The sequence below is a fragment of the Providencia hangzhouensis genome (assembly GCF_029193595.2).
Lineage (GTDB): Bacteria > Pseudomonadota > Gammaproteobacteria > Enterobacterales > Enterobacteriaceae > Providencia > Providencia hangzhouensis.
Window position 1 is genome coordinate 3,690,974 of record NZ_CP135052.1, and the last position, 57,671, is coordinate 3,748,644.

62 protein-coding genes and 1 other RNA gene (2 of these 63 running past the window's edge) are annotated in these 57,671 nt (G+C 41.9%); 33 read left to right on the forward strand and 30 right to left on the reverse strand.

Annotated features, from left to right (window positions below; genetic code table 11):
* Both PZ638_RS16810 and dagF read left to right on the forward strand, forming a co-directional pair.
* Positions 1–251, forward strand: partial view of a DgaE family pyridoxal phosphate-dependent ammonia lyase gene (locus tag PZ638_RS16810; RefSeq protein ID WP_180312125.1) — the 3' portion only. It extends 862 nt beyond the left edge of the window; the window shows 251 of its 1,113 coding nt (coding positions 863–1,113); its start codon lies off the left edge, out of view; the stop codon is at positions 249–251.
* 1 nt (position 252) lies between these two features.
* Positions 253–993: a 2-dehydro-3-deoxy-phosphogluconate aldolase gene (dagF, locus tag PZ638_RS16815; protein WP_004258199.1), complete on the forward strand. Its 741-nt coding sequence runs from the start codon at positions 253–255 to the stop codon at positions 991–993.
* A gap of 124 nt (positions 994–1,117) precedes the next feature.
* On the opposite strand, the gene PZ638_RS16820 is transcribed toward dagF, so the two are convergent.
* The 3 genes from PZ638_RS16820 to rsmI form a co-directional block, all read right to left on the reverse strand.
* On the reverse strand, positions 1,118–2,194 hold the full coding sequence (locus PZ638_RS16820) for a 4Fe-4S binding protein (protein ID WP_153673827.1): 1,077 nt from the start codon (positions 2,192–2,194) through the stop codon (positions 1,118–1,120).
* Between the two features lie 301 nt (positions 2,195–2,495).
* Positions 2,496–2,869: RNase P RNA component class A (gene rnpB, locus PZ638_RS16825), an RNA gene on the reverse strand.
* 95 nt (positions 2,870–2,964) lie between these two features.
* The gene (rsmI, locus tag PZ638_RS16830; RefSeq protein ID WP_004258206.1) at positions 2,965–3,837 is read right to left on the reverse strand and encodes a 16S rRNA (cytidine(1402)-2'-O)-methyltransferase; all 873 of its coding nucleotides are present in this window, start codon (positions 3,835–3,837) and stop codon (positions 2,965–2,967) included.
* Between the two features lie 61 nt (positions 3,838–3,898).
* Between rsmI and PZ638_RS16835 the strand changes: the two genes are divergently transcribed.
* The 4 genes from PZ638_RS16835 (at position 3,899) to dolP (ending at position 7,311) form a co-directional block, all read left to right on the forward strand.
* Positions 3,899–5,599 carry a penicillin-binding protein activator gene (locus PZ638_RS16835; RefSeq protein WP_206277225.1) on the forward strand — a complete coding sequence of 567 codons (1,701 nt, stop codon included), beginning with the start codon at positions 3,899–3,901 and terminating at the stop codon, positions 5,597–5,599.
* A gap of 39 nt (positions 5,600–5,638) precedes the next feature.
* Positions 5,639–6,019 (forward strand): YraN family protein, encoded by a 381-nt coding sequence (locus PZ638_RS16840; protein WP_206277224.1) that lies wholly within the window; start codon positions 5,639–5,641, stop codon positions 6,017–6,019.
* Between the two features lie 116 nt (positions 6,020–6,135).
* Positions 6,136–6,726, forward strand: coding sequence for a DnaA initiator-associating protein DiaA (gene diaA, locus PZ638_RS16845; RefSeq protein WP_004908326.1), 591 nt, complete (start codon positions 6,136–6,138; stop codon positions 6,724–6,726).
* A 9-nt stretch (positions 6,727–6,735) separates the two neighbouring features.
* A complete protein-coding gene (dolP, locus tag PZ638_RS16850) occupies positions 6,736–7,311 on the forward strand; it encodes a division/outer membrane stress-associated lipid-binding lipoprotein (protein WP_004258215.1) in 576 nt (191 codons plus the stop codon).
* Between the two features lie 63 nt (positions 7,312–7,374).
* Here the strand turns inward: dolP and mtgA are convergent, their stop codons facing one another.
* The 3 genes from mtgA to arcB all read right to left on the reverse strand — a co-directional run bounded on the left by mtgA (position 7,375) and on the right by arcB (position 11,334).
* On the reverse strand, positions 7,375–8,097 hold the full coding sequence (mtgA, locus tag PZ638_RS16855) for a monofunctional biosynthetic peptidoglycan transglycosylase (RefSeq protein ID WP_094961521.1): 723 nt from the start codon (positions 8,095–8,097) through the stop codon (positions 7,375–7,377).
* Positions 8,098–8,105: 8 nt separating this feature from the next.
* Entirely contained in the window at positions 8,106–8,756 is a 651-nt protein-coding gene (gene elbB, locus PZ638_RS16860) for an isoprenoid biosynthesis glyoxalase ElbB (RefSeq protein WP_096864412.1), read from the reverse strand.
* A gap of 232 nt (positions 8,757–8,988) precedes the next feature.
* On the reverse strand, positions 8,989–11,334 hold the full coding sequence (gene arcB / locus PZ638_RS16865) for an aerobic respiration two-component sensor histidine kinase ArcB (RefSeq protein ID WP_180312128.1): 2,346 nt from the start codon (positions 11,332–11,334) through the stop codon (positions 8,989–8,991).
* A gap of 300 nt (positions 11,335–11,634) precedes the next feature.
* Here arcB and PZ638_RS16870 point away from each other — a divergent pair, with 300 nt between their 5' ends.
* Positions 11,635–13,041, forward strand: a complete 1,407-nt coding sequence (locus tag PZ638_RS16870; protein ID WP_164456015.1) for an FAD-dependent oxidoreductase — start codon at positions 11,635–11,637, stop codon at positions 13,039–13,041.
* Between the two features lie 73 nt (positions 13,042–13,114).
* Here PZ638_RS16870 and sspB read toward each other — a convergent pair whose 3' ends face one another.
* From sspB to zapE, 5 genes are all read right to left on the reverse strand, one after another.
* Complete coding sequence (gene sspB, locus PZ638_RS16875; protein WP_172412237.1) at positions 13,115–13,606, reverse strand: ClpXP protease specificity-enhancing factor; 492 nt, start codon at positions 13,604–13,606, stop codon at positions 13,115–13,117.
* Between the two features lie 7 nt (positions 13,607–13,613).
* Positions 13,614–14,255 carry a stringent starvation protein SspA gene (gene sspA / locus PZ638_RS16880; protein ID WP_004258227.1) on the reverse strand — a complete coding sequence of 214 codons (642 nt, stop codon included), beginning with the start codon at positions 14,253–14,255 and terminating at the stop codon, positions 13,614–13,616.
* Between the two features lie 545 nt (positions 14,256–14,800).
* Positions 14,801–15,193 carry a 30S ribosomal protein S9 gene (gene rpsI, locus PZ638_RS16885; protein ID WP_004258235.1) on the reverse strand — a complete coding sequence of 131 codons (393 nt, stop codon included), beginning with the start codon at positions 15,191–15,193 and terminating at the stop codon, positions 14,801–14,803.
* Positions 15,194–15,207: 14 nt separating this feature from the next.
* A complete protein-coding gene (gene rplM, locus PZ638_RS16890; RefSeq protein ID WP_004258237.1) occupies positions 15,208–15,636 on the reverse strand; it encodes a 50S ribosomal protein L13 in 429 nt (142 codons plus the stop codon).
* Between the two features lie 307 nt (positions 15,637–15,943).
* On the reverse strand, positions 15,944–17,074 hold the full coding sequence (zapE, locus tag PZ638_RS16895; protein ID WP_094961517.1) for a cell division protein ZapE: 1,131 nt from the start codon (positions 17,072–17,074) through the stop codon (positions 15,944–15,946).
* A 346-nt stretch (positions 17,075–17,420) separates the two neighbouring features.
* Between zapE and zapG the strand changes: the two genes are divergently transcribed.
* The 3 genes from zapG (at position 17,421) to degS (ending at position 20,778) form a co-directional block, all read left to right on the forward strand.
* Positions 17,421–17,825, forward strand: coding sequence for a Z-ring associated protein ZapG (gene zapG, locus PZ638_RS16900; protein ID WP_004258244.1), 405 nt, complete (start codon positions 17,421–17,423; stop codon positions 17,823–17,825).
* A gap of 378 nt (positions 17,826–18,203) precedes the next feature.
* Positions 18,204–19,598, forward strand: a complete 1,395-nt coding sequence (locus PZ638_RS16905; RefSeq protein WP_094961516.1) for a Do family serine endopeptidase — start codon at positions 18,204–18,206, stop codon at positions 19,596–19,598.
* Between the two features lie 115 nt (positions 19,599–19,713).
* Positions 19,714–20,778, forward strand: coding sequence for an outer membrane-stress sensor serine endopeptidase DegS (degS, locus tag PZ638_RS16910; RefSeq protein ID WP_004258255.1), 1,065 nt, complete (start codon positions 19,714–19,716; stop codon positions 20,776–20,778).
* A gap of 98 nt (positions 20,779–20,876) precedes the next feature.
* Here the strand turns inward: degS and murA are convergent, their stop codons facing one another.
* From murA to mlaF, 7 genes are all read right to left on the reverse strand, one after another.
* The gene (gene murA / locus PZ638_RS16915) at positions 20,877–22,139 is read right to left on the reverse strand and encodes a UDP-N-acetylglucosamine 1-carboxyvinyltransferase (protein WP_004258258.1); all 1,263 of its coding nucleotides are present in this window, start codon (positions 22,137–22,139) and stop codon (positions 20,877–20,879) included.
* A 52-nt stretch (positions 22,140–22,191) separates the two neighbouring features.
* A complete protein-coding gene (gene ibaG / locus PZ638_RS16920) occupies positions 22,192–22,446 on the reverse strand; it encodes a BolA family iron metabolism protein IbaG (RefSeq protein ID WP_004258269.1) in 255 nt (84 codons plus the stop codon).
* Positions 22,447–22,668: 222 nt separating this feature from the next.
* Positions 22,669–22,959 carry a lipid asymmetry maintenance protein MlaB gene (gene mlaB, locus PZ638_RS16925; protein ID WP_094961515.1) on the reverse strand — a complete coding sequence of 97 codons (291 nt, stop codon included), beginning with the start codon at positions 22,957–22,959 and terminating at the stop codon, positions 22,669–22,671.
* Position 22,960: 1 nt separating this feature from the next.
* Entirely contained in the window at positions 22,961–23,590 is a 630-nt protein-coding gene (gene mlaC / locus PZ638_RS16930; RefSeq protein WP_094961514.1) for a phospholipid-binding protein MlaC, read from the reverse strand.
* 35 nt (positions 23,591–23,625) lie between these two features.
* Positions 23,626–24,129: an outer membrane lipid asymmetry maintenance protein MlaD gene (gene mlaD / locus PZ638_RS16935; RefSeq protein ID WP_004258272.1), complete on the reverse strand. Its 504-nt coding sequence runs from the start codon at positions 24,127–24,129 to the stop codon at positions 23,626–23,628.
* Positions 24,130–24,132: 3 nt separating this feature from the next.
* A complete protein-coding gene (gene mlaE / locus PZ638_RS16940; protein ID WP_004258277.1) occupies positions 24,133–24,915 on the reverse strand; it encodes a lipid asymmetry maintenance ABC transporter permease subunit MlaE in 783 nt (260 codons plus the stop codon).
* Between the two features lie 6 nt (positions 24,916–24,921).
* Positions 24,922–25,725, reverse strand: coding sequence for a phospholipid ABC transporter ATP-binding protein MlaF (gene mlaF / locus PZ638_RS16945; protein ID WP_004258281.1), 804 nt, complete (start codon positions 25,723–25,725; stop codon positions 24,922–24,924).
* A gap of 476 nt (positions 25,726–26,201) precedes the next feature.
* Here mlaF and kdsD point away from each other — a divergent pair, with 476 nt between their 5' ends.
* The 11 genes from kdsD (at position 26,202) to rnk (ending at position 33,863) form a co-directional block, all read left to right on the forward strand.
* Positions 26,202–27,170 carry an arabinose-5-phosphate isomerase KdsD gene (gene kdsD / locus PZ638_RS16950; RefSeq protein WP_036958027.1) on the forward strand — a complete coding sequence of 323 codons (969 nt, stop codon included), beginning with the start codon at positions 26,202–26,204 and terminating at the stop codon, positions 27,168–27,170.
* 14 nt (positions 27,171–27,184) lie between these two features.
* Positions 27,185–27,745 carry a 3-deoxy-manno-octulosonate-8-phosphatase KdsC gene (gene kdsC / locus PZ638_RS16955; protein WP_004258291.1) on the forward strand — a complete coding sequence of 187 codons (561 nt, stop codon included), beginning with the start codon at positions 27,185–27,187 and terminating at the stop codon, positions 27,743–27,745.
* Between the two features lie 16 nt (positions 27,746–27,761).
* Positions 27,762–28,337: an LPS export ABC transporter periplasmic protein LptC gene (gene lptC, locus PZ638_RS16960; RefSeq protein ID WP_004258294.1), complete on the forward strand. Its 576-nt coding sequence runs from the start codon at positions 27,762–27,764 to the stop codon at positions 28,335–28,337.
* A 1-nt stretch (position 28,338) separates the two neighbouring features.
* Positions 28,339–28,899, forward strand: coding sequence for a lipopolysaccharide ABC transporter substrate-binding protein LptA (gene lptA / locus PZ638_RS16965; protein ID WP_004908264.1), 561 nt, complete (start codon positions 28,339–28,341; stop codon positions 28,897–28,899).
* 5 nt (positions 28,900–28,904) lie between these two features.
* A complete protein-coding gene (gene lptB / locus PZ638_RS16970) occupies positions 28,905–29,630 on the forward strand; it encodes an LPS export ABC transporter ATP-binding protein (RefSeq protein ID WP_004908261.1) in 726 nt (241 codons plus the stop codon).
* A 42-nt stretch (positions 29,631–29,672) separates the two neighbouring features.
* The gene (rpoN, locus tag PZ638_RS16975) at positions 29,673–31,118 is read left to right on the forward strand and encodes an RNA polymerase factor sigma-54 (RefSeq protein ID WP_004258305.1); all 1,446 of its coding nucleotides are present in this window, start codon (positions 29,673–29,675) and stop codon (positions 31,116–31,118) included.
* Between the two features lie 22 nt (positions 31,119–31,140).
* Positions 31,141–31,428: a ribosome hibernation promoting factor gene (gene hpf / locus PZ638_RS16980; protein ID WP_004258306.1), complete on the forward strand. Its 288-nt coding sequence runs from the start codon at positions 31,141–31,143 to the stop codon at positions 31,426–31,428.
* A gap of 93 nt (positions 31,429–31,521) precedes the next feature.
* On the forward strand, positions 31,522–31,989 hold the full coding sequence (ptsN, locus tag PZ638_RS16985) for a PTS IIA-like nitrogen regulatory protein PtsN (protein ID WP_004258311.1): 468 nt from the start codon (positions 31,522–31,524) through the stop codon (positions 31,987–31,989).
* A 119-nt stretch (positions 31,990–32,108) separates the two neighbouring features.
* Complete coding sequence (rapZ, locus tag PZ638_RS16990; protein ID WP_004258318.1) at positions 32,109–32,960, forward strand: RNase adapter RapZ; 852 nt, start codon at positions 32,109–32,111, stop codon at positions 32,958–32,960.
* Between the two features lie 5 nt (positions 32,961–32,965).
* Entirely contained in the window at positions 32,966–33,238 is a 273-nt protein-coding gene (gene npr / locus PZ638_RS16995) for a PTS phosphocarrier protein NPr (RefSeq protein ID WP_004258320.1), read from the forward strand.
* A 214-nt stretch (positions 33,239–33,452) separates the two neighbouring features.
* On the forward strand, positions 33,453–33,863 hold the full coding sequence (gene rnk / locus PZ638_RS17000; protein ID WP_004908251.1) for a nucleoside diphosphate kinase regulator: 411 nt from the start codon (positions 33,453–33,455) through the stop codon (positions 33,861–33,863).
* Positions 33,864–33,996: 133 nt separating this feature from the next.
* On the opposite strand, the gene pmbA is transcribed toward rnk, so the two are convergent.
* On the reverse strand, positions 33,997–35,337 hold the full coding sequence (gene pmbA, locus PZ638_RS17005) for a metalloprotease PmbA (protein WP_004258326.1): 1,341 nt from the start codon (positions 35,335–35,337) through the stop codon (positions 33,997–33,999).
* 185 nt (positions 35,338–35,522) lie between these two features.
* On the opposite strand from pmbA, the gene yjgA reads away from it, so the two are divergent.
* From yjgA to PZ638_RS17020, 3 genes are all read left to right on the forward strand, one after another.
* A complete protein-coding gene (gene yjgA, locus PZ638_RS17010; RefSeq protein ID WP_004258329.1) occupies positions 35,523–36,068 on the forward strand; it encodes a ribosome biogenesis factor YjgA in 546 nt (181 codons plus the stop codon).
* Between the two features lie 173 nt (positions 36,069–36,241).
* Complete coding sequence (locus tag PZ638_RS17015) at positions 36,242–36,475, forward strand: hypothetical protein (protein ID WP_206277219.1); 234 nt, start codon at positions 36,242–36,244, stop codon at positions 36,473–36,475.
* On the forward strand, positions 36,472–36,801 hold the full coding sequence (locus PZ638_RS17020) for a low molecular weight protein tyrosine phosphatase family protein (protein WP_004258336.1): 330 nt from the start codon (positions 36,472–36,474) through the stop codon (positions 36,799–36,801). Before PZ638_RS17015 ends, PZ638_RS17020 begins: the two co-directional genes overlap by 4 nt.
* Here PZ638_RS17020 and PZ638_RS17025 read toward each other — a convergent pair.
* From PZ638_RS17025 to PZ638_RS17075, 11 genes are all read right to left on the reverse strand, one after another.
* Positions 36,798–37,385 (reverse strand): RBBP9/YdeN family alpha/beta hydrolase, encoded by a 588-nt coding sequence (locus tag PZ638_RS17025; RefSeq protein ID WP_094961511.1) that lies wholly within the window; start codon positions 37,383–37,385, stop codon positions 36,798–36,800. The genes PZ638_RS17020 and PZ638_RS17025 overlap by 4 nt on opposite strands.
* Positions 37,386–37,445: 60 nt before the next feature.
* Positions 37,446–37,733, reverse strand: a complete 288-nt coding sequence (locus PZ638_RS17030) for a barstar family protein (protein ID WP_096864405.1) — start codon at positions 37,731–37,733, stop codon at positions 37,446–37,448.
* A 13-nt stretch (positions 37,734–37,746) separates the two neighbouring features.
* Complete coding sequence (locus PZ638_RS17035; protein ID WP_004258351.1) at positions 37,747–38,235, reverse strand: ribonuclease domain-containing protein; 489 nt, start codon at positions 38,233–38,235, stop codon at positions 37,747–37,749.
* A gap of 109 nt (positions 38,236–38,344) precedes the next feature.
* Positions 38,345–39,790 carry a metalloprotease TldD gene (gene tldD, locus PZ638_RS17040; RefSeq protein WP_110591211.1) on the reverse strand — a complete coding sequence of 482 codons (1,446 nt, stop codon included), beginning with the start codon at positions 39,788–39,790 and terminating at the stop codon, positions 38,345–38,347.
* Between the two features lie 5 nt (positions 39,791–39,795).
* A complete protein-coding gene (nit1, locus tag PZ638_RS17045; RefSeq protein WP_004258360.1) occupies positions 39,796–40,647 on the reverse strand; it encodes a deaminated glutathione amidase in 852 nt (283 codons plus the stop codon).
* Positions 40,647–44,438: an AsmA2 domain-containing protein YhdP gene (yhdP, locus tag PZ638_RS17050; protein ID WP_206277217.1), complete on the reverse strand. Its 3,792-nt coding sequence runs from the start codon at positions 44,436–44,438 to the stop codon at positions 40,647–40,649. The genes nit1 and yhdP overlap by 1 nt, the downstream gene beginning before the upstream one ends.
* Before the next feature lie 12 nt (positions 44,439–44,450).
* Complete coding sequence (rng, locus tag PZ638_RS17055; RefSeq protein WP_004258373.1) at positions 44,451–45,920, reverse strand: ribonuclease G; 1,470 nt, start codon at positions 45,918–45,920, stop codon at positions 44,451–44,453.
* Positions 45,917–46,504 carry a Maf family protein gene (locus PZ638_RS17060; protein ID WP_004258377.1) on the reverse strand — a complete coding sequence of 196 codons (588 nt, stop codon included), beginning with the start codon at positions 46,502–46,504 and terminating at the stop codon, positions 45,917–45,919. Before PZ638_RS17060 ends, rng begins: the two co-directional genes overlap by 4 nt.
* 35 nt (positions 46,505–46,539) lie before the next feature.
* On the reverse strand, positions 46,540–47,028 hold the full coding sequence (gene mreD / locus PZ638_RS17065) for a rod shape-determining protein MreD (RefSeq protein ID WP_004258382.1): 489 nt from the start codon (positions 47,026–47,028) through the stop codon (positions 46,540–46,542).
* Positions 47,029–47,072: 44 nt separating this feature from the next.
* Positions 47,073–48,041 (reverse strand): rod shape-determining protein MreC, encoded by a 969-nt coding sequence (gene mreC / locus PZ638_RS17070; protein WP_004258388.1) that lies wholly within the window; start codon positions 48,039–48,041, stop codon positions 47,073–47,075.
* 84 nt (positions 48,042–48,125) lie between these two features.
* The gene (locus PZ638_RS17075) at positions 48,126–49,169 is read right to left on the reverse strand and encodes a rod shape-determining protein (RefSeq protein ID WP_004908213.1); all 1,044 of its coding nucleotides are present in this window, start codon (positions 49,167–49,169) and stop codon (positions 48,126–48,128) included.
* A 603-nt stretch (positions 49,170–49,772) separates the two neighbouring features.
* On the opposite strand from PZ638_RS17075, the gene acuI reads away from it, so the two are divergent.
* The 9 genes from acuI to fis all read left to right on the forward strand — a co-directional run.
* Complete coding sequence (gene acuI, locus PZ638_RS17080; protein WP_110591209.1) at positions 49,773–50,753, forward strand: acrylyl-CoA reductase (NADPH); 981 nt, start codon at positions 49,773–49,775, stop codon at positions 50,751–50,753.
* A 235-nt stretch (positions 50,754–50,988) separates the two neighbouring features.
* The gene (gene aroQ / locus PZ638_RS17085) at positions 50,989–51,453 is read left to right on the forward strand and encodes a type II 3-dehydroquinate dehydratase (RefSeq protein WP_004258402.1); all 465 of its coding nucleotides are present in this window, start codon (positions 50,989–50,991) and stop codon (positions 51,451–51,453) included.
* Positions 51,454–51,471: 18 nt separating this feature from the next.
* Positions 51,472–51,942, forward strand: coding sequence for an acetyl-CoA carboxylase biotin carboxyl carrier protein (accB, locus tag PZ638_RS17090; RefSeq protein WP_004258405.1), 471 nt, complete (start codon positions 51,472–51,474; stop codon positions 51,940–51,942).
* A 12-nt stretch (positions 51,943–51,954) separates the two neighbouring features.
* On the forward strand, positions 51,955–53,301 hold the full coding sequence (accC, locus tag PZ638_RS17095) for an acetyl-CoA carboxylase biotin carboxylase subunit (protein ID WP_004258411.1): 1,347 nt from the start codon (positions 51,955–51,957) through the stop codon (positions 53,299–53,301).
* A 174-nt stretch (positions 53,302–53,475) separates the two neighbouring features.
* Entirely contained in the window at positions 53,476–53,718 is a 243-nt protein-coding gene (locus PZ638_RS17100; protein ID WP_004258419.1) for a DUF997 family protein, read from the forward strand.
* On the forward strand, positions 53,708–55,168 hold the full coding sequence (gene panF / locus PZ638_RS17105) for a sodium/pantothenate symporter (protein ID WP_206277226.1): 1,461 nt from the start codon (positions 53,708–53,710) through the stop codon (positions 55,166–55,168). Before PZ638_RS17100 ends, panF begins: the two co-directional genes overlap by 11 nt.
* Positions 55,169–55,366: 198 nt before the next feature.
* A complete protein-coding gene (gene prmA / locus PZ638_RS17110; RefSeq protein WP_094961533.1) occupies positions 55,367–56,251 on the forward strand; it encodes a 50S ribosomal protein L11 methyltransferase in 885 nt (294 codons plus the stop codon).
* A 317-nt stretch (positions 56,252–56,568) separates the two neighbouring features.
* Positions 56,569–57,552, forward strand: coding sequence for a tRNA dihydrouridine synthase DusB (dusB, locus tag PZ638_RS17115; RefSeq protein WP_004258432.1), 984 nt, complete (start codon positions 56,569–56,571; stop codon positions 57,550–57,552).
* A gap of 7 nt (positions 57,553–57,559) precedes the next feature.
* Positions 57,560–57,671, forward strand: partial view of a DNA-binding transcriptional regulator Fis gene (fis, locus tag PZ638_RS17120; protein WP_004258438.1) — the start only. It continues 185 nt past the right edge of the window; 112 of the gene's 297 nt are visible here — the first part of the coding sequence; its start codon is at positions 57,560–57,562; its stop codon lies beyond the right edge, outside the window.

A 57,671-nucleotide genomic window follows, 5' to 3' on the forward strand; every position in this document is an offset into this window, starting at 1 on the left:
GTATCTCTGCTCGAGTCGTCTGGGATGGTGCAGGACGTGATATTGCCCGTACCGAAATTAGCTTTGATGAAAACATGATAGGCAAAACCACTTACCAAATCATGGCTGAGCTAAAACAGGGCGATACCGCGATTTACTTCCGTGAGTACAAAGCCAACGAAGGAAAAGTAGAGGCTGACATTCGCAGTGTTAGCACTGAACAACTTGATGTTATTTCTAAGAATATTCGTTTGTTAGTAGAAGGAATTTAAGATGAAATTGTCACCGAATTTTTATCGTGACCGTGTCTGTTTAAACGTACTGGCAGGCAGCCATCAGAATGCAAAAGATATCTATGCCGCAGCAGAAACCTTTGTTGTTGTTGGTGTTTTATCTAAAAATTACCCTGACTTAGAAAGTGCAATTGCTGATATGCGCATTTATGCACAAGAAACCGATAATGCATTATCAGTTGGTCTCGGCGCTGGCGACCCAAATCAGTCAACCATGGTGTCGTTAATTGCAAAAGAAGTTCAACCACAACACGTTAACCAAGTATTCACTGGTGCACCAATTAGCCGTGCACTATTAGGCCAAAACGAAACCTTCGTGAATGCGCTCATATCACCAACAGGCACGGTAGGTATGGTGAAAATTTCTACAGGCCCACTAAGCTCTCAAGCGCCAGATGGCATTGTTCCGGTTGAAACTGCCATTATGATGCTTAAAGACATGGGTGCTGACTCAGTTAAATTCTTTAATATGAAAGGATTAACATATATTGAAGAATATAAAGCCATTGCCAAAGCTTGCGCTGACTTTGATTTTTCTTTAGAGCCTACAGGCGGCATTGATTTAGATAACTTTGCTGAAATTTTGCAAATTGCCCTTGATGCAGGCGTGAAAAAAATCATTCCTCATATTTATAGTTCCATCATTGATAAAGAAACGGGCAACACTCGCCCAGAAGATGTACGTCAATTATTGCAGATGGTTAAGCAAGCGGTTAATTGATGTGGTAGTAAGCAGTAAGTGAGAAAATAAATATAAGCGAGACGTTATAATATAAGTCATTGTGACAATGACAAAACAACAAAGCCCCACTCATCAAGTTTGAGTGGGGCTTTTTTATTCTATATTAATGACCTATCATTCTTGCATTTGGTATAATATGAAACCAATAATTATCAGGTACTGGGCTATCCCAAACGCCAAAATACATAGCAATACCAATAATAATAAATAAAACTGCTAAGGTTAGAATTGCCATCATCCAACCCGATAAGCGAAATTGACGTTTTTTTGTTGGCACTTGCAATGAAAAATCCAACGTTGATGCAACAGGGCAAGATTCAACGCAAGTCATACATCCCGTACATTCCACCGTTCTTACAGTAATTAGCTTATCGACAGGTATCCGTGATGGGCAGTTCTTGGCACATTTTCCGCAATCAATACAACTTTCCACATTTCGCCGAATTTTAAATGGCGAAAATAACGAAAAAATGCCTAACAAAGCGCCATAAGGGCACAAATAACGGCACCAAGCATTACGAATAAACAAGCTTGCTATCACTAAAATGACCACAGTAATAAGCGCAAACAAGCTAATATAACGAAAAAAATCCAACATTTTTACGTCAATAATGATCCCATAAGGCGACATCATAAAATATTGGATCATCTGTGCAGACATGGAAAATGCAATATAAAGAAAGAAACCTAATAACAAATATTTTAGGCCCCTTAAAGGGATATCGAGCCATTTAGGTAAGCTAATTTGGTTTTGATAACGAAAGACTTTTTTCCCTAACTTACCAGTGTACTCTGATATTGTGCCAATCGGGCACATCCATGAACAAAATGCTTTTTTGAACAGTAAGCTAATCACAATAAAAGAGACTAATAAAAACATTGAGGCCGCATGAATTGGCGGAAAACTCCCCGTTTCCAAGGTATATTTTAAATTCATTAACCCCGCAATCGGCAGCCAACCTTCAATTCCACCAGGGCGAGGAAGGTGAATTGTCGCCCCTCCAGTTTCGTAATATCGTACCCAGTAATAGAAGGTAACTCCAATATAAATATTGATTGCCAATAGCGTGAACTGTACAAATTTACGCCATGTTGATGCATTTCGCCAATCACTCCAAGGGAGTTTTCCCCCAGTTGTACCTGGGCGACGTTGGTACCTTACACGTGATTTCTTTATCATCTACGCACATCTCTTTAACATGCATTATAAATACCACTATTGTAATTACATATTCACATAGCGTATTGATTTGCATCAGAGGGTTGTGACGTTAATGACTTGATGTATCAAATGATGAAGACAAGCCAGAAAAGAAAGAAGAGAAGTATTTTTATATTAAATCAAAAGATTATGATTTTTTCTAAATAATTCGAGTTGTGCCAAGGCGGCAAAATGAGGAAATCCCTAGGAACATACACAAGTATGTGACTAGGATTGACGAATGAAGCCAACACAGGCACAGCTTGAAGTATGACGAAAAAATGGGAGTTGGCCGATAAGCCGGGTTCTGTCATGGACAACCATTCATCTAGGCCAGCACTTGCGCACTGGCTCCAGCAACCTACCCGAGTTCAATGCGGGCCGCACCATATGAACCCCTATTTGGTCTTGCTCCGGGTGGAGTTTACCGTGCCACGAACTGTTGCCAGTCGCGCGGTGCGCTCTTACCGCACCCTTTCACCCTTACCTGATCCTGTAAACAGGCCATCGGCGGTTTGCTCTCTGTTGCACTAGTCGTAGGCTCGCGCCTCCCAGACGTTATCTGGCACCCTGCCCTATGGAGCCCGGACTTTCCTCCCCTCTACCCGTCTCCCGAAGGGACTACGATAAAGCAGCGGTTGTCTGGCCAACTCCGCGGCGAATTATAGGCACTTTGTTGTTGCTTGTACAGACTCTAGCGTGGGCAATTTACCACTTATATCAATCAAATCGTGGTATTTGCCCAAAAATCATTCATCACTTTGATTATCAAGCATCAACTTATACAACATATTTTTCTTGAGGCCATAAATTTCAGCCGTGATTGCAGCCGCTTTTTTAGGGGGTAATTCTTTTTGTAATAAATTTAATGTTCTCACCACTTCAGGGGAAACTGCGGAGTCATCAGCTGGCTTTTTATACCCTTCGACAATCAACACCATTTCGCCACGGTGACGGTTTTCATCTTCTTTTACCCAAGCGAGTAATTCCCCCACTGGGCGGCCTTCAATGGACTCCCACGTTTTCGTAATTTCACGTGCTAAAACAACATGGCGATCCGGTCCCCAGACTTCCACCATATCTGCTAAACTGTCTAACAAACGGTGGGTTGATTCATAGAAAATCAGCGTGCGAGTTTCTTGTTCGAGAGATTGTAAAACATCTTTACGCCCTTTTGTTTTAGCGGGTAAAAAACCTTCATAACAAAAACGGTCTGAGGGTAAACCCGCTGCTGATAACGCGGTAATAGCAGCACAGGCACCCGGTAAAGGTACGACACGAATACCCGCTTCGCGGCAACGATTAACTAGATGATAACCTGGATCATTAATTAAAGGTGTACCCGCATCGGAGACTAATGCGATACTATCACCTTGTTGAAGTCGACTAATTAATTGATCTGCCTTTTGCTGTTCATTATGATCATGCAGAGCAAACAACCGCGCATTTATCGCAAAATTCTGTAATAGAATGCCTGAATGCCGAGTGTCCTCTGCTGCAATAAGGTCAACATGTTTAAGAACATCCAACGCGCGTTGCGTTATATCCCCCATATTACCAATTGGGGTAGGGACAATATACAGCGTGGATGCCATAACCACAGCTTGATTAGGTTGGTTCATTGTTTCATCCGAATAGCCGGTTTAAAATTAAGCAATTGAAAAATACACCATTGGATACAGTATGCGTCCTTCAATTTTTTTGCATTTGAAAAAAGGGTTAATCTGCACAGCAATGCTGTCCACATTTGCACTGTCAGGGTGCCAAATTGTCTCGGAATACTTTCCGTCAACCCAAAAAACGCCTGAGCAAAGTACATCTGATGATGCTAGCCGTTACCAAGCAATCATTGATGCTGCACAAGGTAAGCCTTCAATGGAGGCGATAAGGGCCTACATTAGCCAAGAACCTTTATTAAAAACAGCCGCTGAACGCCAAGCTAATATTGATGGGTTATGGCAGATGTTAACACAGTTAACGCCAGAACAAATTCATGGAATTGGGGCAGATGAAAATATTCTCCAAGGCTGGGTCGATCTTTTAGATATTTATCAAAACAACCGAGACGACACAGATGCTTTACTTGCAGGCTATAACGATTGGAAAATGCGTTACTCGAATAACCCTGGAGTGATGACAACGCCGACTCTTTTGCAACAAGCCATGATACCTCAAGTGGGCAAAAACCCTAAGATTGCATTGTTTTTACCCATGAGCGGGCAAGGACAAGTATTCGGTCAAGCGATTATGCAAGGCTTTATGGATGCACAAAAAGGCCTGCCTCAAGGGCCCGCTACTCAAACAGCCATAACACCGCCACCAAGTAGTGGAAATGATGTGCTTGACCAAATTTATGAACAAGTTGCAGCAACAACAGGTAATGCTCCCACTTCTAGCGATAGCGACGTGGTGACATCAACTTTGCGTATTGATGCCGCCCCTGTGAATACCCAAAGCGTCAAAGTGTTTGATACAACAAACAAGCAAATGCCTGAGCTTATTGAACAAGCGAAAAATGAAGGTTTCAATCTTATTGTTGGGCCATTATTAAAAAGTGACGTTCAAGTTATAACCCAAATGGGAGCGCCTGTTAGTGTGCTCGCCCTCAATGAGCTTGATGCGAACCAATTACAGCCTCGACCTAATCTTTGCTATTTTTCATTATCGCCAGAAGATGAGGCACAAAATGCTGCCGCTTACATGAAAGCTGAAGGTAAGCAAATGCCATTGGTACTAGTTCCCGCTAATGCTTTCGGTGATAGGATAGCCAAAGCCTTTGCACAAGGGTGGCAAGAAAAAGGCGGCGGGACCGTTTTAATGCAAACCTTTGGGTCTGCCCCTTCTTTAAAAGAGTCGATTAATCGCGGCGCAGGTATCCGTATGACAGGAACGCCTGTGAATACCGGAATACAATCGATAGACTCACAATATGTCGATTCAGCTGGTGCGATTGACGGCGTTTATATTGTTGCCACCCGTGATGAGCTGACCTTAATCAAGCCAATGATTGAAATGGCAATTAGTTCTCGTTCTCGTCCTTCGCTTTATGCAAGCTCTCGCAGTAATCAAGCTGGATCTGGCGCAGACTACCGCTTTGAAATGGATGGCGTTAAATTTAGCGAAATCCCTTTACTCGCAGGTGCAAACAATAACTTACGTAAACAAGCCCAACAAAAGCTGAACAATGATTACTCTTTATTCCGCTTATATGCCATGGGTATTGACGCATGGTCTTTAGCCAACAATTACGACAAGCTACAGCAATCTGGACAATTTCGTATCAATGGTGCATCAGGAACCTTGAGTACTACACCAAACTGTGTAGTGTTCCGAGAATTACCTTGGTTGCAATTTAAACAAGGCAAAGTGGTTTCCTCACAATAACATCACTGAATACTTCATTTTTTTTCAGACAAGGACGTCATGAAAATTATGCCAAAAGCCATACAATGGTTAACAGGCCGGTACTATGAAAATCAAGTGCTCGCATTCCTGAAACAGCAGGGATTAACATTTGTTGAACGTAATGCAAGGAACCGAGGCGGAGAAATCGACCTCATCATGCGAGATAATACAGGTTGGGTATTTGTTGAAGTTCGGTTTCGCAAGAATTGTGATTACGGAGATGCACTTTTATCAGTAAACTGGCACAAACGTCGAAAACTATTAGCTGCTGCCAAATATTGGCTCTCACAAAGGCAAGAAAGTTTTGAAACCAGTGCATGCCGTTTTGATATCTGCGCCATCACGGGAAACCAATTTGCCTGGATACAAAATGCATTCAACGAAAATGATATTTATTAACAAATGATATAATCAGTTTTATACGCTGATCATGCAGTCAACAAAGCTATAATTCAAATATAATGGCAATATACAAAAATAATTTGAATTATATCGAGGCGACAAAGGAAAAACTCGTGCTAGACCGAATAAAAGTTTGCTTCACTGAAAGTATACAAACTCAAATAGCAGCTGCTGAAGCGCTGCCTGATGCCATTTCAAGAGCCGCGATGATGATGGTTCAATCTCTACTCAATGGCAACAAAATTTTATGTTGTGGTAATGGTGCTTCTGCCGCTACTGCACAACGTTTTGCTGCAAGTATGATCCATCGCTTTGAAACCGAACGCCCTAGCTTACCCGCTTTAGCACTTAATACAGATAATGCAGTGTTAACTGCGATTTCGGGTAGTAAGCAGCCTTCTGAAATTTATGCGAAACAAGTTAGAGCATTAGGGCAACATGGTGATGTTTTGATGGCAATTTCAACCCATGGTAATAGTAGCGATATCATTAAGGCGGTTGAAGCAGCCGTGACTAGAGACATGACAATTGTCGCCCTAACAGGTTATGACGGAGGGGAACTCGCAGGTTTACTTGGCCCCCAAGATGTTGAAATTCGTATTCCATCCCAACGAAGTGTTCGAATTCAAGAAGTCCACCTTCTTACTGTAAATTGTCTATGTGACCTCATAGATAATACTCTTTTCCCACATCAGGACGATTAAGGAGATAAAATGCGATTAATTCCGGTTTTTGCCATAGTCATTAGTACTATTCTATTACAAGGTTGTATTGGTGCTGCTGTAGTCGGTTCCGCTGCTGTTGCAACAAAAAGCGCAACTGACCCTCGTACAGTTGGTCAACAAGTTGACGATGGCACCTTAGAAGCTCGAGTTAGTGGGCAACTGAACAAAGATAAAGAAATTACGGGCAAGGCTCGTATCATTGCAACCGCTTATAAAGGAAATGTTCTGCTAACAGGCCAAAGCCCTGATATGGCTTGGGCTGAACGAGCAAAACAAATAGCCTCTAACGTTGATGGCACCATCGCAGTTTATAATGAAGTCCGTAGTGGTGAGCCTGTTGATTTAGGTACAGCCTCAAAAGATACTTGGTTAACAACCAAAGTTAAATCTAAAATCCTCGCGAGTGATAGCGTTAAATCTGGTAGTGTGAAAGTCATTACTGAAAACGGTGAGGTTTTCTTGCTAGGTGTATTAACAAGGCAAGAAGGAGATGCAGCGGCGAAAATCGCTAGTGAAACAGATGGTGTTCGTCGAGTAACGACTGCTTTCACTTATCTTAATTAATCATAAACAATAATATATTGTTATAAAAACAAAAGCCGTGGGTTAAAAACCATGGCTTTTTTCTTATTCGTTCATCAACTGGTTTATTTTCAGATAATTCTTACCTCCCAATAAGTGCATTTGGTTCAAGATCCAAGCTTGCCTTTTGAGCACATAAGAAGATGGGTTTTTTACACTATATCTATGAGGATTAGGCAAAACCGCAGCTAATAGTGCAGCCTCACTCATTGAAAGCTTGCTAGCAGGCTTATTAAAGAATTTATTTGCAGCCTCTTCGACCCCAAAAACACCATCACCAAACTCTACTATATTAAGATAAACGGTCAGTATTCTTTTCTTTGACCATAAAAGCTCCATAACAGGAGTCATTACTGTCTCTAAGCCTTTTCTTAACCAACTTCTTCCATCCCATAACCACACATTTTTTACTGTCTGCTGTGAGATAGTTGAAGCCCCTCTAATTGTTTGTTTATTACTCAAATTATGTTTGTAAGCTCGCTCAATTGCATCAAGGTCGAACCCCCAATGATGAGGAAAATTTTGATCTTCCGCTGCAATTACTGCTAAATAGATATACGGAGAAATGTGATTTTCATCTACCCATTCAGAATGAGACACATAAGAAAAATTTAAGTTTATCCATGCACTAACTTGCCGTTCAATCATCACTGCAGAAAAAGGCACTGGTATGTATTTAAATAAAATGACTGAACAAATCCACACCACAAGTAATGAAAATGTGATCTTCTTTAACCAGTGCCATAATCTAGAAACAATAGTTCGCATTCAAATAATCACGCCATTTCCAATACTTTCTTAACAAGCTTATTAATACCCGTATTTGCTTCAGAAATTGATTGAGCTAGCATATAAGCAGGTGTTGTAACAACTCGGTTAACTTCATCAATTACAATATCATCAACAGCACATTTAATATGTTTCCCCCCCATAATTTCTATTTGAGCAATCGTTTCACTATCATCTCCAATAGTTAGTTCTACTGATGTATTTAACATTTTAGGAAGCATCACTGGAGCAATACACATCAGCCCTAGCGGCTTTTTCTGTTGGTGCATTTGGCGTACTAAACTTAATAGTTCTTTATTAATTTCACACTCGCTTCCTTTAACTGCGAAATCACATAAATTTTTTGCCGCCCCAAAACCACCAGGAATAATGAGGGCATCTAGCTTTGAAGCATCAGCTGACGATAAAGGTGATATTTTCCCACGTGTAATACGTGAAGATTCTTCCATTTGGTTACGTTTTTCTGTTTTTAATTCGCCATTTATATGATTTATAACAGTAGGTTGTAACTCATCAGGCGCAAAAAAATGAACCTCAGCATTATATTGACTCAAAGCTAGCATAGTTAGCACTGACTCATGAATCTCGCTTCCGTCAAAAACACCGCAGCCACTTAAAATAACCGCAATTGATTTCATATCTTCCTCCATTTGTAGTAAATTATCTCTCAGGCGCTAAGGTGCATAAACATCAATCTTCATCACAGATTTTAATGAATCTTGTAACAGATTCGCTAAATTTTGGTATCTTGATGTTGCCCTTTACAGTGATATACCTAATTTTATGATTTGCAAAAAACAAAAAGCACATGCAAATCAACGATTTCCCTGGTGTTGGCGCAGTATTCGCGCACCCCAACTTCGGTTGGGGTTATTTTTTTGTACGCTCATCAACCCAGTTTCTCAAAGTTTCTATATCTGCTTTCCAATCCTGTTTTAATTCATCGACCCATTCTTGCACATTGTCCCACCATGCAGGTAAATCAGGAGATTGAATCTGTTGTGCAATTTTCTGTAAGTTCTTTAAGCCAACAGAACCTGCTGCGCCTTTTATTTTATGAGCTTCCTCAACAATCCCTTTTTGGTCTTTAGCCACCATATTTGAATCAAGAATAGCTAAGTAACCCGGCAGCATTTTTTCAAAGACATCTAGACCATCATAAATAAGCTTAGGGCCAACTAACTCAATATACTGTTCTAGCATATCGCAATCGAGCCTAGATTCATCAACACTCGAAGTCTCATGCTCACCCGATATTTTTTCAGGTTGAGTAGATTGCTCCCCCCAAAATTGCTCAATAATTTGGGTCAATGCTGGAACTGATAATGGTTTACTCAATACCCCATCCATACCTGCATCAAAGTATTCTTTTTTATCTTTAAGAACATTTGCCGTTAAAGCAATCAATGGGGGTAAGTCTTGCTTATCGTACTGCTGTTTGAGTTGCCGAGAGATATCTAGGCCTGTCATATCAGGTAATTGGATATCCAATAAAACTAAATCATATTCTCCAGGGGCAAACATCTCGAGAGCATCTTTCCCATTCATTGCCACATCAACCGTATTTCCTAAATTTTCTAATACAGAACAAGCAACAACAACATTCAGTTCAATATCTTCTACGAGTAAAATATGTAATGCAGGCAATGGGTAATCGTCTTCACTATCTTGCTGTTCAATAACATGACTTTCAACAACAGGCGCTGTGATAGATAAAGTAAAGGTGGAACCTTGGCCTATTTCACTTTCAACTTGTATATCGCCTCCCATATTTTGTGCTAAGCGACGAGATACAGAAAGCCCAATACCCGTTCCAGTTGCAGGTTTACCTCCAGCAGAATCTGTTACTTGGTAATACATTGCAAAGATTTTATCTAATTCACCCTTAGGTATACCTATGCCACTATCCTGAACCCTGAAAAACAATTTATTTTCAGCTTCTTGCCAAATACTAAGCTTCACTTCACCTTTTTGCGTGAACTTAACTGCGTTACCAATTAAATTCCACAATATTTGCCGCAAACGGGTCCCATCAGTTAACACCGTTTTCGGTAATGCAGGGGCAACATCCATGACAAATTTAAGCCCTTTTGGCTGTACCAATAATCCACTTAAATTCTCTAAATCATTCACAAATTCAGATAATGTGATGGGCTGGTTATCTAACTGAACTTTACGGCGTTCAATTTTATCCATCTCAATAATATCATTGAATATATTACCTAACGTAACGGCACTTACATGAATAGTTTTTAAATAGCTAGATTGTTCCGAAGTTAAATCTGTATCTAATAAAATTCGGCTCAAACCAACAATGCCGTTAAGGGGGGTACGAAGCTCGTGGCTGATTGTAGAAATAAAGGTGGTTTTCTCCCTACTCGCGCTCTCTAACGCCTCCTGATAGCGTTTACGCTCCGTTATATCGCGCCCAAAGCCCATCAGACCATGGCGTTTACCAACGCGATCATAAAAAGGCACTTTACGAAGTTCAAAACAGGCTTTACGACCATCTGGATATACCAACCATTGTTCATAAGTGAGAGAAACATTATGACGAAATACTTTTTCATCGGTTTCCATAACCTTAGAGGCAATTTCAACATCATAAATATCTAATGGAGTTAACCCAACTAAGTGTTTTTCACTTTTTCCAGTCAATAGTTCCATTGCCCGGTTACACCCCGAAAACTCATTATTTTCGTTGCGGTAATAAACTAAATCAGGTGAGGCATCGAGGAATGAACGAAGTAAAACAGATTGCTGCTCAAGTTCAATTTGCGTCTGCTCACGGTACTTCATTTCTTGTTTTAATTGTTCCAGAAGTTCTAAATGAGCACGCTCTGCTTTTTCTCGCTCTAGAATTTCAAGGTTAAGCTGTTCAATATTTCCCTGTAACTGAGTGTTTAAATCAGCATCACGTTTTCGCATAACTTCAAGTTTATCAACCATTCGCGATAAACGCTGCCGAGACTCTTCAAGCTGCTCAACCACCACCGACAAAAAGTAAACAGCTAATGGGGTAATAATTAACCCAAAGAAAATTGACCCCACCATATCGAGGCTATCAACATGCCCTCTTAAAACAATTGTCACTGCCATTTGCATTATCATGGCGAGAACAACAAGTGCAGATGCGAGTAACAGAGAAAATCGCACCAGCCCGAGCTTCATCATTAAATCGACATAGTATTGCGCAAGGCCGCGAAGTACTTTCATAACCACCCCTTAGTTAAATTCTCTTTGAATCATATATCAAACAAGGCAGTTTCGGATGATTATTCACTCGAAATGTCGATCCTGCTCATTCAATAGCCATTTTTTACTATTAATGATAAAAAACAATCAGGTATTTTCTTTGTGTTAGATAAAGTAAAAATTTATTTTGGGTGTTTTTTAATCAAAATCACATAAAAATCAAAACAATAACGCTACTGTTTCTTGTGGAAGGCCGCTAAAATCAAAGTAAAAGCCCAAGCTATCTCAAGTAAAATCAGACAAAATTCAGTAAGGAATGCCATGAATTCAAATATTTTCGGCCCCCAACGTTGCGAGCCCCCCAAAAAAGCGCTGGAAATCCGTAAAATAGAGTTTACTGAAGTCTATGAATCCAATAATACCGTCGATGCACAACAGCAAGCCAACCGTTGTCTCTCTTGCGGTAGCCCTTTTTGTGAATGGAAGTGCCCACTACATAACCCAATATCGAAGTGGCTCAAGCTTGCTGCTGAAGATAAAATTATCGAAGCTGCTGAATTATCTCACCATACCAATAGTTTACCTGAAATCTGTGGGCGCGTTTGCCCACAAGAAAAACTCTGCGAATTAGCATGTGTACTTCATGATACAACAGGTTCTGTGACTATTGGTCATATTGAGCGGTATATTAATGATACTGCTTTTGCGATGGGATGGCGGCCAAACCTTTCCCATATTAGCTCTGTAAACAAACGTGTCGCCATTATTGGTGCAGGCCCTGCGGGTCTTTCTTGCGCAGATGTGCTTATTCGAAATGGTGTAAATGTCGTCGTTTTTGATAAACACCCTGAAATAGGGGGCCTACTAACCTTTGGTATTCCGTCATTTAAGCTAGAAAAGAAGCTAATGGTCCAAAGACGGGAAATATTTACAGAAATGGGTATTCAGTTTCAATTGAATACTGAAGTAGGGACAGATGTCTCTCTAAACGAGCTTCTTTCCAATTATGACGCTATTTTTATTGGTACTGGTACTTACCAAGCAATTCGAGGTAACTTACCTAAAAAAGCGATTCAGGGCGTTTTTGAAGCACTTCCCTATCTAATCGCAAATACACGCCATTTAATGCAACTTTCCAACCCTAATGGCGAACCCTATATTAATTTACACGCAAAAAGAGTCATCGTATTAGGTGGTGGAGATACTGCAATGGATTGCGTACGTACCGCTATTCGTCAAGGAGCGAAGCAGGTTAGCTGTTTCTATCGTAGAGATGAACAAAGTATGCCAGCCTCACGAAAAGAAGTCGCTAATGCATTAGATGAAGGAGCCCAGTTCCATTTTAATATGCAAGTCACTGAATTTGTGATTAATGAACAGCAACAACTTATGGGAGTTTATGCCGCTCGTACGCAAAATGGGGAATTAGAAAATGGCCGTTATCAAGTAGAACTAATTAAAGATTCAACTTTTTTTATCGAAGCCGATGCCATAATTGTGGCTTATGGATTTATTCCTCATAACCAAATTTGGTTAGATAAACCGTTAATCCAGCGCGATAAATATGGTCATATTATAGCAAACCGTAACAGTCCCTTTCCTTATCAAACCTCCCATGAAAAAGTGTTTGCCGGCGGGGATACAATAAGAGGCTCAGATCTTGTTGTGACTGCTATTGCTGATGGGCGCAATGCTGCTGAAGGGATTTTATTATTTTTAGGGGTTTAATGATTCATTTATATAAAAAACAGAGGGTTTATTCCCCTCTGTTCATTCATTAACTGCTAACCCGGCTAATGGATTATTTGACAACCCTTAACGAAGGCCGACCTTTTGGTGGTCGTGGTGGTTCATCCCCTGATGGCTCATGCGAATTTTCATCCACAGATTCAGTTTCATGAACTAAAGAAATGTTGTCTTCAAGCTCTTCGACCTGTTCAAAACCTGCTGATAACTCTGCATCATAAGCAGCTTCAGGCTCAAACATCATTCCAGCCCCATTTTCACGTGCATATACCGCCATAATTGCGGCCATTGGGACATAAACTTGGCGAGGTATCCCACCAAAGCGAGCATTAAAACGCACTTCTTCGTTGGTTATTTCAAAATTACCAACAGCTCTTGGCGCAACATTCAATACAATTTGCCCATCTCGAGCAAATTCCATCGGAACGTTAACCGCTGGAACGGTGACATCAACCACCAAATGCGGAGTCATATCGTTATCAAGCAACCACTCATAGTGGGCACGTAACAAATAAGGGCGACGTGGTGACATTGCTGTCATTTCCATCATTCTTTTAGCCTCTTGTAGACAAACGCATTTCGCGCTCAGATTCAGTCAAAGATGCTAAGAATGCGTCACGTGCAAACACACGTTGCATATATAATTGCAGATATTTGCTGCTAGATGGGTTCAATTCAATACCGAGTACAGGTAAACGCCATAGCAACGGAGCCAAATAGCAATCTACGAGACTAAACTCTTCACTCATGAAGAATTCCATTTCAGCAAAAACAGGAGAAACCGCAATCAGTTCTTCAGAGAGTTGGCGACGAGCGTTTGCTGCCTCTTGCGCACTACCATTCTCTATTTTGCTCATTAATGAATACCAATCATTTTGAATGCGGTGCATCAATTGACGGCTAGTCCCACGTGCAACTGGATAAACAGGCATTAATGGCGGATGAGGAAAACGCTCATCAAGGTATTCCATGATAATGTGTGGGTCATACAGAGTCAGGTCACGATCAACTAATGTTGGAACGCTTTGGTATGGGTTGAGATCAATCAGATCTTGAGGCAGATGACCGGGTTCGACATGTTCAATTTCAACACTTACCCCTTTTTCAGCCAAAACAATCCGTACCTGATGGCTAAAAATGTCAGTAGGGCCAGAGAACAATGTCATTACCGAACGTTTATTAGGAGCGACAGCCATTAAAACCTCCAAAATACAAAATGGACGAAATGTAATTAATTTTTAATTACCCATTACCCATTTTAAAATCCCCTGTGTTTAACTCTCATTTATCCATACTGAAAGTCAACACAACCCTCCCGCACAGTAAAGGCGAGAAATGTGAAATAAAAAAACAGGGGCATATTCTAACAGATTTTGTACAACTTAGGGGGAACACACCGAAAAAATCACAGATTTATTTCATTCTTAGGTTCAAAAAGATAAAAATTCAGAGTTTTTTAATGAAAAAGCAAAGATAAATAGAATAAAAAACCTAAAGTAAACTCTAGGGTTCGGGTTATATTTAGTAGAATTATCCCAATATTGTTCCACTAATAATTATTTTTGATTTTAGACTAAATTATTATTTTTCTCTTTAATTATATTCATTCTTTTATAAAGTATCATAATTAGACACAGCTATTCTAGCATCAATAATAAAAATGTAAGTAAAACAATAGGCAATAAAAAACCCGCCATTAAGACGGGTTTTTTCATCAATTTTATACCCAAAGGGTAATAAATTAACGTTTGGAGAACTGTGGACGACGACGTGCTTTGCGCAGACCCACTTTTTTACGTTCAACAGAACGCGCATCACGGGTAACGAAACCAGCTTTACGCAGATCAGAACGAAGAGTCTCATCATAAGCCATCAGTGCACGAGTAATACCGTGACGGATTGCGCCTGCCTGACCTGAAATACCACCACCTTTAACAGTGATGTACAGATCCAATTTTTCCAACATTTCAACCAACTCTAACGGCTGACGAACGACCATGCGCGCAGTTTCGCGACCAAAGTATTGTTCCAGTGTACGTTGATTGATTGTGATGTTACCGCTACCCGGCTTAATAAAGACACGAGCAGATGAGCTTTTGCGGCGACCAGTGCCGTAGTATTGATTTTCAGCCATTGCTATAATCCCGATTAAATGTCAAGAACTTGCGGTTGTTGAGCCGCGTGGTTGTGCTCATTACCTGCGTAAACTTTCAGTTTACGGTACATTGCACGACCCAGAGGTCCTTTTGGCAACATGCCTTTAACCGCGATTTCAAGCACACGCTCAGGACTGCGAGCAATCATTTCTTCGAAAGTTGCTTGCTTGATTCCACCTACATGGCCAGTGTGGCGATAGTAGATTTTGTCTTCGCGTTTATTGCCGGTAACAGCAATTTTTTCTGCATTCAGAACGATGATGTAATCACCAGTATCCACGTGCGGAGTATATTCCGCTTTATGCTTACCGCGCAGACGGCTAGCAATTTCAGTTGCAAGACGGCCTAAAGTTTTGCCATCTGCATCAACAACGTACCAGTCGCGTTTTACGGTCTCTGGTTTAGCTGTAAAAGTTTTCATTAAAACTTACCCAATATTGAAGTTACACGTTGGTGAACACTCATGTTCATAAGCTTTCTGAGGTTCACACGACTCTTTGTCCAGTAAACCTACCCCTTCGAGCAGCCTAACTGGCATTAATGCGTTATTTTTTGGGAAATAAAAAACAACGCTGTAACGTGGGGTCGCAAGATTATAGAGAAGTCAGAAACAAAAATCGACCCCAAATGCATTTTTTTTACGTTTGCTCAAATAAACATCGTATATTGTGCTTAAATCATGCAATTCAGGTAACTTGTTCGCTAATAACCCTGCTTTGTCGTTTACCTTAAGTTAAATGAGGTATTTTCAGGTACTCTTCACTTTGCATTTCTTGCAATCGAGACAAGCAGCGTTGGTACTCAAAAACCAAAAGTTGCCCTTGATACAGCGACTCCATTGGCACTTCAGCATTAATGACTAATTTAACTTTTCGTTCGTAAAACTCATCAATTAACGCTAAAAAACGACGCGCTGGATTTTCATCTGTTGCTCCCATCACGGGGACATTGTACAGCAACACAGTGTGGTAGCAATTTGATAGGTAAATGTAGTCATTTTGGCTACGAGGCTCTTCACATAGAACTTTAAACTCGATGGCTAGCACCCCTTCCGCAGCATGAATGGCTTGCATCTTACGATGATTAACCTCTAAAACGGGATTTTGCTCCCCTTGCTTACCCGCCAATTTAACGAAAACCTCATCTAAATGCTGACGATTTTGAGAATTAATTGGGGATAAAAAAAGATGCGCTTGAGTTAAAGTTCTTAAGCGGTAATCAATGCCTGCATCGACATTCATTACATCACAGTATTTTTTAATTTGCTCAATAGCAGGTAAGAAACGAGCTCGCTGCAAACCGTTACGATAGAGATTATCAGGGATGATATTTGAGGTAGCAACCAGTGTGATACCTCGAGCAAATAGCCCTTCGAGTAAAGTGCCAAGGATCATAGCGTCGGTAATATCTGACACAAAAAATTCATCAAAACACAACACATCTGTTTGTTTTTTAAACTCATCCGCAATAATATCCAGCGGGTTCTCTTGCCCTTGTAATGCCATCAAATCTTCTTGTACTTTCTTCATAAAGCGATGAAAATGTAAGCGAATTTTACGGTTACCCGGTAAACTTTCGTAAAACATATCCATCAGCCATGTTTTTCCACGCCCTACTCCGCCCCACATATATAACCCTCTTACTGGGGTAATTGGTGCTGTCGATGCTTTACCAAGAAGGCGGCTAAAGCGTTGCTTTAAACCTGAGGGCTTATCTTGTAAAGTGGAAGAAGTTGTATTAACAAGCTGCTGATATATTTTATCTAAGCGTTCTACAGCGAGCTTTTGTACGTCATCTGGCTGGTAGTTTCCATCAGCCAGCGCTTGTTGATAACGTATTGTAGGGGTCATCGGCGACATTAACTGAATAATCCTTAAAAATTTTTCGGTTTTTTTACCGTTATTTGATATACACTGCCTTTATTATAACCAGATTCAGTTATCATTTAACTTTCGGTTAACGAGCCGCTATAGAGTAAGGAAATTCGATTTAAGATTCCACTCTTAATAAGTTGTTGACTAATTTAACCTACCTACTCAGGGCTTGTAGATTTTGTCATCACTTAACTAGCCAAATTACAATATGTTAAGACGCTTTACTTGACGCTTACATGCAACTTGAATTATTTAAGGTATAGTAACGGTAACAACATTTAATTTCTGCGAACATTGAATCTGTGAACATTGAAGTAATGAAGGAGTCAGCATGACCTGGGAGTATGCATTAATCGGATTGATTGTGGGTTTTATCATCGGTGCATTAGTTGTGCGCTATGGTAACCCAAAGCTTCGCCAACAAAAAACAGCGCAAGCTGAGCTAGACAAAAAAAGTACTGAACTCGAAGAGTACCGTAAAGAACTTGTTAGCCATTTTGCTCGTAGCGCAGAATTATTGGATAAAATGGCGCGCGATTACCGCCAGCTATACCAACACATGGCACAAAGTTCATCTGAATTAATGCCTGATATGCCAGCTCAAGACAACCCATTTAACTATCGTTTAACCGAATCTGAAGCAGATAACGACCAAGCGCCTGTTAAAATGCCACCAAGAGATTACTCAGATGGTGCTTCGGGTCTATTCCGTCCTATTGATGAGAAAGAAAAGTAAATTTTTATCTTTTATCACCAGTAAGCAGTGCTTACTGGTGATTTCCTATAAAACCTACTAAATTTTATCACTTTCCGTGTGTCTTCCATTATTAAATTTTTAGTTAATAATTCTGAACAAGATTTCCATCCAAATATAATTTAATAATTTATTTATCTACTGTATAGAAGTTAAAGTTTCACTTAAGGTACATGTAAATAGATGTAAAAGAGTGGATATTCGCTACCCGTCATGGGAACTTTTGCGCATAATCGGTGGTCATAGTCATCAGTAAAATTGAATCTGATACCAACCAATATTATCTCAACGCATTGTGTTTCTTCTAAAACCGCATTCACAGTGAGTTGATAACTTATTCTTGAGAGAATCGACTGAATTATGAAAAGAAAAAACTTTTTTCTTACCGCAGCAGCAATGAGTTTAGGCTTATCTTTAGCGGCTATTCCTGCGGTTAGTAGCGCAGCATTGCCTGCCACTTTACCTGCAACAGCACAAAGCCAGAACATGCCTAGCTTAGCTCCAATGCTTGAAAAAGTATTGCCAGCTGTAGTGAATATTCATGTGTCTGGTACTCGCGTACAGAACCAACAAATTCCAGAAGAGCTTAAATTCTTTTTTGGCCCGAATATACCACAACAGCAACAAAGCGTACGTCCATTTGAAGGCTTGGGTTCTGGTGTCATTATTGATGCTCAGCAAGGTTATATTTTAACCAATAACCATGTAATTGATGGCGCCGACAAAATACAAATTCAATTAAACGATGGCCGTGAAATTGCCGTTAACTTAATTGGGAAAGACCCACAAACCGATATCGCGTTATTGAAAATAAGCAATGCAAAAGATATCAAAAACTTAACTGCTGTTAGTATTGCAGACTCTGACAAATTGCGTGTAGGTGATTTTGCGGTTGCAGTCGGGAACCCATTTGGTTTAGGGCAAACAGCAACATCTGGCATTATCTCAGCATTAGGTCGTAGCGGCTTAAACCTTGAAGGCCTAGAAAACTTTATCCAAACCGATGCTTCCATTAACCGTGGTAACTCTGGTGGTGCTCTCGTTAACCTAAACGGTGAATTAATCGGTATTAACACGGCGATTTTGGCACCTGGCGGCGGTAATATCGGTATCGGTTTCGCGATCCCAAGTAATATGGCGAAAAACCTTAGCGAGCAGTTAATTAAACATGGTGAAGTAAAACGCGGGATCTTAGGCATCAAAGGTACTGAAATGAACTCCGATATCGCTAAAGCATTTAATATTGATGCGCAGCGTGGTGCCTTCGTGAGTGAAGTTTTACCTAAATCATCTGCAGCTAAAGCGGGTATTAAATCCGGTGACGTGTTAGTTTCCGTTGATGGTAAACGCATTAATAGCTTTGCAGAGTTAAGAGCCAAAATCGGTACCAGCCAAATTGGTAAAGAGATCACTATCGGTTTAATCCGTTCAGGCAAACCGATGGAAGTCAAAGTGGTTCTTGAGAACGATGAAGGCTCAACAACTAAAGCTGAAAAGTTGAGCGAATCCTTATTAGGTGCAACGATTTCTAATGCAACCGTTAGCAATACTAAAGGTGTACAAGTTGATAGCGTGGCACCAAAATCGCCAGCTGCCGCCATTGGCCTCGTAAAAGGCGATTTAATCTTTGGTGTTAATGACGCTCGAGTTGAGACTATTGAACAATTCCGTAAGATTATTGATGCTAAACCTCCTGTATTAGCAATGAAAGTATTACGTGACGGTGAAACCTTATATTTACTGATGAAAAATTAATTCATCAAAAACCATCTGAAAATCAACAAAACAGGTACAGTATCACTCTGCTGTACCTGTTTTTTTATGTTATGCTCTGAACATGTTTAAGCAATAACTAAATATTCTATATCCTATGGTGAAGAAGCTAACCTTATCTGTCATGCTTGGCCTGTTGACTGCATTGATTATTATCGTTGCGGTTCCTTCGTTGCGCCCCCAAGGTTTAGCCGACTTATTATATGGTAAAACAAATAGCGAGCCCGTCAGTTATAATAAAGCAGTACGCCGTGCTGCGCCTGCAGTAGTCTATGTTTACAGTAGCTCAAAAGGTAGTTTTTCCCAGTCAGGGCGTGAATTAAAATCCCTCGGTTCGGGTGTGATCATGAGCCCAAATGGCTACATTATCACGAATAAACACGTCGTTGATAACCCAGACCAAATCTTAGTCGCTTTACAAGATGGTGCTATTTTTGATGCCTTACTGGTTGGCTCGGACCCATTGACTGATCTCGCCGTACTGAAAATTGACGCTGATAACCTACCCGTTATTCCAATTAATACGCAACGGGTCACTCATGTTGGTGATGTCGTACTCGCTATTGGTAACCCTTATAACATAGGCCAAACCGTTACTCAGGGGATTATCAGTGCAACGGGTCGCGTAGGGTTAAGCTCTACCCGTCGGCAAAATTTCCTGCAAACCGATGCCTCAATCAACTCGGGTAACTCTGGCGGGGCATTAATTAATACCGAGGGGGAGTTAGTTGGCATTAACACACTTTCTTTCACAGCAGGCCAAGGCATTAGTTCTGAGGGGTTAAGCTTTGCCATTCCAACCGCCCTTGCCACTAAAATCATGGATAAGCTAATCCGTGATGGCCGAGTGATCCGTGGTTATATTGGTATTACGGCGCGTGAACTGCCTCAAATTAGGTCAAATAACAATAATATTAACCAAATACAAGGCTTGCGGGTTTTCCAAGTTGCCCCAAATGGGCCAGCAGCTAAAGCGGGCATACTACAAGGGGATATTATTTTATCGGTTGATGGCAAACCTGCTATTTCAGCCGCAGAAACCATGGATTTAGTCGCAGAAATCCGCCCCGGAAGCAAAACCGCAGTGCAAATCTTACGAGATGGCGAAATTAAAAACATTGATGTGATTATTGAAGAAATTCCTGATGAGCAGGCAGGATAATCATTGATAAATACTCTTTCGTAAAAAAAGGTTGCTCGATATCGAACAACCTTTTTTGATTCGCTGAATGGAGGAGCCCCATTCACCCTACCAATGCATTAATCATCTGAATGTACGCGTTGAATATCAGCACCTAAACCACGTAGCTTATCTTCGATGTGCTCATAACCACGGTCAATATGATAAATACGGTCAACTGTCGTTGTCCCTTCAGCAATGCAGCCCGCAATAACTAAACTTGCAGATGCTCGTAAATCTGTTGCCATTACCTGCGCACTAGTTAATTTTTCAACACCGTGACATAACACAGTATTGCTTTCAATTTCAGCATGAGCTCCCATACGGATCAGCTCAGGGATATGCATAAAACGATTTTCAAAAATCGTTTCAGTGATCATCCCCGCCCCATCAGCAACAAGATTAAGTAAGCTAAACTGTGCTTGCATATCAGTTGGGAACCCTGGGTGTGGTGCTGTACGTAATGTCACCGCTTTTGGACGCTTGCCTTCCATATCTAGGCTAATCCAGTCATCACCGATTTCAATTTTAGCCCCAGCTTCACGCAATTTAGCTAGCACCGCATCCAGTGTATCTGGGCGAGCATTACGGCAGATGACTTTACCGCGTGAAACCGCAGCAGCAATCAAGAATGTTCCCGTTTCAATACGGTCAGGCAGTACTTTATAAACTCCACCGCCTAAACGTTCAACACCTTCAATTACAATGCGGTCAGTCCCTGCCCCAGTGATTTTTGCACCTAGGGTATTTAGGAAGTTAGCGGTATCTTCAATTTCAGGTTCACGTGCCGCATTTTCAATTATTGTGGTTCCTTCAGCTAAGGTTGCCGCTGTCATAATAGAGACTGTCGCCCCCACACTGACTTTATCCATCACAATGCAAGCACCTTTTAAGCGACCATCAACCGTTGCTTTCACATAACCATCTTCTAAAGCAATCTTTGCGCCTAATTGCTCTAAACCAGAAATATGTAAATCAACAGGGCGAGCACCGATAGCACAACCACCTGGTAAAGAGACTTCACCATGACCAAAACGGGCAACCAATGGCGCTAAAGCCCAAATGGATGCACGCATGGTTTTAACGAGGTCATAAGGCGCGCAGTATGTCGTTACCGTGCTTGCATCGACATATACTGAGCCATTGCGTTTTACTTTAGTACCAAGTTGATTTAATAATTTAATCGTTGTGTCAATATCCCTCAAATGAGGGACATTCTGTATTTCTACTGGCTCTTCAGCCAACAGAGCAGCGAACAGAATTGGTAATGCCGCATTTTTTGCGCCAGATATCGTGACCTCACCCTCTAAGCGGGTTGGTCCTTTAACTAAAAACTTATCCATTCAAGTATTCTCGTATGTCGAATTTTACAGTCTGTTCGCTTAGGCTTTGAAATCAAAGGCCACTAAGTTTACGATCGCGCTCCCATTGCGCAGGGGTGTACGCTTTAATAGACAAAGCATGAATGCGGTTATCCGCAATATACTCCATTAAAGGTGCATAAATTGCTTGCTGTTGCTTAACACGGCTCATGCCGTCAAACATGTCACCGACAGCAATAACCTGAAAGTGGCTACCATCACCAGTAACAATAGCCTCATTCAGAGACAATTTTTCCATCAATACTTGCTTAATTTCGTTGGTATCCATAATGACTCAATTTATTAATTATTTGTGATTTATAATTTTACTCTAAATAGTGCAAATTGCATGCGTTGCATACAGAAACATCGCAATAAGAACAGCCAGAGCTTAATCCTCTATCCTAAAGGATTAGGCTTAACACTTAAACCAAAGAAAACGCCTCTCGTGCCGAAAAGCACATAGAGGCGCTCATTTTTACATAACTTGACCCAATTTAGGATATTTAACCTAATTGAGAATAACCTCTTGAACCCCGTATAGCTCAATCAATGTCTTCAAGTTATCACTGACACCAGTAATATTCAGTGAACGGTTTTTAGCTTGGAATTCACCTTTTAAGCGAACGAGCATCGCCAACCCTGTTGAGTCCACATGTTTAAGACCAGAAACATCTATACTTTCAGTATGTTCTAGCGATGACTCTTTTCTATTCCAAAACGACATAAGCGAATCACGGTCTAATGTCCCGTTGAAATATAGCGTTGTTTCAATGAGTTCCCATGCTAACAACTGACTCATATTACTTATTCTCTTCTAAAGTAATAGGTGCTTTTGCACTGATTTCTAACTGTTTTGTTAAGCCATCAACACCTTGCTTACGTAAAATATCACCCCATTCATTTTGCTTAGTTGTGATCATACTCACACCTTCTGCAATCATGTCGTAAGCTTGCCAGTAGCCAGTTTTACTATTTTTACGCCATTGGAAATCTAAACGTACGGGAGGGCGGCCGTTGGTATCAACAATAGTCACACGAATAGCAACAATGTTTTTATCTCCCAACGGTTGCTCTGGTGCTATTTGATACGTTTGACCATGGTACATGGCCAATGCTTGACCATAAACTTGCTCAAGGTAATCTTCAAACGCTTTGAAATAAGCCTCACGCTGTACTGGAGTTGCCCCTTTATAATAGGTTCCTAACACCAAAGCCCCTGCATATTTAACTTGTACATAAGGTAATAATTCCTCACGAACAATTGTTCTAAGGTACTCAGGGTCTTGCTTAATTTTAGGTTGCTCTGATTTCAAGCGGTTAAACGTTTTCGCCGCCGCTTCATCCATTAATTTATAAGGGTTGGTTTGGTCTACTGCCATGGCAAATGGCGCAATTGCCAACATAGCAACCATCATTAAACGTTTAAACATAATTCATTCCTTTATTCTTCAAAGGGAGCATCAAATTACTGTGCAGTTGACTCTGGCTCTGCACCTTGGCTATCACCACTTTTATATAAAAACTGGCCAATTAAGTCTTCTAATACCATAGCTGGCTTAGTATCTTCAAGACGCCCGCCATTTTTTAAGATTGCTATACCTAATTCTTCATCATCTGGGCCGATATTCATTGCAATATACTGTTCCCCCAACAAACCTGACGTGCGAATTGACAGCGAGCTTGAATCAGGAATATTGTCGTATTCGCTCAATAAATCAATTTTAACTTCAGGAACATAATTCTTTTTATCTAGTGTGATACTGGCAACTCGGCCAACCACCACACCACCAACTTTAATTGGTGAGCCTTCTTTTAAGCCACCAATATTTTCAAAAGAGGCTGAGATTTGATAGGTGGATTGGCTTCCTATCGATTTTAAATCAGCGACTTTTAAACATAAAAAGATAATTGCGGCAATCGCCAGCAACATAAAACAACCAACCCATATTTCACTTTTTTTACTTTGCATGACTTAGTTCCCAAACATCAGTGCGGTAAGTACGAAATCCAGTCCTAAAACAGACAATGACGCATGCACAACTGTTCTTGTTGTAGCTTGGCTTATCCCCTCCGAAGTTGGGATGGCATCATAGCCATTAAATAATGCGATCCAAGTCACTGTGATAGCAAAGACTAAGCTTTTAATCACACAGTTGACTAAATCTAGCCGCCAATCGACGGAAGATTGCATTGAAGCCCAGAAAAAGCCCTCATCAATCCCCTTCCAGTCAACCCCAACTAGTGCGCCACCTAAAATACCGACAGCAACAAAAATAAGAGATAACAACGGCATACTAATAAAACCAGCCCAAAACCGTGGGGCTATCACACGCCTAAGCGGGTCAACTGCCATCATTTCAAGGCTAGAAATTTGTTCAGTCGCTTTCATTAAGCCAATTTCAGCTGTTAATGCAGAACCCGCTCGTCCAGCAAACAACAAGGCGGTCACAACAGGGCCTAATTCACGTAATAGTGAAAGTGCCACCATCATACCTAAGCTAGCTTCAGCACTAAACGTAGTGAGAACCAAATAACCTTGTAACCCTAAAACCATCCCAATAAATAACCCTGAGACAGCGATGATCAGCAATGACTGCACACCAATAGCGTACAATTGCTTCATCAATAATGGCCATTGTTTACGAAACTCTGGTTTGCCGAGTAAGGCGCGAAACAGCATGTAACCTGCTCGACCAAACGCGGAAAATATATCAATCCATCGGCGTCCGAAGGCTGCTATCGCCTTTATTATCATCTTATTTTACCCTAATAAATCAGCTAGATAATCATTGGCGGGAAAACGGAATGGAACAGGCCCATCCGCAATACCATCAAGAAATTGTCGCACACGAGGGTCTTGGTTTTCACGTAATTCCTCACCTGTTCCCTGAGCAATGACGTGCTGCTGTGCAACAATATAAGCATTATCTGCGATGCTCAATACTTCTGGAACATCATGGGAAACCACGACACAGGTCACACCCAGTGCTTGATTAAGCTCATCAATCAATTTAACCAAAACCCCCATAGTAATCGGGTCTTGACCGACAAAAGGTTCATCAAACATGATTAAATCTGGGTCAAGTGCGATAGCACGCGCTAATGCAGCACGCCGTGCCATACCACCTGACAATTCGGATGGCATTAATTTTGCGGCGCCACGTAAACCAACCGCCTCTAATTTCATCATTACCGTAGTGTGAATCAGCGATTCTGGCAGATTCGTGTGCTCACGTAGAGGGAAAGCCACATTATTGAATACGTTCATATCCGTAAATAGCGCCCCTGATTGAAACAGCATGCTCATCTTTTTACGGGACTGATACAGCTTTGAGCGTGACAGTGTTGGAATATTGTCACCATCAAACCAAATTTCACCTTCGTTTGGCCGTAATTGGCCCCCAATCAAGCGCAGTAATGTGGTTTTACCAATCCCTGACGGCCCCATAATTGCCGTAATTTTTCCACGGGGAACGGTCAGATTAATATTCTCAAATATTTTCCGATTTCCTCGAGTAAAGGACATGTTCCGTACTTCAATTAAGTTGTCTGTCTGTGCTTGCATGTTAAATAACTCGTTATACACCACGCGTAAATGTTTTTATCCGTTCAGATGTTACCGAAAGATAAACTGAAAATCGTCAAATATCACAACAAAATAGAATTTATAGTATTATAGCGTCGAAAATATGACTTTTAGAATTACAACTCTGTTTTTATCAAAAGGAAACAGAGAAAAAACAATATAATTTATTTATAGTCAGCAAAAACTATCACTATTAACAGCAGATAGCTCTTAGAATGTTGTGATTACCTAACTTGAGGATACGCGAATTTGCATATCTGTTTTTGGTTCAAGATGCTAATAAAACCATCTTGTACGTATTAAATTCTACATCGAAGCACCCTAAAATACTCATTAAGTATAAAACTAACATTAAAAAGTGCTTAACTGACAAAATACTTACTGATACTAAGTATTCGTTATACAATTTGATTTCGCTAATCCGATTAACTTAAAAGCTACGCATGGAACTAGAAATGTCAAACTTCGATTTTCAGAAAGTAGGTAAAGAAGTTCTCCATATCGAACACGAAGGTTTAAAAAACCTAGAACAATATATCAATACTGACTTTGACAACGCTTGCCAGCTTATTTTTAACTGTGAAGGCAAAGTCGTCGTAATGGGAATGGGGAAATCGGGGCATATTGGCCGTAAAATTGCCGCTACACTAGCAAGTACAGGAACGCCATCATTTTTTGTTCACCCAGGGGAAGCTAGCCACGGTGACCTTGGGATGATTACTCATAAAGATGTTGTGTTAGCTATTTCAAATTCTGGCGAGTCAGGGGAAATTTTAGCCTTACTTCCTGTTTTAAAAAGAATTAAAGTGCCTTTAATCTGTATGACTAACAACCCTGAAAGTAATATGGGAAAATATGCAGATGTCCACTTGTGTATCAAAGTACCTCAAGAAGCCTGTCCTTTGGGGCTAGCACCGACCACGAGTACAACAGCGACACTTGTAATGGGAGATGCATTAGCTATTGCCTTATTAACTGCACGCGGGTTCACGGCGAATGATTTTGCGCTTTCGCATCCAGGTGGCGCACTTGGGCGCAAACTTTTACTCCTCGTTCGTGATTTAATGAATACGGGTGATGAAATCCCCCATATTCCTAAAAGCGCGTCTTTACGTGAGGCTTTAGTGGAAATCACCCGTAAAAAACTGGGGATGACAGTCATTTGTGATGATGACATGAATATTGAAGGTATTTTCACTGATGGGGATTTACGCCGTATCTTTGATATGGGAATCGACCTAAATAACGCTAAGATTGCTGATTTAATGACCCCCGGTGGAATTCGGGTATCACCAACAATGTTAGCGGTTGAAGCACTAAATTTAATGCAATCTCGGCACGTGACTTCGTTATTAGTCGCAAATGATAATAAATTAGTCGGTGTGCTACATATGCATGATCTGCTACAAGCCGGTGTTGTATAACATAAGGAAATACCATGACGTCTACCTTTTTGGAAACCTGCTATGGCCCTGTTGCCAATACTGTTTTAAATAAAGCAGAAAAAATCAAATTACTGATCTGTGATGTTGATGGTGTCATGTCAGATGGCTTGGTCTATATGGGGAATAATGGCGAGGAACTCAAAGCTTTTAATGTCCGTGACGGCTATGGGATACGCTGCTTATTAACTTCCGGTATTGAAGTCGCCATCATAACAGGAAGAAAAGCGAAACTTCTTGAAGATAGGGCTCAAACATTAGGCATTACATATCTTTACCAAGGTCAAAGCGATAAGCTTTTGGCGTATTACGAACTGTTAGATACACTACAATTATCAGCTGAAGAAATAGCTTATATTGGAGACGATCTGATTGACTGGCCTGTTATGGCCAAAGTAGGCTTATCCGTCGCCGTCGCTGATGCCCATCCTTTGTTATTACCGAGAGCTGATTACGTGACTCGTATTGGTGGGGGAAAAGGTGCAGTCCGCGAACTTTGTGACCTTATTTTGCTTTCTCAAGACAAACTGGAAGAAGCAAAAGGTTTATCAATATAACGAATAGATTGAATTCATGAGCAATGCGAAGAAGTGGTTAATTGTTATTTTATCCTTAGTAGTATTAGGCCTTATCGGCTGGAATTTAGCGGGTAATGATTCCGACAGTGCAGAGGATAAAGTAATTAATGATGGGCAACCTAATTATCAAACTGATGATTCAGTGACTTTTGTCTATAATCCAACGGGTAATTTAGCGTATAAACTCGTTTCAGAGAAAATAGATAATTATACTGAAGGAAAAATCACGTGGTTTTCGAAACCAGTTCTAACCACTTATAACGAAGCTGGCGAGCCAACCTGGACGGTTAAGGCTTTCAAAGCACGGTTAACGAACGATAGAATTCTCTATTTATATAGCGATGTTCAGGTTGATAGCTTAACCAAAGAGTCGCAGATCCAACGAATTACAACTGAGAGTGCAGTTGTCAATTTGACAACACAAGACGTTTCATCTGATGATAAAGTGACCATTATTGGACATGGTCTCAATTCTACCGGTATGAAAATGAAGGGAAACCTTCGTACAAAAACGGCTGAATTAATCGAAGATGTAAAAACTCATTATGTGTTACAACCAGAAGAGCATTAAAATGAATCAAGTAACTAAGAAACGTTTTATTCAAGGAGCTGTTGCCAGTGCAATTTTGGCTCTTAGCCTACCTGCGATGGCATTAAAAAGTGATACGCAGCAGCCAATGACGATTAATTCGGTCAAACAATCTCTTGATTTAGAAAAAAACGTCACCACCTTTACTGATGATGTTGTTATTAAACAAGGTTCTATTGATATCAGAGCCAATAAAGTGGTTGTAACACGTCCAAGTAGTGACTCGGATAAAATTGTGATTGAGGCCTTTGGGACCCCGGTTACCTTTTACCAATTACAGGATGATGGTAAACCGATTAAAGGCCATGCCAGCAAAGCCCGTTATGAGGTTGATAAACAACTCGTCACATTAACAGGTAATGCCTATCTTGAGCAGTTAGACAGCAATATTCAGGGTGACAAAATTACCTATTTAGTTCCAACGCAACAAATGGAAGCGTTTAGTGATAAAGGTAAACGCGTCACCACCGTGATACTGCCGGCACAATTGCAAGAAAAAGGCCCTGCGGCAAATAAAAATTCATCAGCAAGTAAGAGTAAATAACTGTTATGGCGACACTAACCGCTGAAAATCTAGCTAAAGCCTATAAAAAACGTAAAGTCGTTGAAGATGTCAGCTTGGAAGTTAAATCAGGTGAAATCGTTGGCTTATTGGGGCCAAATGGTGCCGGTAAAACAACGACCTTTTATATGGTGGTGGGTATTGTTCAGCGGGACGCTGGCAAAATTATGATTGATGGTGAAGATATCAGCCTTCTACCGCTGCATGAACGTGCGCGCCGTGGAATTGGTTATCTTCCTCAAGAAGCCTCAATTTTTCGCCGCCTCAGTGTTTATGATAACTTAATGGCTGTGTTAGAAATTCGCGAAGATTTGAGTTCCCAGCAACGTAAAGAACGTGCTGAAGAACTGATGGAAGAATTTAGTATTACTCATCTTCGCGACAGCATGGGGCAGTCGCTATCCGGTGGGGAGCGCCGCCGTGTGGAAATTGCTCGTGCACTTGCTGCTAACCCAAAATTTATTTTATTAGACGAACCTTTTGCGGGTGTTGACCCTATTTCCGTCTTAGATATCAAAAAAATTATTCAGCACTTAAGGGATTACGGCCTCGGTGTGCTAATCACCGACCATAACGTGCGTGAAACCTTAGATGTGTGTGAAAGAGCCTATATTGTCAGCCAAGGGCACTTAATTGCTCATGGGTCACCAACCATGATCTTAGAGAACGAGCAAGTAAAACGTGTATACTTGGGTGAAGGTTTCCGGTTATAAATTATCGTGTTGTCATTTTTTTAGGGAGATTAAAGCAGATTCATGAAGCAAAGTTTGCAGCTTAGAGTCAGTCAACAACTTGCAATGACCCCTCAATTGCAGCAGGCTATCCGCTTGTTGCAGCTGTCTACACTTGAGCTTCAGCAAGAAATTCAACTCGCCTTGGAAACAAACCCACTGCTTGAGCAAGAAGAATTAAATCCCGAGACTGAATCTATTGACTCCCTGAATGAAAATGCGGATACCAGTGAGCTTGATACCAAAGATGCGCTCGAAAACCATGATATGCCGGATGAGCTCCCTTTAGATACTAATTGGGATGAAATATATACGGCAGGAACGCCGTCAGGCACCAGTAATGATTATAATTTTGATGAACTCCCTGTTTATCAAGGTGAAACTACGCAAACATTACAAGATTACCTGACGTGGCAAGCTGAACTGACCCCTTTTACTGACACGGACAGAGCAATAGCTACAGCTATTATTGATTCAATAGATGATTCCGGTTACCTGACAACAGCCATTTCTGATATACATGAAGGGATTGATAACCCAGAGATTAGTATTGAAGAAGTCATTGCTGTCCTAAAACGTATTCAGCATTTCGACCCATTGGGTGTCGCAGCACAAGACTTAAAAGAGTGTTTATTAATCCAATTGTCACTCTACCCTAAGGAAACAGATGGGCTACAAGATGCAAAGCTCATTATCAGTAATCATATTGATTTATTGGCTAACCGTGACTTTCGTCAGTTAGGGAAATTAACTCGTTTAAAAGAAGATGCCCTAAAAACTGCGATAGACTTAATTTTAACGCTGAATCCAAAACCAGGCCAATCCATCAATACTGGGGAGTCGGAATACGTTATTCCAGATGTTTTAGTGAAAAAAATCGCAGGGCACTGGCAAGTTGAATTAAATACAGATAGCATCCCTAAACTAAGTATTAATAACCATTATGCTTCGATGCTAAACAATTCAGCAAATGAAGATGATTCTCAATATATTCGTAGTCATCTACAAGATGCAAAATGGCTGATTAAAAGCCTTGAGAGCCGCCATGAGACACTATTAAAAGTCGCGACTTGTATTGTAGAACAGCAACAAGAATTCTTTGAGCTGGGTGAGGAACACATGAAACCGATGATACTGGCCGATATCGCCTATCAAGTGGACATGCATGAATCAACTATCTCACGAGTGACAACTCAAAAGTTTCTCCATAGCCCACGAGGCATTTTTGAGTTGAAATATTTTTTCTCCAGCCATGTCAATACGGACACAGGTGGCGAAGCCTCCTCAACCGCAATTCGAGCATTGGTGAAAAAACTGGTTGCTGCTGAAAACCCAGCAAAACCATTGAGTGACAGTAAATTGACGAGTATGCTTGCAGAACAAGGCATTCAAGTCGCTCGCAGAACTGTTGCTAAGTATCGAGAATCGTTATCCATTCCGCCCTCTAACCAGCGTAAACAACTGGTTTAATTGATAAAATAAGGAAGATTGTATGGAATTTCAGATTACTGGACACAATATTGAAGTTACTCCTGCATTGCGCGAGACTGTTGAGAAAAAACTCAAAAAATTGGAGCAATTGTTTGATCGCATTAACGGTATCCAAGTTGTCTTGAAAGTTGAAAAAGTTCAGCAAATTGCTGAAGCAACCGTGCAAGTTAATGGAGCGGATCTCCACGCATCAGCGGAAGAAAATGATATGTACGCTGCTATAGATATACTCGTAGACAAGCTGTCGCGCCAATTAACCAAACATAAAGAAAAACTGAGACAACATTAATGCATTGATGCGGCTTATTAATTAGCCGAATAATGTTTCAAACCAGATGGTGGGATACACCATCTGGTTTTGTAGTCCTAAGTGAACAATAAAATGAATAGTGATATAGAAATCCAGTTAAACGTTGTTTTATCATCAGCCTGTACACGTAATAATATTGTGTGCACGAGTAAAAAAAGAGCTTTAGAAATTATTAGTGAGCTGGCTGCCGTTGAATTGGAATTACCTGAAAATACGGTATTTGAAGCGTTATTAACCAGAGAAAAAGTTGGCACAACAGGTATTGGTGGTGGTATTGCCATTCCTCATGGAAAGCTGAATGAAGGTGAAAGTAGCCGTGCTGTCGGTGTTTTTTTACATTTAGAAGAACCGATTGCTTTTGATGCAATTGATAATCAACCTGTTGACTTGCTTTTCGCCTTACTTGTGCCATCTGACCAATGTAAAACGCACCTGCATACGTTGTCGCTTATCGCCAAAAAACTAGCCGATAAAACGCTCTGTAAACGCCTACGCAGTGCACAAAGTGATGAAGAGCTATACAGCATAATTACAGAGTAAGTGATAAATTATGTATCTTGCCATATGCAAATGATATTGTTATGGTTTCTAAATAATATTAATTGGCAAGTACTGCTTTTCAAGAAACTCATTATTAGGAAACAAAAGGGAGCAAGCTCATGGTGCTGATGATAGTCAGCGGCCGTTCCGGTTCGGGGAAATCCGTTGCCTTACGTGCGCTGGAAGATATGGGTTTCTATTGCGTAGATAACCTACCGGTTGTATTACTACCGGAGTTAGCGAATTCACTGGCTGATCGTAACATTTCAGCAGCGGTTAGTATCGACGTGCGTAATATGCCCGATAATCCAGAGATTTTCGAAGAAGCGATTGATAAATTGCCTTCAACCTTCTCTCCTCAATTGTTGTTTCTAGATGCTGACCGCAACACGCTTATTCGCCGTTACAGTGACACTCGTCGGTTGCACCCACTTTCAAGTAAAAATCTTTCACTTGAGAGCGCAATAGATGAAGAAAATGAGTTACTTGAGCCTTTACGCTCTCGTGCTGATTTAGTCATCGATACTTCTGAAATGTCCGTTCATGAATTAGCTGAAATGCTAAGAACACGTTTGATGGGCAAGCGTGAGCGTGAACTGACAATGGTGTTTGAATCCTTTGGTTTCAAACATGGTATTCCTATTGATGCCGATTATGTATTCGATGTACGGTTTTTACCCAACCCACACTGGGACCCGAAATTGCGCCCGATGACAGGCCTTGACCGGCCAGTCGCTGCATTCTTGGATAGGCATACTGAAGTCCATAACTTCATCTATCAAACTCGTAGCTATTTAGAATTATGGCTGCCGATGTTAGAAACCAATAACCGTAGCTACTTAACTGTTGCAATTGGCTGTACGGGAGGTAAACACCGTTCCGTGTATGTCGCAGAGCAACTTGCCGACTATTTCCGTTCCCGTGGTAAAAACGTGCAGTCACGCCACAGAACATTGGAAAAGCGCAAATAACAGCAATGACAGTAAAAGCCACAATAACGCTCAAAAATCGGCTTGGAATGCATGCAAGGCCTGCTATGTTACTCTATGATTTAGTTAAACAATTTAACTCAAGAGTTATTTTGCGTAATAATAATCAAATTGAGGCTGAGGCCGATAGCGTTATTGCGATGTTGATGTTAGACTCAGAACAAGGCAGTAAGATTGATATCGAAGTTAGCGGCCCAGATGAAAACCAGGCCTTGTCCGCAATTATCAACCTATTCGAAAACAGGTTTGATGAAGAATAGCTGATATCGCTGATGAAAAGCAGCTGAGTTTCAAGCTAGCTACTGATAATATCAATCAGTAGATTTTTATCTAGGCAGGCTTAGAGATCGTGATCATGATCTCTTCCCTTTAAAGCGTATAGCGCCTAATATTTTAAACAAACTTATTTCTAGCGACACCCCCTACCTTATGGGTGGGGGGTGTTTGCTTTGTATGTCTCTATTGGAGTGTGGTATGACAAAGCCAACAATTATTATCAATGATTTAGATGCTGAACGTTTAGATGCACTGATGGAACAGCCGGCTTATGCGGGCACACCAGTTGCCGAAGCGCTCAATGATGAACTTGACCGTGCAGATATCTTAAGCCCGCAAGAGATCCCTGCGGATGTGGTCACGATGAACAGTACCGTTCGCTTTTTGGATTTAATCAGCAACGAAGAACGCACACGCACCTTAGTTTACCCTGCGTCCCTGAAAGATAGTGCAGAGCAGCTGTCTGTTATGGCACCGATTGGGGCAGCTTTGTTGGGATTGCATGTAAACGATGAAATCAGCTGGGAACTGCCAAACGGTGTTCAAACGCGTGTTCGCGTACTGGAAATCGTTTATCAGCCAGAAGCGGCTGGTGAGTTCCACCGTTAATAACGATAACGGCTGAATTAAGGAAGGCTTAGCGAAAAAAGTTTTATTTAAAAAACTCAGGTAAGTCCTCTGACATATTCAGGCACTCAATTGAGTGCCTTTTTTGTTGCCTTTAAATGGGCAGAGTAGAAACCTACTCCCCGGCAATACTCATTTCTGGGATCAGTACCGAACCACACTGAATATTACTGCGAGTTTCAATATCATCAGCGATAGTAACCATATTCGCCCACATCTCTTTTAGGTTACCAGCAATGGTAATCTCACTCACAGGATACTGAATTTCACCGTTTTCGACCCAAAAACCTGAAGCCCCACGAGAGTAATCACCAGTGATACCACTAACCCCTTGTCCCATTAATTCAGTAACGACTAGCCCTGTTCCCATTTGTTTCAGCAATGCTTCGAATGAAAGCCCTTGCCCTGCAATACGCCAGTTATGGATGCCTCCAGCATGCCCAGTACTTTGTAAACCCAATTTTCTTGCAGAATAGCTGGTCATTAACCACGTTTGCAAAACGCCATTTTCGACAATATTGCGCTCACAAGTGCGTACGCCTTCGCTATCAAAAGGTGATGACGCCAACCCGCCCATTAAATGGGGTTGCTCATTGATAGTTAGCCAGCTTGGTAAAATTTGCTTTCCTAAGCTATCGAGTAAGAAAGAAGATTTACGGTAAATACTGCTGCCACTAATGGCACCAACTAAGTGACCAAATAGGCCTGTTGCCACTTCTGCAGCAAAAATAACAGGGGCTTTCATTGTCGGTAATTTACGTGGCGATAAACGAGACAAAGTACGACGAGCACACTCCTGCCCAACCCACTCAGGCGACTGTAATGCCCCTAAGCTACGGCCAATCGTATAAGCGTAATCACGCTCCATTTCACCATTTTGCTCAGCAATCACACAACTTGACATCGAATAGCGGCTTGAACAATAGCTTTGCAGCATGCCATGGGAGTTACCAAATACACGAACCCCGTAGTGCCCATTAAAGCTACCGCCTTCCGTATTCACAATGCGGGAGTCTGCATTTAATGCTGACATTTCCGCAATCGACGCTAAGCGGATCGCCTCTTCAGGAGAAAGTTCGCTCGCTTGAAACAAATTGAGGTCTGGTGCTTCAAAAGCCAGCAAAGATTTGTCTGCCGGCCCTGCACACGGGTCTTCTGAGGTATAGTTAGCAATATCAATTGCCGCCTGAACAGTCCGTTCAATAGCTTCAGGGCTTAAATCTGTTGAAGACGCACTGCCTTTACGTTGTTGATAATAAACAGTGATCCCTAGCGCTCCATCACTGTTAAACTCAACATTTTCGACTTCCCCTTGGCGGGTACTTACACTAATCCCAGTGCTTTTGTTTACTGCGACTTCCGCAGCATCACAACGTGTTTTAGCAAATTCTAATGCGTGCGCGACGGCTTCTTCGAGTTTTTTACGTTGTTCGGTGACTTGTTCAGTTACACTCATGCTTTAGTCCAATCAATAATGTGGGGGAAACGTGATTTTCTGCCCTAACAAGCAAATGCTAGGTAGTCATAGAGGGGTTTTCCCAGTTACAATATATAATAGATGAATGTTAACACTCACAACACAGTAAATCATATTAATTACGCGTAATTAAACCACTGTGTTCGGTAAAAAGGAAAATCGATATGGCCAAACAGCCTGATGACTGGCTGGATGATATCCCAGCGCCGCAAGACGAAGAAGACGAGGAAATCATTTGGGTCAGTAAAAGCGAAATTAAACGCGATGCTGAGATCCTCAAAAAGTTAGGGGCTGAGCTCGTTGATTTAAGTAAAAGTGAATTAGAACGCATCCCGTTAGATACTCAATTACTTGAAGCCATTGAACTTGCCCAAAAAATCAAACGTGAAGGCCGTCGCCGCCAATTGCAATTGATTGGTAAGTTATTACGTTCACGTGAGGTTGAGCCCATTACTGAGGCTCTGGACAAGCTTAAAAACCGCCACAACCAGCAAGTGGTAATTTTACATAAACTGGAAGACTTACGTACCCGTTTATTAGATGGCGGTGATGAAGTCATTGAAGACGTGGTTGCCCTGTTCCCACAAACAGACAGGCAACAACTGCGTGCATTAGTCCGTAATGCAAAAAAAGAGCGTGAAGGCAACAAACCGCCGAAAGCTTATCGCCAAATCTTTCAATATTTGAAAGATCTCTCTGAAATGGCTTAATGAATTATCCCCTATGCTACGGCTAGGGGATTTTTTTTTGTAAATTAAGCAATAATCTGAAAAAGCCAGAAGCGTGTTGATAGCGCTGCCGAAACAACCTATCATGCCATTGTTAGACATACTCTGACCCGTATTATCGCGGCTGCTGAACCCCGATAAATAATGAGGAAGATATGGATAATACCCGAAATAGAGCATGGCGCAGAGCCAAAGCTCGAATCAATAAATCCCGTGATCAACTAAATTCACGACTAGTTGACTGCTATACACCTGAAAAAAACTGGAAACAGATGTACGATCGAAGCGAAAAAATGATCCGTGCAGCCCAATTAGGTATGGCATACCCGCAAGTAAGTAATATACAGCTTGCCCGTATTAGCCTTGAAGAGATACACAACAACTCGTGAATATTTTATTCATTTGCAGTAAAAACCAATGGCGTAGTCCAACCGCTGAACAGATCTGGCGCAACCATGAAAGTTGGGTCACCCGTTCAGCGGGAACGAGCCGCAATGCGAAGCGCCCTGTTAATGCGGATTTAATCCGCTGGGCAGATGTAATTTTTGTGATGGAGCAAAAACATAAAAACCGCTTAAAAGCAGATTTCCCCCGCCTTTTGGAATACAAACCGCTTCATGTTCTGGATATTCCTGATGATTACCCATATATGGACCCAGAGTTGATTGAAATACTCAAAACCAGTGTGCCTAGTATTCTTACCAACCATAACTAGCTAAAATGCGTTTTGATCGTATCAAGTAGTGTTTTGAACTCAGTATAGCCTTCTCTATCAAGGAAATGCCCAGCAGATTCCTCAATAATAACCTGTGTTTTTAAGGCCTCTGCCAATGCTTTCGAAGACCCCGGCGACACAATTTCATCATTGGTTGATATAATCGATATTCGATTATTTGCCACTTTTATGAGTTCGTCATAATTCAATGGTTCAACGGTGTGAGGCTGTAATTCAGGCAATGTAGGCTGTTCTTCGTCAAACCCTGATACCAATACATAACCTGCCACCGATTGCCCTGCATGTTGAAGAAACCGCAATGCAGTAACGCAACCTAAGCTATGGCCAATCAAAATCGTATTTTCATCAATATCAAAAGGTAAATGCTGCAAGCGCTGCTGCCACCTTTCAGGGTTGGGGGCTAAAGAGTCAGGCATGGTGGGGACGTTAACAAAAGCGCCTAAGGCTTCAAGCTCTGATTTCAACCATGGAAACCAATTTTTTTCAGGGGATGCCGTGTAGCCATGAACAATAAGAAATTTTTTTTCTTTTAGTGGAAATGCAGTGCAAGTAACGTTATTCATCCTAAAGACCCCTATCAGCTCAGTTATCTTATTTAGACTTTACCATGAGTGATAGGAATATTAGTTAGAGCTTTTTGTTATATCTAAAGCAAAAATAAACTCTTCTTCCCACATGTCTTGTGCGTCATTCATCACATCAATAACATCTGCGAATTTTATACGTTGTTCCGCGGTCATATGTGAAAACGTGATGGTTACAGGTAACTCAATGCCTGCGGAAACCATGTCCCACAAAGCATCAAGATTATGACCAAACCAATCAGGAAGGGAAAATTGTTGAGCAAATTGGTCATAAAAATCATTCAATGAGTTTATCTGCCTGAAATCAAAGCTCACCTGTTTGCTCATCACGGTATTTCCTTTAGTTGACTTGTGTAAAGCTCTTATAATGGTCATGAGTCACAAAAATCATCCCATCTGATGAGTATAGCAAACGGTCCGCCCCGCGATGACCACAGCGATAATTAATGTCTGCTTCAAACCATTGGCGTCCTTGTGCAATGGGTAAACTTTTCTCACGGTTAGAAAAACGGTCGCCGCCAATCGCTCTTCCAGGTAACACATCGCAAAGATTACCTTTTTTCGCATCCCATCCGGCTTCACGGGCTTGTTTTTTCGTCATATAGAAAGCGGGAAGTTTTTGATATTTTTCCATAAAACTAACCACGTTATCTTGTGCAGTCAGCTTATCAATCGGTTGTGGTGTTTCTTTTGGCGTTATCGCTTCACGAGAAGGTGGATTGCTTTGATTAACGGATGGTTCAGATGGTGTTTTATCTCCACCATTAAAATAAAGGCTAATCACAATCAAAATAGCCATCAATACGACGGGTAAAAAACGTTTATTCATAACACCTCAGTTGTTTTGTGCTTTGCAGGCACACAATCGCCCCAGTCACAACATCGACAAGAAGTTGTTACAAGGGCGAGCAGAGCCTAGTTTATATCGCCAAGAACGATTATGCGGTACCGCCAACAGTCAGTTTGTCCAGTTTTAATGTAGGTTGGCCTACACCAACAGGGACACTTTGGCCTTCTTTGCCACAAACACCAACGCCTTTATCTAGCGCTAAGTCATTACCAACCATTGAAATCTGCTGCATAGCTTCAACACCCGAGCCAATTAACGTCGCTCCCTTCACAGGAGAAGTAATCTTACCTTTTTCAATCAGGTAAGCTTCTGATGTTGAAAATACAAATTTACCTGAGGTGATATCTACCTGACCACCACCAAAGTTTGGTGCATAAATGCCTTTATCCACACTCGCAATAATTTCTTCTGGCGTTGATGTACCTGCTAACATGTAGGTATTGGTCATACGCGGCATAGGTAAGTGCGCATAAGATTCACGACGTGCATTACCTGTTGGAGCAACTCCCATCAGGCGTGCATTCAGTTTATCTTGAATATAATTACGTAAAATACCATTTTCTATTAGGACGTTATACTGCCCAGGTACCCCTTCGTCATCAATGGCGAGAGAGCCTCGACGGCCCGCTATCGTGCCATCATCCACCACAGTGCACAGAGGTGATGCCACTTGTTCGCCTATTTGACCTGAAAAAACAGAGGTGCCGCGACGGTTAAAGTCACCTTCTAAACCATGGCCTACCGCTTCATGCAATAGAACCCCTGGCCAACCAGCACCCAGCACAACCGGCATCATTCCAGCAGGCGCTGCGATCGCTGACAAATTCACCAGCGCCATACGCACCGCTTCACGTGCATATTGCTCAGCAACCACTTGCCCTTGGTGAATTTCCAAGAAATATTCGTAACCATAACGGCCACCACCGCCACTTGCACCGCGTTCGCGCTTACCGTCATGTTCCACCAGCACGCTGACCGACAAACGCACTAACGGACGAACATCTGCCGCCAAAGTGCCATCTGTTGCGGCGACTAGCACTTGCTCATAAACACCCGTTAAACTGGCATTGACCTCGATAACACGTGGGTCTTCTGCGCGTGCAACTTGGTCAACACGATGCAGTAAATCAATTTTTTGTTCCCGCGATAAGCTTTGCAGTGGATCTGCTGCTGAATACAGTTTTTTATATTCAACATTAGTTAAAATTTGTGATTTACCAGAGCCTTGCTCATTCACAATACTGCGTGCTGCGGTCGCACTTTGTGTCAGCGCATGTAGCGAAATTTGGTCTGCGTAAGCAAAACCGGTTTTTTCACCACTGACTGCTCTCACACCAACACCTTGGTCGATATTGTAAGAGCCATCTTTGATGATCCTATCTTCAAGCACCCATGACTCATGGAAGCTCGATTGAAAGAACAGATCCGCATAATCCAGATGGCGCTCAGATAACAAACCTAAAATGTCATACAGATTTTCTTGCCCAAGGCGGTTGGCGGCCAGCAAATGTTCGCTGACAGAAACTAAACTCATATTCGTTACTCTTTGGTTTCTTTTTTAATCAAGGATGTCAATTGCGGTCTAAAGCGGTTATGTTTCACCACTTTGATTTGCTCTCGCATGACACTCAAGCTGTCTGTTTTAATATTCAGTACCGTAGACGCGACTGCATCCACGTTCTTTTTCATCACTTTACCCCACCCATCAACCGCAAGGCTGTGCCCCCATGTGCGACGCGTACCGTGCACACCGACTTGAGCAGGTGCTAAAATATAGCATTGGTTTTCTATCGCACGAGCACGTAATAACGGCTCCCAATGTGCTTGACCGGTGTAACGGGTAAATGCCGCTGGTACAGAGATAATTTCTGCGCCTTGTTCACGTAATGCTTGGAATAAACCAGGAAAACGTAAATCATAGCAAATTGTCATGCCAAGACGACCAACGGGTGTATCAACGACAGTGATATGTTCACCGCGTTGATAAATCACAGACTCGTTATAAGTGCCTTGCTCGTCTTCGATATTGACATCAAACATATGAATTTTATCGTAGCGAGCTTTAATATTTCCTTCGGAATCAAATAATAAGCTACTACTCGTAATACGTTCAGGATCTTCACGGCTAATCATTGGCATTGAGCCAATTAAAATCCAAACATGATAACGTTTGGCCATTTCGCTGATCGCACTTTGCAAAGGGCCTTTTCCTTGCTCTTCCGCTTGTTTACGATAAGTCGCCGCATCCGCAAATAACAATGCATTTTCAGGGGTCAGTACTAATTCAACAGTCTCTGGTAACTGTTTGATCTGTTGTTCGATTTGCGCCAAATTGTGTTTAGTATTATTTCCGCTACATAACTGCAAAAGTGCAACGTTGCCATTTTTCATTACTCTTGAGTCTCCTTCAGTTGACGTAATACTTCATCAATTTTCGGCTCGTCCAAACTACCTGTTACTCGGTAACGAATAACGGAAACTTTACTCCATAGTGGACCGAGCACTTTCGTTGCCGCAAATACGGCAGCGCCTGCAAATGGGTTTACTACAAACGCGGTTGCTACTCCTACTGTAGCAGATATTTCCGGTGTAATGACGGCTTCAACATTAATTTGGCGTTTAACGAGGTCAATTTGACCATTAAAAGCGATATCTGCAACTAAACCATCAACATAGGTATTTTTCGAAACCAGTACACCATTTTTAATGGTCGCATCACCTTTAATGGAGTCAAAATCAAAGTCATCACTAAATGTATCGCTAAAATCAAATCGTAGTTTACGCAACAGGGCATCAAAACTGACTAGACGCAATATTTGCCCGGCACGACCACCGCCCATTTGTGCAATCGCTCCTTTGCCCAATTTTGCAGACATTTTACCATTTAAAGAGGCGATATCTGGTGACCAAGGCAAATTAGCCCAATTTAAATCAAATTCAATAGTATAAGGTGATTGGATAATGGGAACCAATATACCAAAATACGCCGCCGTTTCGTCAAAAGCTTCACCGGTTAATGAACCTGCAATTTGTGTTTTATTGCCTTTTTCGCTGTTCCAAATAGCATCTAACTTTAATTTCGTGACGCTGTTATCTAGCGTGCCATCTGTCAGTTGCAATAAAGTGCCTTTAGGTTGGATATTAGCGCTAATTTCCCCCAATTTCTGCCCAGCGACCCAACACTCTTTACAGTGAAACTGGAACTGCGGCCATTGGCTAAAATCGATTTGTGTCGTAGCAAGGTCATTGATTTGAGTACTAGAGGATTCACTAGGGTTGTAATACAAATAATCAATGGCGACCTGCCAAGGCTGTGAAGCAAAGATTTGTAACGAACCTTTTAAGTTTTCACTATTGATACTGACTAATTGCTCAGCCCGTTGTAAGTCATAGGAAAAATTTACTGCATTCCATTGCTGCCCAGCGAGGTAGATTGATGGGATATTGACCTCAAGCATGTCAGGTAAACCAATATTCATCCCCCCTTCGCGGCTATGGGATGACACTAGCAACCCGGCTAATTTCTCCCAGTTCATATCGGTAATAGGTGGCAAATCAACAACAAAAGTTGCATTTTTAGGTAATTCAGGAATACCATCACGCCATTGAGCAACATGGGCTTTTAATAAGCTTAAAGGCTTACTACTCAGACCCCATTGAGTATTAAAACCAATGCGCTTACCGATATCACCACCAACCACCAACTGTTCTGTTGTTCCTTTAGCCTGAACATTAATTTGCCCAAGTTCGGCTAATAGAGCGTTATCAATAGCGGGTAGCTGGCTTTTCAGTTGTTTTAGCCCTGCGCTAACGTCTATTTGTAAGCCAACAGGTTCTTTTGCTGTATTCGGAATAGTGATCGCAACTTGGCTTTTCCAGTTAGCGGTTCCTGACACCTTTTGCTTAATCTCAGCAGGCAACATTGCCAACTTATTCACCGCCCAGTTTCCGCTAACATTCACATCCACTAAATAATTTTTTGCTTGATCTGTAGTGGTGAAATCAACAGTAATGGGCTGTTCAAACCAATGGCCACGCAGGTTGTCACCGCGTAAATCTCCATTGTTAAACTCAAAGCTGCCCGTTAAAGCGGAAATAGTGCTATCAATTGGCTGAATATATAAATCATTTTTATTGAGATTGACCTTTCCTTTGGCAACAACATCTTTACCCGCCACCAATGGAATAGATAACCCTAATTGGCCATTAACAGTCCCCCCAATTTGTAACTCTTCAAGCGTATCGCCAATTGAGTGGTTCATCGGGGTATGCACAAAATATTGCTGGATTTGTTTTCCAGTTCCACTGATATCTGCATTGATATACAGCATTTCTTTAGTGTAATCAGGGATATTGGCATCAAGGTTGGTTGCCGTGGCATCCGCTAATTTCACGCTTGGCGCATGCATATATAGCCCTGCACGCCTAAAGTCTAAGTCCATATCTAAGTTCAATAACGCAGGCCATTCACTGTCATATTCGAATGTTGCATCACGCAAAGGGACATAAACTTGGAATTGCCCATCATTGTTATCATAGGGGAAATGAGCAGGGTCGCCTTTATAGACTAAAGTCGCATTATCTACACTACCGGCAATAATCGCTTTCGTCAGGTAATCGGCCACATCTTGGCCCATTAATTTTTGTGGGAAATAACGCCATGCATCCCCTGCATCATCTAAACGGATTCCGGCAAGAATGGCGAGATCGGCATAATTTCCTTTTTTCGCTTTTGCGTAACGAAACTCACCATTTGCCCAAAGAGACTGAGCTTGTAGCTCTAATGATGGGCTCCACAACTTAAATTCACTGGCATTATTGACCCAATGGAACTGACCTGTTGCCGTTTTTATCGAGAAAGGCGCTTTAAATTCATCACGATAGTCAACTTCACTATCTTGTAAGCTAACGGTGGCACTACCACTTTGCATCCCACCGATTAAAACACCTGAAAAGTGATTAACTGAAGGCAGCTCCTTCCATTTTTTCCAGCTAACATTTTGCCAGTCCATGTTGATTTGTACGTTTTCAGGCATATTTTGCGTGATATCAAGCGCAAATTCACTCACCACACCAGTTGGTTGGCGATGTTGCCAATCCTGTACCATTTCAGGCGTTAAAAAGGAAAAAGTGGGTAAAATCTCACTTAAACGTTCAAGTTCAATATCTTTTGCACGGATGCGCCAATGGTCATTATCTTGATATTTTTTGCTGGCAGGCAAATACAATACAGAGGCGCTCCCTCGTGGCCAGATAAACTCATTGGTTTTCAAGGTATCAAGCTCAGGAATGTTAAATAACCACCCATTTCCCTGCCTTTTCATTCGCAAAAGCAAATCATTGACTTGCAAGTTTTGCGCTAATTCGCCGGCTCCCCAATTGGCTTCCCCTTGCCGTAATTGAATAAGGCCGCTATCAATCCGGTTATTTTTCAGTGTTACCCAAGAAGACAGGCTAAAATTTGCGTCCCGTAATGACGTGTTATCCCGTAGCCAGCGGCTAAGCCATGGCTGCATATCAATATTATCCGCTTGCAAATAAAAAATACCGTCGCTTAACACGCCATTTTTATCTGACACATCAAGCTTTACTTGCAGATAACCATGCTGCTTATTGATGGTTTCGAGACTAACAAAACCTTGAGCGCGATGCCTGTCGTTATCGTTGAGCCAAGAAAGTTCAGGCAAAATCAGCGTCGTTTTTTGTTCTGAAGGTGTGAGGAAAGTTAATTGGCTTTCTTTTAGTACAAAATGGTCAAATTGCCTTAAAAATAGCTCTTCAATACCATCTAAAGACTGCCCTTCCGAGGAATCGCCAAGGCTGAAAGGGACTTTGTGATCAACATTTAACTGGTAAAAGGTTAAGTCACGAAAACGCCAGCGCAGAGAAAATAACGAGCTCCAAATATCTAATTCAACCGTAATAGTATTCGCTGTAATATCGGTAGTTTTATTCTGTAAAACGACATCGGACAACGTCAGTACAGGGCCAAAAGATTGCCAAGCCCCTTCAATTTTACCAATTTGTACCGCTACATCGGTCTTTTTTTCAACGTAATCAATCAGATCTTGCCGATAGTTGTCGATATTTGGCAGAAGAAAACGCAGCCCTGACAGCACTAACGCGCACAGCAATAATATAACCGCAGTCGTCACCAGTGCTACACGTGGCAGTCGTCTCACTCAAATCTCCTTTTACATCATTACGACATCAAAACGTTCCTGACTGTAAAGAGGCTCAGTCTGAACTTTAACTTGCTTTCCAACAAAAATTTCAACTTCTGCAAGGGCGTGTGACTCATCCCCTTTAAGGACATCAACCACCGCTTGGGATGCATAAACTAAGAACCTATCTGCATCGATAGTACGGTGAACACGAACTATTTCACGTAAAATTTCATAACATACCGTTTCTACCGACTTAACGGTTCCGCGCCCTTGGCAAGTCGGGCAATCATCACATAATACGTGTTCTAAGCTTTCTCTTGTACGCTTACGCGTCATTTCGACTAAGCCCAGTTGCGAAAAACCATTAATGGTTGTTTTAACTTTATCTTTACTCAATGCCTGCTCTAATGACGCTAATACACGGCGGCGATGTTCCGGGTCAGCCATATCAATAAAATCAATAATAATAATGCCGCCTAAGTTGCGTAAACGCAGTTGCCTTGCTATCGCTTGGGTTGCTTCGATATTGGTATTAAAGATGGTTTCTTCAAGATTACGGTGCCCAACAAATGCGCCCGTATTAATATCAATGGTCGTCATGGCTTCAGTTTGGTCGATAATCAAATAACCACCTGATTTTAGCTCCACTTTTCGGTCCATTGCTCGCTGAATTTCGTTTTCAACGTCAAACAAGTCAAATATCGGCTGATTCCCTTGATAGAGTTCGAGCTTGGCTGTCATTTCTGGCACATACTCTTCGATAAATTCTTGTAATTGAGTATAGGTCAAACGAGAGTCAACACGAATGCGATCAAGGTGAGCGCCGGCAAAATCACGAATAATGCGGTAAGCAAGTGCTAATTCACCATAAATTTTAGTGCGAGTCACATTGCGTTTTTTTCGTTCAATCACTTTTGCCCACAGGCGTTTTAAGAATGCGGCATCCTGTTTAACTTCCTCTTCCCCGACCCCTTCTGCTGCCGTACGAATGATAAAGCCCCCATTTTCATCACAATACTGTGAAACACACTCTTTTAGGCGTTCTCTTTCATCTTCACTTTCAATACGTTGTGAAACTCCCACATGGGAAGCTCCTGGCATAAAGACCAAATAGCGAGAAGGGAGTGTAATATCCGTAGTTAGGCGAGCACCTTTGGTACCAAGGGGGTCCTTGACGACTTGAACGATTAAATCTTGCCCTTGCTTAACGAGCTCAGCGATGTCCCTGACATGAAAGTTTTTTTGTTCGTCACCCGCAATGCATTCCGTATGGGGCATAATATCCGAAGCGTGCAAAAAGGCCGCTTTATCTAGACCAATATCAACAAAGGCCGCCTGCATCCCCGGTAAGACTCGGCTCACACGGCCTTTGTAAATATTCCCTACTAGCCCTCTTTTTGCTTCTCGTTCAACATGAATTTCTTGTAATATCCCACCATCAATATAAGCAACGCGCGTTTCAGATGGCGTAATGTTTACTAATAGTTCCGCAGTCATGACTTCCCCTTACCATCACTTAACGCTAAAAATCGCTGAATTAGCTCGTCTGTTTCAACCAGTGGTAAACCAACAACCCCATGGTAGCTGCCATTAATTTTACGTATAAAACGCCCACCAATTCCTTGTATTCCATAAGCGCCTGCCTTATCCATTGGCTCACCAGATTGTATATAGTCCCGTATTTCGATTAAAGATAACTCGCGGAATGTCACATCTGTCACAATTAGTGACTGCATTGTCTGTTGACGGTTGGATAAGGCAATAGCCGTCATGACCTGATGGGTTTTTCCTGATAATGCACTTAGCATCTCTTCTGCGTGCTGATTATCTCGCGGTTTTTCTAAAATTTGCCCTGCTAGAACAACGATTGTATCTGCGCCCAAAACCGGTTGATTATCGGGTGCAATCGCAACACCAGCTAAAGATTTATCTCGTGCAAGACGTTGAACATAGTCTTGAGGCAACTCCCCCTCCTGCCACTGTTCTTCTACCTCTGGACGTAAAACCTCAAAGGTATAATTAAGTTGCTGAACAAGTTCACGTCGACGGGGTGAGCCGGACGCAAGATAAATTAAACACATAAACTGTATTCCCAGTCAGACCGACAACTAACACCCTAACATACTGAAAATTGCCGACGTATTTTACGTAAAAGCAAAAATAGCCATGGCCATAGAATACCATTCACTAAGCTATTCCAAAATACTTGCGGGTGGAATAATACTTGTGATGATAGAAATTCAGCCCAAAAAACAGCAAGATCTTGAATGATAGTGAGTAACATAATCACCAGAGCTTGCTGCCACAACGCCATATTACGCAACAATTGGTGTTTATAAGAGACGAGATAGCAAATAATGCTAAAAGAAAGAGCATGCACTCCCAGTGCAGAGCCCTGAATGGAATCTACGATAATCCCTAAAATAAAACTCGTACCAACACTCACTCGGTGTGGTAATGCCATCACCCAATAAGTGAGAATCAACAGAAGCCATGATGGCCGGTAAAAACTGAGTTGTTCCGGCCAAGGCATGACTTGTAAAATCAACGCAATAAAAAACGATAACCAAATGATGGCACGGCCATTTCCGCGATACTCATCCATGCTAATTTACTCTCTTGCCCATAACCATACTGTGTTTCCTCTACTTATGGTTGTGACGTCGGAGCCATTGATGGTGGCAATGGAGGCCCCTGAATTTCATTCGGATTAGGTAACACTTGCGGCAATACTTTCATTAATCGTTCATTTGCTGCACGATAAACTTCCGAAGGCTGTAGTGGCGTTTTAGGGTCGCTATCATTTCCCCATAGTAGCAGAAGGTAGCGTAAACGCTGCAATTCGGCACTCGGCTTCGCGCTGATAATAGTATAAGCACGTTGTGTGTCGTGTTTTACGGCAGAGACCACCCCTACAGGATAACCTTCGGGGAAACGCCCTCCTAACCCTGACGTGACAAGGACATCACCAACACGAATATCGGTATTTTCAGGCAACGGTTCTAATTGGATATCATCAGCACATCCAGAGCCTGCAGCAATAACACGGACATCATTACGTAATACTTGTACTGGCAGTGCATGGGTAGTGTCGCAAATTAACAAAACACGGCTATTAAAGTTACTAACCCCAACCACTTGACCAACTACGCCTTTATCACTAATAACGGGCTGCCCTTCATAAACGCCTTCATTGCTGCCCTTGTCTATAACCACTTGGTCACGATATGGCGTATTCGCGCCTGAAATAACTTGCGTGACCATCATGTGTTCATCTTGACGAAGTGGCGAACCAAGTAACTCCCTTAACCGCGCATTTTCCTGCTTAAGTTGTTCTAAAAGCAAGTTGTCCGCTTTTTTCAGTAATAGCTCTTGGCGTAAGGCTTTATTTTCGAATTGCAATTGTTCTCTTGAAGAGAAGCTTTCGGAGATATTATCTAGAAATTGACGTGGGCCATTGGCTAAAAAATAGAATGGGCTAACCGCCGTGTCTAAGTAGTTACGGACTTTATTGAAAGGCTCAAAGCGATGGTCAATCACCACCAGTACAAGTGCAATGATTACCGCAATAAAAATGCGTAGCTGTAGGGATGGACCTCGCCTAAAAATTGGCTTCATGTGTGGCTAAGTTTCACTAATGTCAGAGGAACAAAAAATAGTCAAAACAGTTGGGGACAGCCCCAACTGTTTCTAAAAGGCCATTTAGTCTTCGCTAAACAGGTCGCCACCGTGCATATCAATCATTTCTAACGCTTTACCGCCACCACGAGCGACACAAGTTAGAGGATCTTCAGCAACGATAACTGGGATACCAGTTTCTTCCATCAATAAGCGATCTAAATTACGAAGAAGCGCGCCACCACCGGTTAAGACCATACCGCGCTCTGAGATATCTGAGGCCAATTCAGGAGGACACTGTTCAAGTGCTAGCATGACTGCGCTGACAATTCCTGTAAGCGGTTCTTGCAATGCTTCTAAAATTTCATTGGAGTTCATCTTAAATCCGCGTGGCACACCTTCCGCAAGGTTACGGCCGCGAACTTCAATCTCGTAAACTTCATCTGTTGGGAATGCAGAGCCAATTCCATGCTTGATGCGTTCTGCTGTCGCTTCACCTATCAGTGAGCCATAGTTACGACGTACATAGTTAATGATGGACTCATCGAAACGGTCACCACCAATGCGTACAGATGAAGAGTAAACAACGCCATTTAACGAAATAACAGCGACTTCTGTAGTACCACCACCAATATCAACAACCATTGAGCCTGTTGCTTCTGATACAGGTAACCCGGCACCAATTGCTGCGGCCATAGGTTCTTCAATTAAGAAGACTTCCCGTGCGCCCGCACTTAACGCTGACTCACGAATGGCTTTACGTTCAACTTGTGTTGCACCAACAGGGACACAAACAAGGACTCGCGGACTTGGGCGTAAAAAACTGTTGCTATGAACTTGTTTGATGAAGTGTTGCAACATTTTTTCAGTCAGGAAAAAGTCGGCGATAACACCGTCTTTCATTGGCCTGATTGCCGAAATATTACCTGGTGTACGTCCCAGCATCTGCTTCGCTTCACCACCGACAGCAGCAACGCTTTTTGGCGATCCAGAGCGGTCTTGACGAATAGCAACTACAGAGGGTTCATTTAATTTTACGCCTTGTCCTTTGACATAAATAAGGGTATTGGCCGTACCCAAGTCAATAGACAAGTCATTAGAAAACATGCCACGAAATTTTTTAAACATAACGAAAGAGTTATCCTGCAAGCTGGGGACGAATTTAAACCCGTCTACTCTACCAACCACTTGAAGCGGTCTCAAGGCGTTAATGAGCTGCTTCTAAAATATGGTTAATTCATCTATTTTTCACGTACCGTACTGTACATGCTTCTTATCTAAACGAAGCAGATAAAAACCCCAAAAACAGATATTAATTGTATTATTTACCTACAGGATAAAATCACACAAAAAAACACCTATTCTTTGGCTGTTATATACTCCATCCTTTTCTTCCCAGTGTGACAAGCTATTATGGCAACAAGTTCAAATATTATTTAGTTCTTTTTATTATTGCTACACACTGGCTATTTCCAATACAAATTGGGTGAATTCGCTGAGTGTTCGCTCTATTATCTACCAGAAACGCGGCAAATTTATGTCAATATGCAAAATGAATCCGTCAAGATGCGATATTTTGCATGATAAAAGCCTATTTATGCCAGAAAAAAATAAATTTTTACAAATTAATTACAATATTAATAGCTTAAATACTGTTACTACGTCAATGAAATACACTCAAATTTTAGTCATTTTCAAAATACATATTTAATCATTATATAGGAGTGAAAGATGAAAGCTCTCGTCCTACAACAAACTGACGAAAAAATCGTCTCTGGCATTCAACCATTAACTACAGAAATGCTTCCAGCCGGAGATATTATAGTCGATATTTATTGGTCTACACTTAATTATAAAGATGCATTAGCTATTTGTGGAAAAGCGGGCGTTGTTCGCCAATACCCGATGGTACCCGGTATCGATTTTTCAGGTGTGATCCACCACAGTGAAGACCCTCGTTTCCAAGTTGGCCAACATGTACTACTGACTGGATGGGGGGTGGGTGAAACGCATTGGGGCGGGTTAGCCTCTCAAGCAAGAGTCCCCGCAAAGTATTTAACCCCTCTTCCAGAAAATTTGTCCTTAAAACAAGCGATGGTTATTGGCACCGCCGGCTTTACAGCAATGCTCTGTGTAAATGCCCTAGAAGAAGCTGGTGTAACTCCTGATAAAGGCGAAGTCATCGTAAGTGGTGCAAGCGGTGGTGTAGGTAGTACTGCCGTGCAATTACTCTCTTTATTAGGTTATGAGGTTGTCGCGATTTCAGGTCGTGAAGAAAACAGCAGCTACCTGCAAAGTTTAGGTGCCAAGAGAGTATTACCTCGTAGTGATTTCACTCATCCTGCTAAACCATTAGACAAACAGTTGTGGGCGGGTGCGATTGATACAGTAGGTGGTGAATTACTCGCTAATCTTCTTGCGCAAACACACTATAATGGGACTGTTGCCGCCTGCGGCTTAGCGGGTGGCTTCGACTTACCAACCAGTGTCATGCCATTTATTTTACGTAATGTCCGCCTACAAGGTGTAGATTCGGTTTACTACCCTGCCGCAAATCGCCCTAAAGTATGGCAACGACTCGCGGAACTTCTACCTCCGTCTTTCTATGAGCAAGTCAGCAATGAGATTAAATTAGAAGATTCTGTCGAATATGCAAAAAAACTCTTAAAAAATGAAGTGACTGGGCGTACGCTAGTCAACCTGCGAGGTTAGTCACCAATTTATTGCGGTACTTTCGCCTAAATAGGGATTACCGCACATTTTCTAAAATAAATTCGGGTATTTTCTCTGATAAGACCAGTATTTTGCTGCTATATGTCACGAAATAATTATAATGACGAACCTTGTCAGTAGAAAATCCATTTATTTTTATGATAAAAGATGACAAACGCTTAGCATCGCGTTATGTTGTCGGGCTATTGATAATATCGTCGGAGTTAGCAGCATAATGGCAGAAGATATTCACATTTTACTCTTGAATGGGCCAAACCTAAACCTGCTAGGTACACGGGAACCCGATAAATACGGCAACCAAACTCTTGCCGATATCGTATCCAAGCTGGAGTCAGAGGCTAGCCAGTTAGGGGTAAAATTGAGTCATTTTCAGTCAAACGCAGAATTTGAACTAATCGATAAAATTCATGCTGCACGTCATGATGTTGATTTTATTCTCATCAATCCGGCTGCATTCACACATACCAGTGTTGCACTACGTGATGCATTACTCGCGGTGAGTATCCCGTTTATCGAGATCCACTTGTCTAATGTGCACGCTAGGGAATCATTTCGCCAACATTCTTATTTCTCCGATAAAGCAATCGGTGTAATTTGTGGTCTAGGTGCTGATGGTTATAGTTTTGCTTTACAGGCAGCGGTTAACCGTCTGCGCCTAATTAATTCAATCCAAATATAAGAGTACGGAATCATATCCATGGATATTCGTAAAATTAAAAAGCTGATCGAGCTGGTCGAAGAGTCTGGCATTTCTGAACTGGAAATTTCTGAAGGTGAAGAGTCAGTACGTATCAGCCGCGTTTCACCTGCTTCCCAGGTTATGGCTGCACCTCAACAATATTACTCAGCACCGGTTGCACAACAACCTGCTTTGGCTAATGCGGTTGCACCATCTGAAGCTATGGTAGCGCCAGCTGCACCTGCTGCGGTTGCTGGTCACCAGGTTCGCTCACCAATGGTCGGTACTTTCTACCGCGCGCCAAGCCCAGAAGCGAAACCATTCGTTGAGATTGGTCAAACGGTCAGCGTTGGTGACCCACTTTGCATCGTTGAAGCGATGAAAATGATGAACCAAATCGAAGCAGATAAAGCAGGCGTTGTTAAAGCCATTCTGTTGCAAAACGGTGATGCAGTAGAATTTGACGAGCCATTAGTTGTCATCGAATAACGAGGCGTTTCCATGCTGGAAAAAATTGTTATTGCTAACCGCGGAGAAATCGCATTACGTATTTTGCGTGCCTGTAAAGAACTCGGCATCAAAACAGTAGCGGTTCACTCTACGGCAGATAGCGATCTAAAACACGTGTTACTGGCTGATGAAACAATTTGTATCGGCCCAGCAGCATCAGCGAAAAGTTACTTAAATATCCCTGCGATTATCTCCGCAGCGGAAATTTCAGGTGCGCAAGCGATTCACCCAGGATATGGTTTCTTGGCTGAAAACGCAGATTTTGCAGAACAAGTTGAAAACTCTGGTTTTGTTTTTATCGGTCCAAAAGCTGAAACCATCCGCCTAATGGGTGATAAAGTTTCTGCAATTAACGCGATGAAAAAAGCCGGTGTACCTTGTGTTCCGGGTTCTGATGGCCCATTAGGGAACGACACTGAAAAAAATAAAGCCATCGCAAAACGTATCGGCTTCCCTGTCATCATCAAAGCATCTGGTGGTGGTGGTGGTCGTGGTATGCGTGTCGTACGCAATGAGAAAGATTTAGAATCTTCGATCAACCTGACACGTGCTGAAGCGAAATCCGCTTTTAATAATGATATGGTTTACATGGAAAAATTCCTTGAAAACCCACGTCATATTGAAATTCAAGTCATGGCTGATGGCCAAGGCCATGCGGTTTACTTGGCTGAGCGTGACTGTTCAATGCAACGTCGCCACCAAAAAGTGGTTGAAGAAGCACCAGCACCGGGTATTACGCCTGAAATTCGCCGTAATATCGGTGAGCGCTGTGCTAATGCATGTATTGAAATCGGTTATCGCGGTGCAGGTACCTTCGAATTTTTATTCGAAAACGGTGAGTTCTACTTCATTGAAATGAATACCCGTATTCAAGTTGAACACCCAGTAACTGAAATGATCACTGGTGTAGACTTAATTAAAGAGCAACTGCGTGTTGCCTCTGGGTTACCATTATCTGTGAAGCAAGAAGATATCGTGGTGCATGGCCATGCTGTTGAGTGCCGTATCAACGCAGAAGACCCGAATACTTTCATCCCAAGCCCGGGTAAAATCACCCGTTTCCACTCACCTGGTGGTTTTGGCGTACGTTGGGAATCTCATATTTACGCAGGCTACACTGTACCTCCGTATTATGACTCAATGATTGGTAAATTAATTACCTATGGTGAAACTCGTGAAATCGCTATTTCTCGTATGAAAAATGCGTTAAACGAATTAATCGTCGATGGTATTAAAACCAATATTGAATTGCACCAAATGATTATGAACGATGAAAACTTCCAAAAAGGTGGAACTAATATCCACTATTTAGAGAAAAAACTGGGTATTGCTGAATAAGTCAGCGATAACCTGTTTAACTTATCGTCAATCGATACCGTAACGCCCTGCGTTACGGTATTTTTTTGTGTTAAATACGCTTTAGTGCACTTTTCTTCTGGTATTTTTCACACTCAGTCCACAGATTATCGTACAATTGCTGATTATTTTTATGGGAATGAAGGGGAATAACGGGTGGATAAACGTTTTCTTCAATCAAATAAAGAAGCGCGCTGGTCATTTTATTTGACTATCGCCTATCTGGTCGGCTGGGTTATTAGTGCCTACCTACCGGACAACACGCTTGGAATTACAGGGCTACCACTGTGGTTTGAATGGTCTTGTCTCATCTTACCCATCATTTTTATTTTGCTCTGCATTATGATGGTTAAACTGATTTTTAAAGACATCTCTTTGGAGGAGAATGATGCAGATTGAAGTTCTCCTGCCTCTCGTCGGCTACCTAGCTCTCGTCTTTTTGCTATCCATTTATGCATATAAAAAACGAACAAAAGGCGAGTTTTTAAATGAATACTTTTTAGGTAATCGTTCAATGGGCGGGTTTGTCCTTGCGATGACCATCACAGCAACCTATATCAGTGCGAGTTCTTTTATTGGAGGGCCGGGAGCTGCCTATAAATATGGCCTAGGTTGGGTGCTATTGGCGATGATCCAACTCCCCGCGATTTGGCTTTCCCTCGGCGTGCTAGGTAAAAAATTTGCTATTTTGGCGCGTCGCTATAATGCCGTTACACTCAACGATATGCTGTATGCACGCTACCAAAGTCGGTTTTTAGTGTGGTTTGCCAGTGTTAGCCTACTCATTGCCTTTTTTGGCGCGATGACAGTGCAATTTATTGGTGGTGCGCGCTTATTAGAAACAGCAGCAGGTATTCCATATACTTACGGGTTAATAATTTTTGGGGTATCTATCGCACTCTATACCGCAATTGGTGGGTTTAGAGCCAGCGTCCTGAATGACGCACTGCAAGGCCTAGTGATGCTTTTAGGTACGGTGATCCTGCTGGTTGCAATTATTTACCATGCAGGTGGTTTACCCGCAGCCATAGAAAAAATGCATACCATAGACCCAAAATTGGTTTCGCCTGAAGGTGCAGATGACATTTTAAGCGGGCCATTTTTAGCTTCGTTTTGGGTTTTAGTCTGTTTTGGGGTGATTGGTTTACCTCATACTGCGGTACGTTGTATTTCATATAAAGACAGTAAAGCAGTTCATCGAGGTATTATTTTGGGAACCATCGTCATGGCGATACTGATGTTTGGTATGCACTTTGCGGGAGCTCTCGGTCGTGCAATTTTACCTGACCTCACAATCCCAGACCAAGTGATCCCTACTTTGATGGTACAAGTTCTACCACCATTTGCAGCGGGAATTTTCTTAGCGGCACCGATGGCCGCAATTATGTCAACGATCAACGCACAACTACTACAGTCCTCGGCAACCATCGTAAAAGATATCTATCTGAATACCATGCCAACACAAATCAAAAATGAAAAGCGTCTTGCACGGATCTCTAGCTTTTCCACTTTGGTCTTAGGTGCATTGCTTTTAGTTGCAGCATGGAACCCGCCTCAGATGATTATCTGGCTGAATTTACTGGCTTTTGGTGGTTTAGAAGCTGTTTTCTTGTGGCCATTAGTCCTCGGGCTCTACTGGGAAAAAGCCAATGGAACAGGTGCTATCAGTGGTATGGTCATCGGAGGCGTCAGTTATGCCACACTGGCTAGCTTTAAAATTGAGATCATGGGTTTCCATGCCATCGTTCCCTCACTGGTTTTTAGCCTTGTTGCCTTCCTTCTAGGTAATCTTTTTGGCAGAAATCCAGTACAATCACCAGCAAACGAACAGGTAACTAGCACTCACTGATTCCTATCTACTGATAGGTGAATTTGGCGTTACCTAATGTAAATGAACAAATGCAATGCTCTAGATAATTCGCGTCATAGATAGGCGGCAAACGAGCTAATCCCTAGGAGCATACACCAATATGTGACTAGGGTTAGTGAGCGCAGCCAACAACGCCATGGCGTGAAGAATGACGAACATTTTAGAAGAGAAAAAACAATGCCTTGGATACAAATCAAAATAAACTCAACCGCAAAAGATGCCGAAGCCCTTGGCGATGAGTTAATCGAAAGCGGTGCTGTGTCTGTCACCTTTCAAGACAGTCACGATACTCCTGTTTTTGAGCCGCTTCCGGGGGAAACGCGTCTTTGGGGTGACACCGATGTTATTGGTCTATATGACGCAGAAACCGACATGAAACTTGTCGTTGCTCAACTAGAAAATAGTCCTCTATTGAGTGCAGGTTTTATCCATAAAATCGAACAATTAGAAGACAAAGATTGGGAAAGAGAATGGATGGATAACTTTCATCCGATGCGCTTTGGGGAACGCTTGTGGATCTGCCCAAGTTGGCGCGATGTGCCCGATCCAACGGCAGTCAACGTAATGTTAGATCCTGGCCTCGCTTTTGGTACTGGCACGCATCCAACCACCTCATTGTGCCTCCAATGGTTAGATGGCCTTGATCTAGAAGGTAAAACAGTGATCGATTTTGGTTGCGGATCTGGGATTTTAGCGATCGCCGCATTAAAATTAGGTGCCGCTCATGCGATCGGGATCGACATCGACCCTCAAGCTATCACTGCAAGCCGCGATAATGCGCAACGTAACGGTGTTTCAGAGCGTTTATCTCTATACCTACCAAAAGACCAGCCTAATGACTTACAAGCTGATGTCGTGGTTGCTAACATCCTTGCTGGCCCATTGCGTGAGCTCGCCCCGATGATTAGCGTGCTACCCCGCCCAGGTGGGTTATTAGGTCTTTCTGGCGTGCTCGCCACTCAAGCAGAAGGAGTGGCTGACGCTTATCGTTCAACTTTTGAAATCGACCCTGTTGCTGAAAAAGAAGAATGGTGCAGGATTACGGGTGTCAAGCATTTTTAATGAGTTTTTTTATTAAAATTAGAGAATAATTTCTTTGAAAACAACGCCAGAATAGATTATCTTATAGCTCAAATATTGCTCAATAGCTGGCGATAATCTGTTCTGCACGAGATTTGAACAGCACAACAGTTATTTTAATAAATCGTTATAATACCTACTTAACTATTTGTTAAATATAACTAATTTTATAATTGCAAAGATGCAAGATAAAAAAATTAGTGATAAATAACCGTTTGCTCAAAGTTTGTCCTTTCATATCTCGTAAAAAATGCGTAATATACGCGCCCTTGCAGTCACAGTATGGCCCCCATTTAGTTATGCGAATCGGACAATATCAGTTGAGAAACTGTCTTATTGCTGCCCCCATGGCAGGCATTACAGATAAACCGTTTAGGTCGCTCTGTTATGACATGGGTGCTGGGATGACAGTATCAGAGATGCTTTCTTCTAATCCTCAAGTTTGGAAGACCGACAAATCTAGACTCAGAATGGTTCATCGCGATGAACTTGGGGTTCGTTCCGTGCAAATAGCTGGCAATGATCCCGATGAAATGGCTGCCGCGGCTCAAATCAACGTTGAGAGTGGCGCTCAAATCATCGATATCAACATGGGCTGTCCAGCTAAAAAAGTGAATCGTAAGCTTGCAGGCTCTGCACTACTACGCTATCCAGACATCGTTAAATCGATTCTTGAAGGTGTCGTCAAAGCAGTGGATGTGCCTGTCACCCTTAAGATCCGCACAGGCTGGTCACCTGAAGAGCGAAACTGCATAGAGATTGCCAAATTGGCCGAAGATTGCGGCATTCAAGCTCTCACTATTCATGGCAGAACTAGAGCCTGTCTGTTTAATGGGGAAGCTGAATATGACAATATTCGGGCAGTTAAGCAGACTGTTACCATTCCGGTTATTGCCAATGGCGACATTACTGACCCGCTAAAAGCCAGAGCTGTTTTAGACTACACAGGGGCGGATGCCTTGATGGTAGGCAGAGCGGCTCAGGGAAGACCCTGGATCTTCCGGGAAATCCAGCATTATCTGGACACAGGTGAAATATTGCCACCAATGCCAATGGCAGAGGTCAAGCGTATTATGCTAGCGCATGTACAGGAATTGCACGACTTTTACGGTCAAGGCAAAGGAGCCCGTATAGCGCGCAAACATGTTTCTTGGTACTTAAAAGAACATGCACCTGATGACCAGTTTCGGCGCTCATTCAACACCATTGAGGATGCCAGCGAACAGCTGGAGGTGTTGGAGGCATTTTTTGAAAATTTTTGCGTAAATAAAGATAAGAGCTGACAGAACTATGTTCGAACAACGCGTAAATTCTGACGTACTAACCGTTGCTACTGTAAATTCACAAGATCAAGTAACTCAAAAACCGTTACGTGACTCAGTTAAGCAAGCACTGAAGAACT

Coding starts and splice junctions, on each gene's coding strand:
- PZ638_RS16905 (WP_094961516.1), top strand. CDS start 18,204: ATGAAAAGAAAAAACTTTTTTCTTACCGCAGCAGCAATGAGTTTAGGC.
- PZ638_RS17030 (WP_096864405.1), bottom strand. CDS start 37,733: ATGAGCAAACAGGTGAGCTTTGATTTCAGGCAGATAAACTCATTGAAT.
- mtgA (WP_094961521.1), bottom strand. CDS start 8,097: ATGCGAACTATTGTTTCTAGATTATGGCACTGGTTAAAGAAGATCACA.
- acuI (WP_110591209.1), top strand. CDS start 49,773: ATGAAAGCTCTCGTCCTACAACAAACTGACGAAAAAATCGTCTCTGGC.
- tldD (WP_110591211.1), bottom strand. CDS start 39,790: ATGAGTTTAGTTTCTGTCAGCGAACATTTGCTGGCCGCCAACCGCCTT.
- elbB (WP_096864412.1), bottom strand. CDS start 8,756: ATGAAATCAATTGCGGTTATTTTAAGTGGCTGCGGTGTTTTTGACGGA.
- yjgA (WP_004258329.1), top strand. CDS start 35,523: ATGGCCAAACAGCCTGATGACTGGCTGGATGATATCCCAGCGCCGCAA.
- pmbA (WP_004258326.1), bottom strand. CDS start 35,337: ATGAGTGTAACTGAACAAGTCACCGAACAACGTAAAAAACTCGAAGAA.
- dusB (WP_004258432.1), top strand. CDS start 56,569: ATGCGAATCGGACAATATCAGTTGAGAAACTGTCTTATTGCTGCCCCC.
- PZ638_RS16820 (WP_153673827.1), bottom strand. CDS start 2,194: ATGATAAAGAAATCACGTGTAAGGTACCAACGTCGCCCAGGTACAACT.
- PZ638_RS17060 (WP_004258377.1), bottom strand. CDS start 46,504: ATGTGTTTAATTTATCTTGCGTCCGGCTCACCCCGTCGACGTGAACTT.
- lptC (WP_004258294.1), top strand. CDS start 27,762: ATGAGCAATGCGAAGAAGTGGTTAATTGTTATTTTATCCTTAGTAGTA.
- dagF (WP_004258199.1), top strand. CDS start 253: ATGAAATTGTCACCGAATTTTTATCGTGACCGTGTCTGTTTAAACGTA.
- rsmI (WP_004258206.1), bottom strand. CDS start 3,837: ATGAACCAACCTAATCAAGCTGTGGTTATGGCATCCACGCTGTATATT.
- mlaE (WP_004258277.1), bottom strand. CDS start 24,915: ATGATAATAAAGGCGATAGCAGCCTTCGGACGCCGATGGATTGATATA.
- mlaB (WP_094961515.1), bottom strand. CDS start 22,959: ATGAGTCAGTTGTTAGCATGGGAACTCATTGAAACAACGCTATATTTC.
- PZ638_RS16840 (WP_206277224.1), top strand. CDS start 5,639: ATGAAAATTATGCCAAAAGCCATACAATGGTTAACAGGCCGGTACTAT.
- PZ638_RS16870 (WP_164456015.1), top strand. CDS start 11,635: ATGAATTCAAATATTTTCGGCCCCCAACGTTGCGAGCCCCCCAAAAAA.
- mreC (WP_004258388.1), bottom strand. CDS start 48,041: ATGAAGCCAATTTTTAGGCGAGGTCCATCCCTACAGCTACGCATTTTT.
- rnk (WP_004908251.1), top strand. CDS start 33,453: ATGACAAAGCCAACAATTATTATCAATGATTTAGATGCTGAACGTTTA.
- PZ638_RS17075 (WP_004908213.1), bottom strand. CDS start 49,169: ATGTTTAAAAAATTTCGTGGCATGTTTTCTAATGACTTGTCTATTGAC.
- accB (WP_004258405.1), top strand. CDS start 51,472: ATGGATATTCGTAAAATTAAAAAGCTGATCGAGCTGGTCGAAGAGTCT.
- PZ638_RS17015 (WP_206277219.1), top strand. CDS start 36,242: ATGGATAATACCCGAAATAGAGCATGGCGCAGAGCCAAAGCTCGAATC.
- nit1 (WP_004258360.1), bottom strand. CDS start 40,647: ATGAAAAATGGCAACGTTGCACTTTTGCAGTTATGTAGCGGAAATAAT.
- sspA (WP_004258227.1), bottom strand. CDS start 14,255: ATGGCTGTCGCTCCTAATAAACGTTCGGTAATGACATTGTTCTCTGGC.
- ibaG (WP_004258269.1), bottom strand. CDS start 22,446: ATGGATACCAACGAAATTAAGCAAGTATTGATGGAAAAATTGTCTCTG.
- prmA (WP_094961533.1), top strand. CDS start 55,367: ATGCCTTGGATACAAATCAAAATAAACTCAACCGCAAAAGATGCCGAA.
- zapG (WP_004258244.1), top strand. CDS start 17,421: ATGACCTGGGAGTATGCATTAATCGGATTGATTGTGGGTTTTATCATC.
- rpsI (WP_004258235.1), bottom strand. CDS start 15,193: ATGGCTGAAAATCAATACTACGGCACTGGTCGCCGCAAAAGCTCATCT.
- mlaD (WP_004258272.1), bottom strand. CDS start 24,129: ATGCAAAGTAAAAAAAGTGAAATATGGGTTGGTTGTTTTATGTTGCTG.
- zapE (WP_094961517.1), bottom strand. CDS start 17,074: ATGTCGCCGATGACCCCTACAATACGTTATCAACAAGCGCTGGCTGAT.
- PZ638_RS16835 (WP_206277225.1), top strand. CDS start 3,899: ATGCGTCCTTCAATTTTTTTGCATTTGAAAAAAGGGTTAATCTGCACA.
- rapZ (WP_004258318.1), top strand. CDS start 32,109: ATGGTGCTGATGATAGTCAGCGGCCGTTCCGGTTCGGGGAAATCCGTT.
- sspB (WP_172412237.1), bottom strand. CDS start 13,606: ATGGAAATGACAGCAATGTCACCACGTCGCCCTTATTTGTTACGTGCC.
- mlaF (WP_004258281.1), bottom strand. CDS start 25,725: ATGCAAGCACAGACAGACAACTTAATTGAAGTACGGAACATGTCCTTT.
- mlaC (WP_094961514.1), bottom strand. CDS start 23,590: ATGTTTAAACGTTTAATGATGGTTGCTATGTTGGCAATTGCGCCATTT.
- murA (WP_004258258.1), bottom strand. CDS start 22,139: ATGGATAAGTTTTTAGTTAAAGGACCAACCCGCTTAGAGGGTGAGGTC.
- rpoN (WP_004258305.1), top strand. CDS start 29,673: ATGAAGCAAAGTTTGCAGCTTAGAGTCAGTCAACAACTTGCAATGACC.
- npr (WP_004258320.1), top strand. CDS start 32,966: ATGACAGTAAAAGCCACAATAACGCTCAAAAATCGGCTTGGAATGCAT.
- kdsD (WP_036958027.1), top strand. CDS start 26,202: ATGTCAAACTTCGATTTTCAGAAAGTAGGTAAAGAAGTTCTCCATATC.
- rplM (WP_004258237.1), bottom strand. CDS start 15,636: ATGAAAACTTTTACAGCTAAACCAGAGACCGTAAAACGCGACTGGTAC.
- PZ638_RS17025 (WP_094961511.1), bottom strand. CDS start 37,385: ATGAATAACGTTACTTGCACTGCATTTCCACTAAAAGAAAAAAAATTT.
- panF (WP_206277226.1), top strand. CDS start 53,708: ATGCAGATTGAAGTTCTCCTGCCTCTCGTCGGCTACCTAGCTCTCGTC.
- accC (WP_004258411.1), top strand. CDS start 51,955: ATGCTGGAAAAAATTGTTATTGCTAACCGCGGAGAAATCGCATTACGT.
- ptsN (WP_004258311.1), top strand. CDS start 31,522: ATGAATAGTGATATAGAAATCCAGTTAAACGTTGTTTTATCATCAGCC.
- degS (WP_004258255.1), top strand. CDS start 19,714: ATGGTGAAGAAGCTAACCTTATCTGTCATGCTTGGCCTGTTGACTGCA.
- dolP (WP_004258215.1), top strand. CDS start 6,736: ATGCGATTAATTCCGGTTTTTGCCATAGTCATTAGTACTATTCTATTA.
- lptB (WP_004908261.1), top strand. CDS start 28,905: ATGGCGACACTAACCGCTGAAAATCTAGCTAAAGCCTATAAAAAACGT.
- arcB (WP_180312128.1), bottom strand. CDS start 11,334: ATGAAAGTACTTCGCGGCCTTGCGCAATACTATGTCGATTTAATGATG.
- kdsC (WP_004258291.1), top strand. CDS start 27,185: ATGACGTCTACCTTTTTGGAAACCTGCTATGGCCCTGTTGCCAATACT.
- hpf (WP_004258306.1), top strand. CDS start 31,141: ATGGAATTTCAGATTACTGGACACAATATTGAAGTTACTCCTGCATTG.
- rng (WP_004258373.1), bottom strand. CDS start 45,920: ATGACTGCGGAACTATTAGTAAACATTACGCCATCTGAAACGCGCGTT.
- PZ638_RS17035 (WP_004258351.1), bottom strand. CDS start 38,235: ATGAATAAACGTTTTTTACCCGTCGTATTGATGGCTATTTTGATTGTG.
- aroQ (WP_004258402.1), top strand. CDS start 50,989: ATGGCAGAAGATATTCACATTTTACTCTTGAATGGGCCAAACCTAAAC.
- lptA (WP_004908264.1), top strand. CDS start 28,339: ATGAATCAAGTAACTAAGAAACGTTTTATTCAAGGAGCTGTTGCCAGT.
- mreD (WP_004258382.1), bottom strand. CDS start 47,028: ATGGATGAGTATCGCGGAAATGGCCGTGCCATCATTTGGTTATCGTTT.